Annotated in this window: 54 protein-coding genes (1 of these 54 cut by a window edge); 22 read left to right on the top strand and 32 right to left on the bottom strand. The window is 60.4% G+C overall.

Annotation, left to right across the window (positions count from 1 at the left end):
* Positions 1-1,383 carry the 5' portion of a TonB-dependent receptor gene (locus JIN78_RS08755; protein WP_200391581.1) on the bottom strand. The gene continues 771 nt to the left of window position 1, outside the view, so the window shows 1,383 of its 2,154 coding nt (coding positions 1-1,383); its start codon is at positions 1,381-1,383; its stop codon lies beyond the left edge, outside the window.
* Entirely contained in the window at positions 1,380-2,450 is a 1,071-nt protein-coding gene (locus JIN78_RS08750) for an alpha-hydroxy acid oxidase (RefSeq protein ID WP_200391580.1), read from the bottom strand. The genes JIN78_RS08755 and JIN78_RS08750 overlap by 4 nt, the downstream gene beginning before the upstream one ends.
* A gap of 134 nt (positions 2,451-2,584) precedes the next feature.
* On the opposite strand from JIN78_RS08750, the gene JIN78_RS08745 reads away from it, so the two are divergent.
* Genes JIN78_RS08745 through JIN78_RS08730 form a run of 4 tightly spaced genes read left to right on the top strand, consistent with a single transcriptional unit; the run spans position 2,585 to position 5,624 of the window.
* Entirely contained in the window at positions 2,585-3,253 is a 669-nt protein-coding gene (locus tag JIN78_RS08745; protein WP_377173805.1) for a PepSY-associated TM helix domain-containing protein, read from the top strand.
* Positions 3,254-3,264: 11 nt separating this feature from the next.
* Entirely contained in the window at positions 3,265-3,783 is a 519-nt protein-coding gene (locus JIN78_RS08740) for a DUF2271 domain-containing protein (RefSeq protein ID WP_200391578.1), read from the top strand.
* Between the two features lie 8 nt (positions 3,784-3,791).
* Entirely contained in the window at positions 3,792-4,613 is an 822-nt protein-coding gene (locus tag JIN78_RS08735) for a DUF4198 domain-containing protein (RefSeq protein WP_200391577.1), read from the top strand.
* Between the two features lie 12 nt (positions 4,614-4,625).
* Positions 4,626-5,624: an FAD:protein FMN transferase gene (locus JIN78_RS08730; protein WP_200391576.1), complete on the top strand. Its 999-nt coding sequence runs from the start codon at positions 4,626-4,628 to the stop codon at positions 5,622-5,624.
* On the opposite strand, the gene JIN78_RS08725 is transcribed toward JIN78_RS08730, so the two are convergent.
* From JIN78_RS08725 to JIN78_RS08705, 5 genes are all read right to left on the bottom strand, one after another.
* Positions 5,625-7,064 carry a DUF1501 domain-containing protein gene (locus tag JIN78_RS08725; protein ID WP_200391575.1) on the bottom strand — a complete coding sequence of 480 codons (1,440 nt, stop codon included), beginning with the start codon at positions 7,062-7,064 and terminating at the stop codon, positions 5,625-5,627. It abuts the gene before it with no gap.
* A 23-nt stretch (positions 7,065-7,087) separates the two neighbouring features.
* The gene (locus JIN78_RS08720) at positions 7,088-10,042 is read right to left on the bottom strand and encodes a DUF1553 domain-containing protein (RefSeq protein WP_200391574.1); all 2,955 of its coding nucleotides are present in this window, start codon (positions 10,040-10,042) and stop codon (positions 7,088-7,090) included.
* 217 nt (positions 10,043-10,259) lie between these two features.
* On the bottom strand, positions 10,260-12,794 hold the full coding sequence (gene leuS, locus JIN78_RS08715) for a leucine--tRNA ligase (RefSeq protein WP_200391573.1): 2,535 nt from the start codon (positions 12,792-12,794) through the stop codon (positions 10,260-10,262).
* Between the two features lie 140 nt (positions 12,795-12,934).
* Positions 12,935-14,023, bottom strand: coding sequence for a hypothetical protein (locus tag JIN78_RS08710; RefSeq protein WP_200391572.1), 1,089 nt, complete (start codon positions 14,021-14,023; stop codon positions 12,935-12,937).
* A 195-nt stretch (positions 14,024-14,218) separates the two neighbouring features.
* Positions 14,219-14,659, bottom strand: coding sequence for a thioredoxin family protein (locus JIN78_RS08705; protein WP_200391571.1), 441 nt, complete (start codon positions 14,657-14,659; stop codon positions 14,219-14,221).
* 67 nt (positions 14,660-14,726) lie between these two features.
* Here JIN78_RS08705 and rdgB point away from each other — a divergent pair, with 67 nt between their 5' ends.
* Together rdgB and JIN78_RS08695 are read left to right on the top strand one after the other, a co-directional pair.
* Positions 14,727-15,347: an RdgB/HAM1 family non-canonical purine NTP pyrophosphatase gene (rdgB, locus tag JIN78_RS08700; RefSeq protein WP_200391570.1), complete on the top strand. Its 621-nt coding sequence runs from the start codon at positions 14,727-14,729 to the stop codon at positions 15,345-15,347.
* A gap of 48 nt (positions 15,348-15,395) precedes the next feature.
* Positions 15,396-15,893: an NlpC/P60 family protein gene (locus tag JIN78_RS08695; protein ID WP_200391569.1), complete on the top strand. Its 498-nt coding sequence runs from the start codon at positions 15,396-15,398 to the stop codon at positions 15,891-15,893.
* Positions 15,894-15,918: 25 nt separating this feature from the next.
* On the opposite strand, the gene JIN78_RS08690 is transcribed toward JIN78_RS08695, so the two are convergent.
* A complete protein-coding gene (locus JIN78_RS08690; RefSeq protein WP_200391568.1) occupies positions 15,919-18,519 on the bottom strand; it encodes a protein kinase domain-containing protein in 2,601 nt (866 codons plus the stop codon).
* Between the two features lie 162 nt (positions 18,520-18,681).
* Between JIN78_RS08690 and JIN78_RS08685 the strand changes: the two genes are divergently transcribed.
* Entirely contained in the window at positions 18,682-19,053 is a 372-nt protein-coding gene (locus JIN78_RS08685; protein WP_234037887.1) for a globin domain-containing protein, read from the top strand.
* A gap of 75 nt (positions 19,054-19,128) precedes the next feature.
* Positions 19,129-19,608 carry a plastocyanin/azurin family copper-binding protein gene (locus JIN78_RS08680; protein ID WP_200391566.1) on the top strand — a complete coding sequence of 160 codons (480 nt, stop codon included), beginning with the start codon at positions 19,129-19,131 and terminating at the stop codon, positions 19,606-19,608.
* A gap of 60 nt (positions 19,609-19,668) precedes the next feature.
* Here JIN78_RS08680 and JIN78_RS08675 read toward each other — a convergent pair whose 3' ends face one another.
* From JIN78_RS08675 to JIN78_RS08640, 8 genes are all read right to left on the bottom strand, one after another.
* The gene (locus JIN78_RS08675; RefSeq protein ID WP_200391565.1) at positions 19,669-20,427 is read right to left on the bottom strand and encodes a class I SAM-dependent methyltransferase; all 759 of its coding nucleotides are present in this window, start codon (positions 20,425-20,427) and stop codon (positions 19,669-19,671) included.
* A 43-nt stretch (positions 20,428-20,470) separates the two neighbouring features.
* On the bottom strand, positions 20,471-21,259 hold the full coding sequence (gene larB / locus JIN78_RS08670; RefSeq protein ID WP_200391564.1) for a nickel pincer cofactor biosynthesis protein LarB: 789 nt from the start codon (positions 21,257-21,259) through the stop codon (positions 20,471-20,473).
* On the bottom strand, positions 21,259-22,230 hold the full coding sequence (locus tag JIN78_RS08665) for a ThuA domain-containing protein (RefSeq protein ID WP_200391563.1): 972 nt from the start codon (positions 22,228-22,230) through the stop codon (positions 21,259-21,261). The genes larB and JIN78_RS08665 overlap by 1 nt, the downstream gene beginning before the upstream one ends.
* 132 nt (positions 22,231-22,362) lie before the next feature.
* On the bottom strand, positions 22,363-22,764 hold the full coding sequence (locus tag JIN78_RS08660) for a hypothetical protein (protein ID WP_200391562.1): 402 nt from the start codon (positions 22,762-22,764) through the stop codon (positions 22,363-22,365).
* Positions 22,765-22,918: 154 nt separating this feature from the next.
* Complete coding sequence (locus JIN78_RS08655; protein WP_200391561.1) at positions 22,919-23,245, bottom strand: Mini-ribonuclease 3; 327 nt, start codon at positions 23,243-23,245, stop codon at positions 22,919-22,921.
* Positions 23,242-23,805 carry an RbsD/FucU domain-containing protein gene (locus JIN78_RS08650; RefSeq protein ID WP_200391560.1) on the bottom strand — a complete coding sequence of 188 codons (564 nt, stop codon included), beginning with the start codon at positions 23,803-23,805 and terminating at the stop codon, positions 23,242-23,244. The genes JIN78_RS08655 and JIN78_RS08650 overlap by 4 nt, the downstream gene beginning before the upstream one ends.
* 85 nt (positions 23,806-23,890) lie before the next feature.
* A complete protein-coding gene (locus tag JIN78_RS08645; RefSeq protein WP_200391559.1) occupies positions 23,891-25,417 on the bottom strand; it encodes a PhoH family protein in 1,527 nt (508 codons plus the stop codon).
* 120 nt (positions 25,418-25,537) lie between these two features.
* Positions 25,538-26,614: an AMP-binding protein gene (locus tag JIN78_RS08640; protein ID WP_200391558.1), complete on the bottom strand. Its 1,077-nt coding sequence runs from the start codon at positions 26,612-26,614 to the stop codon at positions 25,538-25,540.
* Between the two features lie 186 nt (positions 26,615-26,800).
* On the opposite strand from JIN78_RS08640, the gene JIN78_RS08635 reads away from it, so the two are divergent.
* From JIN78_RS08635 to JIN78_RS08620, 4 genes are read left to right on the top strand one after another with little or no spacing between them, the layout of a single operon-like run.
* A complete protein-coding gene (locus JIN78_RS08635) occupies positions 26,801-27,808 on the top strand; it encodes a thiamine pyrophosphate-dependent enzyme (protein WP_234037886.1) in 1,008 nt (335 codons plus the stop codon).
* A gap of 11 nt (positions 27,809-27,819) precedes the next feature.
* Complete coding sequence (locus JIN78_RS08630; protein ID WP_200391557.1) at positions 27,820-28,788, top strand: alpha-ketoacid dehydrogenase subunit beta; 969 nt, start codon at positions 27,820-27,822, stop codon at positions 28,786-28,788.
* 12 nt (positions 28,789-28,800) lie between these two features.
* Positions 28,801-30,051 (top strand): dihydrolipoamide acetyltransferase family protein, encoded by a 1,251-nt coding sequence (locus tag JIN78_RS08625; RefSeq protein WP_200391556.1) that lies wholly within the window; start codon positions 28,801-28,803, stop codon positions 30,049-30,051.
* Positions 30,052-30,061: 10 nt separating this feature from the next.
* A complete protein-coding gene (locus JIN78_RS08620; RefSeq protein ID WP_200391555.1) occupies positions 30,062-31,177 on the top strand; it encodes a heparan-alpha-glucosaminide N-acetyltransferase domain-containing protein in 1,116 nt (371 codons plus the stop codon).
* A gap of 6 nt (positions 31,178-31,183) precedes the next feature.
* Here JIN78_RS08620 and JIN78_RS08615 read toward each other — a convergent pair whose 3' ends face one another.
* From JIN78_RS08615 to JIN78_RS08605, 3 genes are all read right to left on the bottom strand, one after another.
* On the bottom strand, positions 31,184-32,968 hold the full coding sequence (locus JIN78_RS08615; protein ID WP_200391554.1) for a hypothetical protein: 1,785 nt from the start codon (positions 32,966-32,968) through the stop codon (positions 31,184-31,186).
* 9 nt (positions 32,969-32,977) lie between these two features.
* Positions 32,978-33,985, bottom strand: coding sequence for an AAA family ATPase (locus JIN78_RS08610; protein WP_200391553.1), 1,008 nt, complete (start codon positions 33,983-33,985; stop codon positions 32,978-32,980).
* Positions 33,986-34,107: 122 nt separating this feature from the next.
* The gene (locus JIN78_RS08605) at positions 34,108-34,908 is read right to left on the bottom strand and encodes a PEP-CTERM sorting domain-containing protein (protein ID WP_200391552.1); all 801 of its coding nucleotides are present in this window, start codon (positions 34,906-34,908) and stop codon (positions 34,108-34,110) included.
* 231 nt (positions 34,909-35,139) lie between these two features.
* Between JIN78_RS08605 and JIN78_RS08600 the strand changes: the two genes are divergently transcribed.
* Genes JIN78_RS08600 through def form a run of 3 tightly spaced genes read left to right on the top strand, consistent with a single transcriptional unit; the run spans position 35,140 to position 36,798 of the window.
* Positions 35,140-35,814: a MotA/TolQ/ExbB proton channel family protein gene (locus JIN78_RS08600; protein ID WP_200391551.1), complete on the top strand. Its 675-nt coding sequence runs from the start codon at positions 35,140-35,142 to the stop codon at positions 35,812-35,814.
* Positions 35,815-35,820: 6 nt separating this feature from the next.
* Positions 35,821-36,246, top strand: a complete 426-nt coding sequence (locus tag JIN78_RS08595; protein WP_200391550.1) for an ExbD/TolR family protein — start codon at positions 35,821-35,823, stop codon at positions 36,244-36,246.
* A gap of 3 nt (positions 36,247-36,249) precedes the next feature.
* Entirely contained in the window at positions 36,250-36,798 is a 549-nt protein-coding gene (gene def / locus JIN78_RS08590) for a peptide deformylase (protein WP_200391549.1), read from the top strand.
* A 21-nt stretch (positions 36,799-36,819) separates the two neighbouring features.
* Here def and JIN78_RS08585 read toward each other — a convergent pair whose 3' ends face one another.
* From JIN78_RS08585 to JIN78_RS08550, 8 genes are all read right to left on the bottom strand, one after another.
* Positions 36,820-37,140 carry a hypothetical protein gene (locus JIN78_RS08585; protein WP_200391548.1) on the bottom strand — a complete coding sequence of 107 codons (321 nt, stop codon included), beginning with the start codon at positions 37,138-37,140 and terminating at the stop codon, positions 36,820-36,822.
* Positions 37,121-37,333: a DUF433 domain-containing protein gene (locus tag JIN78_RS17850; protein ID WP_200391547.1), complete on the bottom strand. Its 213-nt coding sequence runs from the start codon at positions 37,331-37,333 to the stop codon at positions 37,121-37,123. The genes JIN78_RS08585 and JIN78_RS17850 overlap by 20 nt, the downstream gene beginning before the upstream one ends.
* 50 nt (positions 37,334-37,383) lie before the next feature.
* On the bottom strand, positions 37,384-37,620 hold the full coding sequence (locus JIN78_RS08575) for a hypothetical protein (protein ID WP_200391546.1): 237 nt from the start codon (positions 37,618-37,620) through the stop codon (positions 37,384-37,386).
* A gap of 169 nt (positions 37,621-37,789) precedes the next feature.
* Positions 37,790-38,548: an LPS export ABC transporter ATP-binding protein gene (lptB, locus tag JIN78_RS08570; protein ID WP_200391545.1), complete on the bottom strand. Its 759-nt coding sequence runs from the start codon at positions 38,546-38,548 to the stop codon at positions 37,790-37,792.
* A 6-nt stretch (positions 38,549-38,554) separates the two neighbouring features.
* Complete coding sequence (locus tag JIN78_RS08565; RefSeq protein ID WP_200391544.1) at positions 38,555-39,859, bottom strand: hypothetical protein; 1,305 nt, start codon at positions 39,857-39,859, stop codon at positions 38,555-38,557.
* Positions 39,860-39,866: 7 nt separating this feature from the next.
* Positions 39,867-40,682, bottom strand: a complete 816-nt coding sequence (gene kdsA / locus JIN78_RS08560; protein ID WP_200391543.1) for a 3-deoxy-8-phosphooctulonate synthase — start codon at positions 40,680-40,682, stop codon at positions 39,867-39,869.
* Positions 40,679-40,960, bottom strand: a complete 282-nt coding sequence (locus JIN78_RS08555; RefSeq protein ID WP_200391542.1) for a DUF1844 domain-containing protein — start codon at positions 40,958-40,960, stop codon at positions 40,679-40,681. The genes kdsA and JIN78_RS08555 overlap by 4 nt, the downstream gene beginning before the upstream one ends.
* Before the next feature lie 135 nt (positions 40,961-41,095).
* Positions 41,096-42,004, bottom strand: a complete 909-nt coding sequence (locus JIN78_RS08550; protein WP_200391541.1) for a nucleotidyltransferase family protein — start codon at positions 42,002-42,004, stop codon at positions 41,096-41,098.
* 363 nt (positions 42,005-42,367) lie between these two features.
* Between JIN78_RS08550 and JIN78_RS08545 the strand changes: the two genes are divergently transcribed.
* Both JIN78_RS08545 and JIN78_RS08540 read left to right on the top strand, forming a co-directional pair.
* The gene (locus JIN78_RS08545) at positions 42,368-44,599 is read left to right on the top strand and encodes a hypothetical protein (protein ID WP_200391540.1); all 2,232 of its coding nucleotides are present in this window, start codon (positions 42,368-42,370) and stop codon (positions 44,597-44,599) included.
* A gap of 180 nt (positions 44,600-44,779) precedes the next feature.
* On the top strand, positions 44,780-45,241 hold the full coding sequence (locus JIN78_RS08540; protein ID WP_200391539.1) for a BLUF domain-containing protein: 462 nt from the start codon (positions 44,780-44,782) through the stop codon (positions 45,239-45,241).
* On the opposite strand, the gene JIN78_RS08535 is transcribed toward JIN78_RS08540, so the two are convergent.
* Positions 45,238-46,212: an enolase C-terminal domain-like protein gene (locus tag JIN78_RS08535; protein ID WP_200391538.1), complete on the bottom strand. Its 975-nt coding sequence runs from the start codon at positions 46,210-46,212 to the stop codon at positions 45,238-45,240. The genes JIN78_RS08540 and JIN78_RS08535 overlap by 4 nt on opposite strands.
* Before the next feature lie 232 nt (positions 46,213-46,444).
* On the opposite strand from JIN78_RS08535, the gene JIN78_RS08530 reads away from it, so the two are divergent.
* Genes JIN78_RS08530 through JIN78_RS08515 form a run of 4 tightly spaced genes read left to right on the top strand, consistent with a single transcriptional unit; the run spans position 46,445 to position 50,791 of the window.
* Positions 46,445-47,164, top strand: coding sequence for an RNA polymerase sigma factor (locus tag JIN78_RS08530; RefSeq protein ID WP_200391537.1), 720 nt, complete (start codon positions 46,445-46,447; stop codon positions 47,162-47,164).
* Between the two features lie 42 nt (positions 47,165-47,206).
* The gene (locus JIN78_RS08525; protein ID WP_200391536.1) at positions 47,207-49,786 is read left to right on the top strand and encodes an SUMF1/EgtB/PvdO family nonheme iron enzyme; all 2,580 of its coding nucleotides are present in this window, start codon (positions 47,207-47,209) and stop codon (positions 49,784-49,786) included.
* Positions 49,704-50,111 (top strand): OsmC family protein, encoded by a 408-nt coding sequence (locus JIN78_RS08520; RefSeq protein WP_200391535.1) that lies wholly within the window; start codon positions 49,704-49,706, stop codon positions 50,109-50,111. The genes JIN78_RS08525 and JIN78_RS08520 overlap by 83 nt, the downstream gene beginning before the upstream one ends.
* A gap of 56 nt (positions 50,112-50,167) precedes the next feature.
* Positions 50,168-50,791 carry a DUF1287 domain-containing protein gene (locus tag JIN78_RS08515; protein WP_200391534.1) on the top strand — a complete coding sequence of 208 codons (624 nt, stop codon included), beginning with the start codon at positions 50,168-50,170 and terminating at the stop codon, positions 50,789-50,791.
* Here the strand turns inward: JIN78_RS08515 and JIN78_RS08510 are convergent.
* The 4 genes from JIN78_RS08510 to JIN78_RS08495 are packed head-to-tail and all read right to left on the bottom strand — an operon-like array spanning position 50,760 to position 54,515.
* Positions 50,760-51,887: a M20 family metallopeptidase gene (locus JIN78_RS08510; RefSeq protein ID WP_200391533.1), complete on the bottom strand. Its 1,128-nt coding sequence runs from the start codon at positions 51,885-51,887 to the stop codon at positions 50,760-50,762. The genes JIN78_RS08515 and JIN78_RS08510 overlap by 32 nt on opposite strands.
* Positions 51,884-52,723 (bottom strand): NAD-dependent epimerase/dehydratase family protein, encoded by an 840-nt coding sequence (locus JIN78_RS08505; protein ID WP_200391532.1) that lies wholly within the window; start codon positions 52,721-52,723, stop codon positions 51,884-51,886. The genes JIN78_RS08510 and JIN78_RS08505 overlap by 4 nt, the downstream gene beginning before the upstream one ends.
* Positions 52,720-53,949 carry an N-acetylmuramoyl-L-alanine amidase gene (locus JIN78_RS08500; RefSeq protein WP_200391531.1) on the bottom strand — a complete coding sequence of 410 codons (1,230 nt, stop codon included), beginning with the start codon at positions 53,947-53,949 and terminating at the stop codon, positions 52,720-52,722. Before JIN78_RS08500 ends, JIN78_RS08505 begins: the two co-directional genes overlap by 4 nt.
* 5 nt (positions 53,950-53,954) lie before the next feature.
* Positions 53,955-54,515, bottom strand: a complete 561-nt coding sequence (locus JIN78_RS08495; RefSeq protein WP_234037884.1) for a Fur family transcriptional regulator — start codon at positions 54,513-54,515, stop codon at positions 53,955-53,957.
* Here JIN78_RS08495 and JIN78_RS08490 point away from each other — a divergent pair.
* Complete coding sequence (locus JIN78_RS08490) at positions 54,514-54,966, top strand: hypothetical protein (RefSeq protein ID WP_200391530.1); 453 nt, start codon at positions 54,514-54,516, stop codon at positions 54,964-54,966. The two genes, JIN78_RS08495 and JIN78_RS08490, sit on opposite strands and share 2 nt — an antisense overlap.
* The last annotated feature ends 127 nt before the right edge of the window (positions 54,967-55,093 follow it).

Raw genomic sequence — 55,093 nt, 5'->3', positions numbered from 1 at the left:
GATGTGATCATAGCGGACGCCGCCGGAGAGGGACCACTGGCTATTCAGGTCGATGGTGTCGTAGAGGAAGATGCCGAAGGTCTCCACTTCGCCAATCGTTTCACCGTTGAAGGTGTAATTGGTGGCGTATCTTTCGTGGGGATTGGGATCGAAGAGATCGGTATCGGGAGCGGCTCCGGAATTCGATTCCACGAGGCGGTTGCGGTCTTCGCGCTCAAAGGTGAAATCAACCCCCGCAACGAGGGCGTGTTGCATGCCAAAGAGGTCAAAAGAGTAGTTCACGTCGAGCGCGGTGGCCCAGACTTCGTTTACTTGATTGCGGGCCTTGACGTCGTTGCGGCGCACGGTCTCGCCAGCCACCCGGTTGCGCGGCGAGGTGTGGGAGGACTCGCGGTCCACCCGGCCATAGCGGGAGATGCTGCGCAGGGTCAGGTCTTCGTGGACGTGATAAGTGAACTCGGCAGTGAAGATGTCGGTCTGGGTGTCGTCGTAGTCGCGGAAGAGGAGGCCATACCAGTTGCCGGAAGAGACGCCTTCGGGCCACTGGCTGTTGATCCACGGGAGACCGAAGTCCGGCACGTTGTTCTGCTGCAAGTGCATGTAGCTGAAGACGGCCTCGAAATCGGTATCGATGCCGAAGGCGATTGAAGGGGCGATGCCCCAGCGGTCATTCTCCACGTGGTCCCGCCCGGGCACGTCGGAGTCCTGCCCCATCAAGTTCAGGCGGAAGGCGCTGTTGGCGGCGAAGGGTTGGTTGTAGTCCAGGGTGCCGCGGTAGTAGCTCTCGGTGCCGATGGTGGCGGAGAGGGAGCCCCCTTGTTCCAAGTGAGGAGTTTTGGTGGAAAGGTTCACCGAGCCGCCAGTGGATCCGCGGCCGGTATCGGTGGAGCCGGGGCCTTTGGAGACCTCGACTTGTTCGTAGTTGAAGGAGTCGCGCACGTAGCCACCGAGGTCGCGGATGCCATCGACAAGATAGTCGTTGCGGGCATCGAAGCCGCGGATGTAGAGCTGGTCGCCGGCAGGTGCGCCGCCTTCGCCCGCAGTCAGGGAGATGCCGGGCACGTTGCGCAGAGCATCCTCAATGGTGTCCGCGTTCTGCTGCTTGATGAGCTCTTGCGGGATGACCGAGATGGTCTTGGGAATTTCCACCAAGGGTTGGTTGTAGCGGGGGGAGGAGAGTTGCTGGGGCTGGAGCGTGTCATTGGCGGCTTCCTCTTCGGAAACCACAGTGGAGGCACCCAGATCAACGGGCGTTTCCTGTCCGTTGGCTCCGGGAGCCATCAGCATGGCGCCCGCCAGGCTGGAGGCCATCACCTGGTGGGTGCGGCGGTTGGAGGCGTGGCGCAAGGAGGATGGCAGTTCTTTGTCTTTGTGTGTGCTCATGAGTGCTTGTTTGGAAAAATGGAGGAAGGCAGTCCCCCGCTCAAAAGGAGGGCGACTTCGAATTCGTGCTGGAGAAGTTTCAGGACATGGACCACGCCCGCCGCCCCGGCGACGGAAAGACCATGGAGAATGGGGCGGCCCAGAAGCACGGCATCGGCCCCCAGGGCCAGTGCTTGCCAGACATCGGTGCCGCGTCGGAGGCCGCCGTCGACGAGGACTTTCGCGCGTCCGGCCACCCGGGTGACAATGTTGGCAAGGGCTTCGCGGGTGCTGATCACTTGATCGAGAGTGCGTCCGCCGTGGTTGGAGACAATGAGGCCGTCCACCCCGAGGGACAGGGCTTGCTCGGCATCGTCAGGATGGAGAATGCCTTTGAGCAAAAGGGGAAGGTTGGTCAGGGACTTCAGCCAGGCCACATGCTCCCAGGTGGGCAAGCTTTGGCGAAAGCCGGCGTCCATCGCCGAGGTCGGGATGGCCGCCGCACGACCTTGCGGCAAGTTCACCGCCGAGATTCCCGGAGGGAGTTGGAAGTTGGCCCGCTGTTCGTCATTGCGGATGCCATTGACGGGAGCATCAACGGTCAGAACGAGAGCCTCGTAGCCAGCGGCCTCGATCCGATGCACCAGTTCTTGGGCGAAAGCACGGTCTTCGGGCAAGTAGAGTTGGAACCAGCGGGAACCCTCCGGAGCGGCTTGCGCAATGCTTTCCAGAGGACGGCTGGCCTGGGCACTGACCACGTAGGGCACTTTGGCCAGGCTCGCGGCTTGCGCGGTGGCGAGCTCCCCATCCTGATGAAAGAGCTGGTGATAGGCTGTGGGGCCAATGAGAAGGGGGCTGCTCAACTCGCGTCCGAAGAGCTCGCTCCGAAAAGAGGCGATTTCCTGCGCTCGAAGCACGCGGGGCACAATTTTTTCCTGCTGCCAGGCCGTCCGGTTTGCCTGCACGGTCTGGCCGTCGGCTGCCCCTCCATTCAGATAGGCGGCAACCCCGGCGGACAGGCGCCCGCTCGCCATCCGCTCATAGTCGATGAGCGAGACGGCGTCGGAGGGGATTGCGGTGAAGTCCATGGCGGTCGGCTGGGCGCGTCATAGTGAGAGTGAGTCTCAATAGCAATAAAAATTGACAAAAACCTCGCGATGTCTTTTGGTCTTCGCCGTCGCAACGCCATCCCGTGTCCTCTCCTTCCACCAAACCAGCTCCGATAGATTCCGCGCCCACGCCGGTCACCTCCTCGGTCCGTCCGCCTCGGCCCAAGAAAAAAAAGAAGCTGAAGACCATCTTCACCAAGCAGTTCTATCTCTGGCACTGGGTCAGTAGTGCGGTTTGTCTGGCTTCCATGCTTCTCTTCGCGGTGACCGGGATCACTCTCAATCACGCGGAGGACATCAAGGTGAAGCCCAAGGTCACTAATGAGAAGCTGGAGCTGAGCGAGTCTCAATTAGCCAGCTTGGCGGGGCTGGAGTATGAGGAAAACACCCCCTTGCCCAAGGAACTGGCCAAGGATCTTTCCAAAAAGCTGGGCACGCCCGTGGCAGGTAAGGAAGCCGAGTGGTCGGAGTATGAAATCTATCTCACCCTGGCTCGACCCGGTCAGGACGCCTGGTTGCTCATCGATCGCGAAACGGGCGAGGTGGAGTATGAAAAGACCTATCGCGGCACGGTTTCCTTTCTCAATGACCTCCACCAGGGGCGTAATACCGGCACCGCCTGGTCTTGGTATCTCGATATTTTCTCGGTGGCTTGCGTGATCTTTACCCTCACCGGACTGGCCCTCCTCTGGGTCCATTGCAAGCGACGTCCTTCCACCTGGCCCCTTGTTGCGGGTGGGGTCGTTCTGCCCATCGTGCTCATCCTGTTCTTCATCCACTGATTCTCTTTCTCATGAAAAAAACATTCCTCCTCTCTCTCTCCGGGATGGCCGTTTCCCTTGCCGGGGACTACGAACTGGTCATCGAGATTCCATCTCTCGACGTGTCCGAGTATCACCGGCCCTACGTGGCCGCTTGGATCGAAGACGACGGGCGTGACCACGTGATGGACGTGGCCCTCTGGTATGATGTGGCCATGAAAAATGGCAGCGGTGAAAAGTGGCTCAAAGACATCCGCAAGTGGTGGCGGGTCTCGGGCCGCGCGCTCGAATTCCCCGTGGAGGGCTTCAGCGGTCCGACCCAGCCCCCGGGCACCCATTCGGTGGCGCTCAAGGATTATCTCGCCAAGCTGCCTGCCGCTCCGGATAAAGTTTACAAGCTTTACGTAGAGGCCTCCCGCGAAGTCGGCGGCCGCGAAATGCTGGCCATTCCCTTCAGTTGGGATGGCGAAACCCTGACCGTGCAATCGGACGAGCCCGTGGTGGGCAAAAACGAACTCGGCCCCATCTCCCTGCAACCCTCCCAATCCTAATTCAACCAATGAAAAGCACTATCAAAACTGTCGTTCTAGGCACCGCACTCCTCAGCGTGTCCGTTTCCTCTCTCTTCGCGCACCGCGCGTGGATTCTCCCCTCCACATCGGTTCTTTCCGGAGACAGCCCCTGGGTCTCCTTCGATGCCGCCATCTCCAATGATCTCTTTTTCCCTAATCACCATGCCATGGGCACCGAGTCCATCAAGGTGATCAGCCCCTCGGGCGCGGAAGTGGAGAAGCAGTTTGAGAATGACGGTCACATCCGTTCTTCCTTTGAAATCCAGTTGGAGGAGAAAGGCACTTACCTCATCAATCGCGACCGTCTTGGTTACTTCGCTTCTTGGGAAGAAGAGGGGGAAGCCAAGCGCTGGCGGGGTGACCTCGAGGAGTTCAAGGCCGAAGGTCTTGCTGAGAAAGAAGGGATCGAGCTCACCGAATCCTCCTCCAAGACCGTGACCTACGTCACCAATGGCGCGCCCGACACCAAAGCGCTGGAGCCCACTGGCAAAGGGTTGGAAATCAAGTTCACCGACAGTCACCCGAACGATCTCTTCACCGGAGAAGAAGCCACTTTCACTTTTGTTCTCGATGGCAAGCCCGTCGAGGGAGTGGAAGTCTTCGTGCAAAAGGGCAATGATCGCTTCCGCGATTCCCCCAATCCCATCGAAGGGCTGACCACCAGCGAAGGAACCTTTTCCTTCACCGTTGAGGAAGCCGGCCGCTACTGGCTGACCGCGAGCATTTCCGCCGAGGCGGGCGAAAAAGAGGGCGTGCCCTTCAAGCAGCGCGCTTCCTACACCGCGACCTTCGAGGTCCTTCCCCTCTAAACTCGAATCCTTGTGAAAACAGAGCCCCGGGTCGTGATTCCGCGTGATCTGGATCCGGGGTTTCTCGCTGCGAGAGCCGGAGACCCCGGCTCTCTTTCCGTTCTGGAGGGCGAGACCATGGGCACCTATTGGAAGCTCCATTTTCTCCGTCCTCCCGGCTGTGCGCGGCGGCAAGTGCTTCAATGGGTCGAGGCCGATTTCGCTCTCGTGGTGCGGCAGATGAGCCATTATGCGGCGGATTCCGAGCTCACTCTTTTCAATCAGGCTCCGGCCGGGGAGTGGAGGCCGCTTTCGCCAGAGTTTTTTCACGTGCTGCGAGAGGCCCTCGCTTTCGCCGCGGAGACCGAGGGGCGCTACGATCCCAGTGTGGGTCAGCTCGTGCGTCGTTGCGGCTTTGGTCCTGATTTGTTTTTGGCAGAAAGGGAGACATCCTCTCCCGGATGGTCGGCTATTGAGCTGGATGAAACCGGGCAAAGGGCCCGGCATCAGGGGGCGTGCTGCCTAGATCTCTCTTCCATTGCCAAGGGCTATGCCCTCGACCGGGTGGGCGGGCACTTGGAGCGCGAGGGCATCTTCAACTATCTCTTGGAAGTCGGGGGGGAATTTCGTGGCAGTGGAATCAAGCCCGGAGGCCTTCCTTGGTGGGTTGACCTCGATCCCCTGAGTGGCGGGCCCTCGGGTCTGCCTCCCACGCGCGTCGCTCTGTGCGGGCTTTCGCTCGCGACTTCCGGCACCGCCGTGCAATCCCGGAAGGAAGGCGGAAAGCGGCAGCATCATCTCATCGATCCGTTGCGCGGGGAGAGCGCGCACTCCAGTCTCCGTGCAGTTTCCGTGCTGGCTCCCACCTGTCTCGCTGCCGATGCTTGGGCCACCGCCCTTTTTGTGCTCGGTCCAGAGGAAGGGCTGGCCAAGGCCCGGGAGCGTGCCCTCGCCGCCACCTTCGTGGCTTGCGAGGGAGAGGGCTACCGCGAGTTCGCCAGCCCGGCTTTCGAGGACCTCTTGACGGACTGATCAGGCCAAGATGGGCTCCACCACCTTGCCGTGAACGTCGGTCAGGCGGAAGCGCCGTCCCTGGAACTTGTAGGTCAGCGCCGTGTGGTCGATGCCCATGAGGTGGAGAATGGTGGCCTGCAGGTCGTGCACGTGGGTGGCATCGATGGTGTAGTGATGCTTGGTGGGGGAGATGGGCACGCCGTCGGCATTGACGATATTGTAGCCGTAATCGTCGGTCTGGCCAAAGGAGGTGCCTCCCTTGATGCCGCCCCCGGCCAGCCACATGGAAAAGCAGCGGGGGTGGTGATCGCGACCGAATTGGTCGCCGTTGAGCTTGCCCTGCGAGTAGTTGGTGCGGCCGAATTCTCCGCCCCAGACGACGAGGGTGTCCTCCAGCAAACCGCGTTGCTTGAGGTCCTTGACCAGGGCGGCGGAGCCCCGGTCGGTCTCCTGGCACTGCTTCATGATGCCGCCCTTCAGTCCGCCATGCTGGTCCCAGCCCTGGTGGTAAAGCTGAATGAACTTAACGCCGCGTTCGGCCAGGCGACGGGCCATCAGGCAGTTGGCCGCATAGGTGCCGGCGTCGCGGGCCTCTTCGCCATAGAGCTTGAAGGTGGATTCCGGCTCATCGGACAAATTGGCGACATCCGGGACGCTGGACTGCATGTTGAAGGCCATCTCATATTGCTGGATGCGATCGAGAATGGCCTGTTCCTCCGCCATGGCGTGCTGGTGTTGGTGCAGCTCGGCCAGGCGGTCGAGCATCTGTCGGCGGGCCTTTGGCGAAACCCCTTCGGGATTGGTGAGGTAGAGGACGGGGTCTTTCCCCGAGCGAAAGCGAATGCCCTGATACTCGGAGGGCAGAAAACCCGATCCCCAGAGCCGTGAGACGAGGGGCTGGCCGCTCTTGTTTTTGGTCACCAGCACCACAAAGGCGGGCAAATCCTTGTTGGAAGTGCCGAGTCCATACTGCATCCAGGCTCCCATCGAGGGGCGTCCCGCCAGCTGGGAACCGGTTTGCAGGAAGGTGACCCCGGGGCCGTGGTTGATGGCCTCGGTATACATGTTTTTCACCACGCAGATGTCGTCCGCGATTTCCGACGTGTGGGGGAGAATCTCTGAAAACCATTGGCCGGATTGGCCGTGTTGCATGAACTCAAAGGGGGAGCCCGCCAGGGGAATGGAGGACTGGTTGCCGGACATCCCGGTCAGCCGTTGGCCTCCTCGCACCGAGTCGGGCAACTGCTCGCCGTGCATTTTGTTGAGCAAGGGCTTGGGGTCGAGGAGATCGACTTGGGACGGGCCGCCGGACTGGAAAAGGAAAATCACCCGCTTGGCCTTGGCCACGAGGTGGGGCAGAGGCGCGGGCGTGCTTTCCGCATGCAGAAGGGAGTTCAGCGCCAGGGTGCCGAATCCCATCGTGGTGGTGCGCAGGAGGTCGCGTCGGTTGAGAATCATGTCGGTGCTTTTCTACGAGAAGGTTAGGATTTGATGTTCACTTCGTGCAGGTTCAGGAGAGCCTGCGTGAGGGCGGTGAGGGCGGCCAACTCGGGGCTGGCTGCTTTCACCTCGCTTTGTCCGGTCTGCAAAAAGGTCTTGCCCTCTTCGGGATGACTCTGGAAGTGCGCGAGCTGTTCGTCGTAGAGCTGGCGCAGGATGCGCTGCTCTTCGGCGTCGGGCTGGCGCGCGGTCAGAATGAGGTAGAGGCTCTGGATGACGGCAGTGAGGTCTCTGCTCTTGGCCAGTTCCTTCTCCGCCAACACACGGGCCGCTTCCACAAACTGGGTGCCATTGAGCAGGACGAGAGCTTGCAGGGGGGTGGAATTGACATCTCGCTTGGGCATGCAGACCTCGCGCTTGGTGGCATTGAAGGCCAGCATGGCGGGCGAGGGTGCGGTCCGCTTCCAGTAGGTGTAGAGCGAGCGCCGGTAGACGCCCTCGCCTCGATCCGGGTCGGAGGGCTTGAAGGCTTCAGAGAGGTCATAGGGCTTCACCGGAGGGCCTCCTTCTTTCTCTACCAACAAACCGGCGGTATAGAGGGCCTGGTCTCGAATCATCTCCGCTGAAAGGCGGTGGCGCGGGCCCCGGGCCAAGAGCTGGTTCTCGGGGTCGCGCTCCGCCATCTCGGGAGTGGCCAGCGATTGCTGTTGATAGACCCGCGAGGAGACGATTTCCTTGAGCAGCGCTTTCACGTCCCACCCCCCGGCGATGAAGCGGGCGGAGAGTTCGTCAAGGAGCTCCTGGTGCTCGGGGCGCTCACCTTGAATCCCGAAATCTTCCGCCGTGCCCACCAGCCCGCGGCCAAAGAGGCTTTGCCAAAAGCGGTTGACGGTGACCCGTGCAGTCAGGGGATTGTCGGGATGGGTCGTCCAGCGCGCCAGATCGAGGCGATTGAGCTGACGGGCGTGCTCATTGCTGGGCGCGAGATTGAGCTCGGGTAAAAAGTGTGGAAAGGCCGCGTCGACCGGTTCGCCGCGATTGCTGTATTCGCCACGGTCCAGAATGTAGGCTTGCTTGGGCTCGGGCGTTTCCCGCATGACCATGATCTCGGGGATCCCGGCGATGAAGCGGTTCAACTCCGCGCGCGCCTGCTGCAGATCCGCCAGCGCGGCCTGGTAAGTCTCTTCCCGCTGGAGCCGGGTCGCCGGGTCGGCGGGCAAGGCCTTGGCTTCATGCAGAGCGGTGATCTCTTGCGCGCTCAATTCCCGATTGAACACGCGGAATTCGTCCACCAGTCCTTGCTTGAAACCCCGGTCGCGCATGCGTTCCCCGAGGCGGATGTGGGGATTGCCACCACCCTTGATGGGGCGGGTGAGCTCATCGCGCACCACTTCGGCTTCCACCTTTTTCCCATCGAGAAAAATGGAGAGTCCCGCCGCAGTGGACGAGCCATCATTGCTCACCGCGAGGTGATACCAGCGCCCGGGTTCGAGGGCCTCTTTGCTTTTGATGGAGATGGCATTGCCGGGCCAAAAGTGAATGAGCGACCACTGCACCTGATTGTCGAGGAGGAGGAGTTCGTAGCCTCGCGAGGCGGCATCGGTCCACGCCTTGGAGCGGGAAAAGACGACCGCGCGTTCCTTCACATCGGGGGTCTGCACCCAGGTCGAGATGGTGAAGGGTTGCTCGCGGGCGAAGTCGCCCACGTCGGTCTCGATAGCATCGTCTCCGGTCAACTGCGCAGCCTGGCCAAACTTGCCAGCTACCGAGGAATTCGGGCCCACCGACGCAGGATCATCAAAGCTGAGGTGCAGCTGCTGGCCGGGGAGATCGGCTGGATCGAGGGTCTCGTCGGACGCCGCCATCTCCTGCTGGGCGAGGTGCTGCACCTTGCGCGCGGCGGCAGCCACCTTTTTCTCCAGCTCCACCTGCTTCGCTTTGTCCGCTTCGTCCATCAGGGGCATGGCCGGAGTGGGCGTGGCCTCGGGATTGAAATAAGAGTAAAGGCCTGCTTCGTCGATGTCGTCGAAAAAGGCAAAGAGCGAGTAGTAGTCCCTGGCGGTGATGGGATCGTATTTGTGATCGTGGCAGCGGGCGCATTCCATGGTCAGCCCGAGAAAAGTGGTGCCGTAGGTCTGGAGCCGGTCCGCGATGTATTCCACCCGGAATTCTTCCGGAATGGAGCCGCCCTCCACCTTCTGCTGGTGTAGACGGGAGAAGGCCGTGGCCAGGCGGGTCTCGTCGTTGGCATCGGGCAAAAGATCCCCTGCCAGTTGCTCGTGGATGAAACGGTCGAAGGGCTTGTTCTCGTTGAGCGAGCGAATGACGTAATCGCGGTAGGGCCAGACCCGGTTGTCCTTATCGACCTGAAAGCCGTAGGAATCGGCGTAGCGGGCGACATCCAGCCAAGGGGTGGCGAAGCGTTCGCCAAAGCGCGGACTGGCCAGCAGGCGATCGATGGTTTCCTCAATCTTCTCCGGGGAAAAAGCAGCCACTTCCTCCGGGGTGGGAGGCAGGCCCGTCAAATCGAGGGTCAAACGACGCAACAAAACGTGGGGCTCGGCGGGGGGGAGGAGAGTGAGATTCTCTTCCTCCAAGCGAGTCGACACAATCTCGTCGATCGAACGGCCCGTGGGCTCGGGGAGCGAGGTGAAGGACCAGTGCTCGGTGTATTCCGCGCCTTCCGCTATCCAGTCCTGCAAGAGCTGCTTTTGCTCGGGGGAAAGAGTCCGGTGCGAGTCCGGGGGCGGCATGATGTCGTCCTTGTCGGTCGTCAGAATGCGGGCGACGAGGTCGGATTTTTCGGGATGCCCCGGCACAATGGCTCCGGCCTCAATCGCAGCCTCGCGCTTGTCGAGACGAAGCTCGGCTGCCCGATGCTCGGGGTCGGTGCCATGGCAGAAATAGCAGTTTTCCGAGAGCAGAGGCTGGATATCGCGACCGAAGTCAATGGCTCCTTCGGCACTCAAAGCGCCGGGCAGGGCCAAACCGGTCATCCCGAGGGCCAGCGGACGTAAGCGGGGGCTAAAAAAAGATTGGGTGGAAAAACGCACGATGGACAGAGTTACCCAGTAATACGGGCTCCTCCATGTGATTTTTCCCCGTCTATTTTTGGTGGGGGTGTATTTTCTTGATTAAGAATAAGATGAAAGTAAGGTGTTCCGATTTCTGCGAAGGATTTGAGGAAAACGAAACACCTTGGCCGGGCTTAAATTAATTCGCTACGATATTGACCAGCTTGCCGGGCACGACGATGACCTTGCGGATCGTCTTGCCATCGGTGTGGGCCTGCACCTTGGGCTCGGCCAGCGCGGTGGCCTCGAGGTCGCCTTTGCTCATCTCGGCGGGGACCTGCAGCTTGGCGCGCAGCTTGCCATTCACCTGCACGATGATGGTGATTTCCGACTCCACCAAGAGCGCTTCGTCGTATTTCGGCCACGCTTGCTCGCTAAGCAATGCGGTTTGACCGAGCTGAGAGTTCAGCTCCTCGGTCAGGTGGGGGGCAAAGGGATTGAGGATGCGCAGGAAGTCGAGGAAGAGGTCTTGCGGCACGGCCTCGGCCTTGGTGTAGGCGTTCACGCATTCCATCATGGCCGAGATAGCGGTGTTGAAGCGGAGGGCTTCGATGTCTTCACCGACTTTCTTGATGGTGGCGTGGGTGATTTTCTGAAGGTCATCGGGTTTGGTGTCGACTGATACCTTTTCGCGCAAGCGCCAGACCTTGGCCAGGAAGCGGGAGACCCCCTCTACGCCCTTCATGGACCAGGGCTTCACCTGCTCGAGCGGCCCCATGAACATTTCGTAGAGACGCAGGCTGTCCGCGCCATAGCCTTCGATGACGTCGTCGGGATTGACCACGTTGCCGAGGGACTTGGACATCTTTTGCCCGTCCTCACCCATGATGAGGCCCTGGTTGACCAGTTTTTTGAAGGGCTCCTTGGTGCTCAGGTAGCCGAGGTCGTTGAGGACCTTGTGCCAGAAGCGGGCGTAGAGCAGGTGCAGCACGGCGTGCTCGGTGCCGCCGATGTAGAGGTCGACATGGGCATCTTCGCCACTCCAATACTGCTCCGCTTCTTTGGAAATGAAGGCCTCTTCGTTCTTGGGATCGCAGTAACGCAGGTAATACCAGCAGGACCCGGCCCACTGGGGCATGGTGTTGGTCTCGCGCTCGAATTGGTCGGAGTAGTTGATCCAGTCGGTGGCCTTCAGCAAAGGTCCGCGAGGATCGCCGGTGGGCTTGAAGTCCTCCATCTCGGGCTGCAGCAGGGGCAGTTCTTCCTCGGGGAGAGGGGCGTGTTCGCCGGTTTCCTTGTCCCAAAGGAGAGGGAAGGGCTCACCCCAGTAACGCTGACGGGAGAAAAGCCAGTCGCGCAGCTTGAAGTTCACGCGCCGTTTGCCTTTGCCTTCGGCCTCCAGCCAGTCGATCATCTTGGCCTTGGCCTCCGCAGTGGACAGGCCATCGAGGAAGCCGGAGTTGATAGCCGTGCCGGGAGCGGAGCTTGCTTCAGGGAGCTCCGGCGTCCCGCCGTCATTCCCCTTTGGATTCTCTGAGACGACCTGAATAATCGGGAGCTCGAATTTCTTCGCAAACTCGAAGTCCCGTTCGTCGTGCGCGGGCACGGCCATGATGGCGCCGGTGCCGTAACCCATCATTACGTAGTCGGCGATCCAGATGGGGATGGCTTCGCCGTTGACGGGATTGAGGGCGTAGCCTCCGGTGAAGACCCCGCTCTTGTCTTTGTTCAGGTCACCGCGCTCGAGATCGGATTTGCTGGCGCAGGCCGCTTGGTAGGCTGCGACGGCCTCCTTTTGCTCGGGAGTGGTGATTTTTGCCACCAAGGGATGCTCGGGGGCGAGGACCATGTAGGTGGCTCCGAACAAAGTGTCGGGACGGGTGGTGAAAACGGTGATGGTTTCCGCTTCGAGGTCGGAAACTTCAAAGTCGACTTCGGCTCCCTCACTGCGGCCAATCCAGTTGGTCTGCAGGGCTTTGATGGAGTCGGGCCAATCGAGGGGCTCGAGCTCGTCGATGAGGCGTTGGGCGTATTTGGTGATGCGCAGCATCCATTGGCGCAGGGGGCGGCGCTCGACGGTCTCGCCCTTGGCCTTCCATTCCTCGACTTCTTCGTTGGCGAGGACGGTGCCCATGCTGGGGGACCAGTTGACGGGGGCTTCGTGGATGAAGGCCAGGCGCACCTCGTCGATTTGCTCGCGGGTCCAGCCTTTTTCCTCCAGCTCGCTCACCGGGCGGGCCTTCTGGCTTTCTTCGCAGAAATAGGATTTGTAGAGCTGCAGGAAGATCCACTGGGTCCACTTCACGTAGCCGGGGTCGGTGGTATTGACCTCGCGGTCCCAGTCGTAGGCGAAGCCGATGGCTTGCAGCTGGCGGCGGAAGTTGTCGACATTGGCCTCGGTGGTGACGCGGGGATGCTGGCCGGTCTTGATGGCATACTGCTCGGCGGGCAGGCCAAAGGCGTCCCAACCCATGGGGTGCAGGACGTTGAAGCCGTTCATGCGCTTGTAGCGGCCGATGATGTCGGTGGCGGTGTAGCCTTCGGGGTGGCCGACGTGGAGTCCCGCGCCGGAAGGGTAGGGAAACATGTCGAGGACGAAGTATTTTGGCTTGCTGGCATCGAAGCCCTCTTCGCCGGGACCAGGGGTGCGATAGGTCTTTTCGTCGGCCCAGCGCTTTTGCCAGCGGGGTTCGAATTCGTCGAAAGGAAAGGGTTTGGAACGTTCGTCAGACATGATTTCGCGGGGAACAAACCAGAAGAGGACAACCGGAGTCCAGCCTTATGAGCCTCAGGCGGCGGGATTCACCTTTTCCGGGCAAAAAAAAGCCGCCTCTCGACGGGAGAGAGGCGGCTTGGACCAAAAAACAATCAATCCTAAAAAATCTGGCGGCCGCGCTGGCGATTGTCATGGGAGGAGCGGTTGCTCCGGTTGTCGGCATTGCGGTTGCTGTTTTCGCGGCTGGGTCTGGCCTGTTGCTCGCGGCGATTCTCCTGACTGCGATTCGTCGGGCTCGGGCGTGCGGGCATTTGTCGTTCGCGGGAGGGGTTGGCTTGGGGGCGCACGGTGGGGGTCGGGCGGGAGCGCTCAATGACGCGGCGGCGCACTTCTTCCTGTTGGCGGCTGATGGCTTCCTTGCGGTAATCGTTGCGGTTTACACTGGACCGAGTGTGGAAGGTGGGCTCGCTCGCCGAGCGGCGGGGATAGCTTCGGGACGAGCTGGACCCCTCGCGGGTGAAGTCACGATTTTGGGAGCGGTAGCGGTCATCCGGCCGCGTCTGCTGCCCGGGTTGATTCCGGTGGTTGGGGAAGACGGGACTTTGCGTGCGGGTGGGGCGCTGATAGCGGTTGCGATCATCATCGCGGTCGCGGCGGGAGTGATTGCTCTCGGTGCGATGATTAACGTAGGGCAGGCGGTTGTGGACTTGCACGGGTTTGCCCGAGCGGTGGCCCGATGGGTAGGAGGGCTTGCTGTGGCGCTGGGGCAGGGAATCGTAGTAGCGCCCCCGCGAGGTGTCGTAGTAGCGATTGTTCTGCCGGTCAAAATAGCTGCGTCGATAGGGGTCGTAGGCCCAGCGGGAGTGGCTGGTATTCACAAAACCCTCCGAGGGACGGCGATAGCTGGTATGGAGGTGGGGCAGGTTGGTGGGACAGCGTAGGGCGGTGCCACGGCGATAGTGACTGGGATAATAGGGAGTGCTGTAGCGGCGGGGCAGGGTGCTGTAGTAGCGCCCCGAGCCGAGATTGTAGTATTTGCCCAGAGAATAGTCGTAGTAGGACCGGTAATAGGGATCATAACCCCAACGGGAATGGGAGGTGGAAATAATGCCTACGCTGGAGCCATAGCTGTTGTAGCCCCCGTAGCTACCGGTGCTGTAGGTGACCCCATATCCGGTCGGAGCGACACAGGAGGAGAGGAGGGGCAGCGCGAGGAGGGCTGCCAGAATTGGGAGGAACGCTTTCATGTCGGTGGGTATGACCCTTGGGGGACCGTCTTTTATTCAAGCCCATTTTCCCTTTGTTGACAAGTTCACAGCAGGCCTTCCCGGGAGAAAAAAGAAAACCCCGCCCGGTCTTGGCTAGACCGAGCGGGGCTTCTTACCATGAGGGTTCGGGGGGAATCCGAACCATTTACACACACACAACAATTACCGGGAAATTCATTCTTTAGCGGCCGCCTGCGCACTCTCGAGGTGGGCGAGAAACTTCTCCACCGAGGGGTGGGCCGAGGCGAAGAAGCGGTCGTATTCCTCACCACTAGAGTCAAACAAAATCACAGTCGGAAATCCTTCGATGGCGTATTTTTTTGCGTAGGGCATGTTCTTTTCCTTCAGCTTTTCGTCTCCATTGGGGAAGTCGAGCTCCACCAGGATGAAGTCTTCGCTAGCTTTGCTGAGAAACTCCTCTTTCGAAAAGACGTTCTTTTTCATCATGATGCAGGGCGGGCACCAGTCCGAACCGGTGAATTCCACCAACACGTCTTTGTCGCTCTTTTTGGCTTCCGAGAACGCTTTTTCCAAATCGGTGGTCCAGCCTTCTTTTTCTGCCAAGGCGAAGGCTGCGGTCAAAAGAAGAGTGAAGGTCGTCAAAATTGCTTTCATCCCCCCTAGGACGCCCGGCCCGGCGATTTTATTTCCCTAAAAAGGCATCTTTTGCTTTGTGAGGGTCATGACTGACCCGGCCTCACCCGATCAACGCCTCATCGTAGCCACCCGCAATCGCAAGAAGACCATCGAAATTCGTGAAATGCTGCGGGGTGTTTGCGAGGTGGTGGATGTGAACGAGCTGGAAGCGGAAGGCGTGGCTTTGCCCGAAGTGGAGGAGACGGGAAGCACATTTTCCGAGAATGCCACTCTGAAAGCGGTCGGCATCAGCCGGGAGGTTGCTGGATTGGTGCTGGCTGATGATTCGGGGCTGGAGGTTGATGGCCTCGGGGGAGAGCCCGGCGTGTGGTCGTCCAGCTACGGAGGGGAGGAAGGCAATCACCTGAAAAACAATGCCCGCTTGGAGCGGGAGCTGCCCCAGGTGCCGGAGGACCAGCGCAGCGGGCGCTTTCGTTGTGTGATGGTGCTGGCCCGGGAGGGGCAGGCTCTGGCGGAGTTCGCAGGGGCGGTGGAGGGGCGCTTGATCCCGACTCCCCGTGGTTCCGAAGGCTTTGGCTATGATCCCTACTTCATTCCCGAAGGGTATGAGAAGACCTTTGCGGAACTGGGCGGTGAGATTAAAAATAGCATGAGCCACCGGGGGCGCGCTCTGGCCCAGGTGGTGGACTGGATGCGGTCCTCCTGAGACATTTTTTCTGAATTTTGGCCGTCTTTTTGCGGTCGATAGGGTGTCATGCAGACTCTCTTTCGTTTCGCTCTTGTGGCTGGCCTTCTCTGGGCGTGGATCTCGGTGAGCCAGGCCGAAGGTTCCTCCCCACTGGTCACCCTTCTTCCTTCTGGCAAAGCCCAGGCTGCCGGGCATGCGCCTGAGATGGTCAAAAAGGCAGTCGCTGCCGGGAACAAGATTGTGGGCAAACCTTACAAGTGGGGGGGAGGACACGGGGTCTATGAGGATACCGGATATGATTGCTCCGGGGCCGCCAGCTTCCTCCTGCGGGAAATGGGGGTCATGAAGGGCGTGCGAGCTTCAAAGGGCTTTCTGACCTTCGGCGAGGCCGGGGAAGGGGAACATCTCACCATCTGGGTGCGAACCGGGCATGTCTTCATCACGGTTGCGGGTCTGCGCTTCGATACCCATGGCGAGGATGCCGCTGATGGACCGCATTGGACGGAGGAAAAGCGGGCCAAGGACAAGTTCCAGCCCCGTCGCCTGCAGCGCTCGTCCCGATGAAGGGAGGCGCTTGAGGCCCGCGCGGCTATTCTCCCAGAATGTGGGCGACGAAGCTTTCTCCGTCTGTGCCCGCTGCGGCCATTTCTTCCTCCAGGGTGGCCAAGCGGGAGTTCAGCCCCCGTTCGGTCAGTTTCTGGTGTTCGGCTTGTGCCCGCTTCAGGTAGGCAGCCCGGATGACATCGGCTTCCTGATGGAAGGAGGCCAGGTAGTCCTTCTGCTGCTGATGGTGGCGGTGGAGAATTTTCATCGCTTCCGCTGGCAAACCTGTCACTTCGGCGGGATCCGGGAGGTAGGGAGCTGCTTGGTCCAGGGTGGTTTGGTAGGCTTCATACCGCCCGGCCAGAGTGGTGGCCTCCTCCTTGGGAATATTGCGCAGCCATTGGCGGAGCGACATGCCTTGGGCTGTCACGTTGTCGGCGATGCGCTTGAGGTGGGCCCGGCGATTTTCCTGCAGCATCTCCACCGCTTTGCTTTTAAGCACGGTCATCTCGCTGGGAGCACTGGGTGCCAAGTCGTGGGCGGAGAGCCCTTCGGCATCCTTGGACCACTCGATGATGAATCCGCCCACCGGCTCTCCGGGATGCTCGTTTTGCCACCCCTCGGGAGTGACGAGGAGGCCGGCCAGCTCGGGATCTTCCTTGGGAAAGCCCTCTTTCCACTGGGCGAATTCCCAGGGTTCCCCAGTGAGCCATTGCCAGTTGCCTTCCCGATATTGTGCTCCCAGCCAGAGGTGAGAGAGCCCGGATTGGCTGGTGATTTGCCGCAGAAAGTTGCCTTCGATTTCGTCACTGGCTGCTGCCAGCGTGCCGCCCGCTTGCTCGGCCTGGGCCAGTGCCTCCGCGAGGGAAGTCGCTTGTGCCAGGATGAGGTAGCGCTTGCCGAGGGAAGAGACCGTGCCCGCGGGCCAGACTGGTTTGTTGCTTTCCAAGGTCTGTGCGATGGTCGCGAGCTCGGTGGCGCGCAGGGGCTCCTTGTCGCCTTCGTCCCATTGAATGAAGAAGGGTTGGGCTTCGGCGGGCTGGCGGGCCCACAAGACCGTGACCGCATTCACCATCAGGGCGGTGCCGGTGCTGGTGCGGGGCTTTTCGAGGCTGAAGGGAATTTCCTGGTCCTGCCAAGCCCAGTCATTGCGCGCAATGGCTCCTGCTCCCAGCCAGGAGTTTTTTCCGTCGGGGAGGTGGGACGAGAGCCAGCGCAGGTCGTCTTGGTTGGCGGCGATGGCCAGGTGTCCACCATGCTGCTCGGCGTAGTCAATGGCCTGATACCAGGAGAGGGGCTCTTCGACCAAGAAGTAGTGCGAGGCCCCGCGCTGGCGGGTCCCCTCAGGAAACTTGCTGTGATCGCCAGCGGCGAGGCGGTCCTTCAGTGCGGCCAGCTGTTCGGCAGGGGATAGCCCGGCCAAGGGATCGGGCTCTGCGGGAGCAGGGGCTTCTTCTTTCGCTACCGGAGGAGTGGTGATTGTGCCACCATTCAGGGAGCCATTGGGGTTGGCTTCGGCGCGCCGGGCCGCCTCTTTCTTGCGGGCTTCCAGCTTCTTGAGTTCCTCGTTTTTGGTTTTGTCTTTGGCGGTGAGGGTCTCCTTTTGCTTGAGCGCGGTCCACGCTCCGAAGATGGCCACGCAAAGGCCGATGATGATGAGCATATTCCGCAAGAGCACAAAGTCGGTCTGCGACTTCTTGCGGGGGGGAGTGCGCGGGGGAAGGGCCGCGGCCGGACCAGCCTGGGTGACCAGAGGGCGCGCGCCGCCAGTGGCGACTTTCACTGCTGCCGGGCTGGCCGAGGGGCTGCCGGTGGCTAATCGGCGCCGGGGGGCTGCCTTCATGGAGGCGAGCACGGAATGGAGATGCTCTGCCAGTTCGCGTGCGGTGGCGTGGCGGTAGGTCGGGTCGGGCTGAATTGCTTTGGCAATGATGGGGTCGATGCGGGGATCGCTCTGCACCACTCGGGAGGGGGCTTGATAGGGGTCCGTGGGGAGCTGGGTGGTGAGCAGTTCGTAGAGCATCACCCCAATGGCGTAGATGTCCGCCTTTTCGTCCGCCGCAGCCGGATTGGCCATCACCTCCGGCGAGGTGTAGCCCGGAGTGCCGAAGACCAAATCATCCCCCTCGGCCCGCTCCTCTTCCTCGGCGAGGCCAAAGTCACCCAGCTTGGGCTCTCCCTCGGCATTGAGCAAGACGTTGGCAGGCTTAATGTCGCGGTGCAGGATGCCGTGCTCGTGGGCATGGGCCAGCCCATCGGCGACCTTGGCGCAAATTTCCAGCGCCCGGTATTCATCAACCTGTGTGCCATAGGTGTCATGATACAGGGTTTTGCCCTCCACATACTCCATCACCAGATAGAGAAGGCCATCCACTTCTCCAAAGTCGAAGATGCCGACAAGATTGGGGTGGTTCAGCTTGGCCATGGCCTTGCCTTCGGCCACAAAGCGCAGGCGAAAGGATTCGCTGGTCCCGAACTCGCGGGGCAGCAGCTTGATGGCCACGGGCCGGTCCAGAGAAGTCTGCACCCCGCGGTAAACAGCCGCCATGCCGCCTTGGGCAAGAAAGGACAATTGGCTATAGGCGGGCAGCAATTGCTCCACTTCTTCCGCAGGCAGCACTTCGAATGTAGGATTGTCTTCAGACATGGATAAAGGGGGGAAGGTTTGGTAGGGAAGCGTCACCGCAAGGGGGACGTGTCCCTAGCCACGCTCACCCAAGCTAGATTTTCGTGATGAGGCAAGTCTTGAAAGTTTACGGGAAGAGGAGATGGTCTTTTGCAGGCGGGCTCATTCCGTCGATTTGAAATGATGGACGAAGAAAAAATTTGGCAGGAACTGGGGGCGGAGGGTTTCGATCGTCTCACCGCGGCTTTTTACCGCAGGATCCGCGCCGATCGCCTCATCGGGCCCATGTATCCTGACCATGATTGGGAGGGCTCGGAGCGTCGACTCGCCCTCTTCCTGCGCTTTCGCTTCGGACAAGATCCCACCTACCTGCAAGAGCGGGGGCACCCGCGTCTCCGCATGCGCCACATGCCTTTCCGCATCGGGGAGAGCGAGCGTGACCGCTGGCTGGAGCTGATGGCAGGTGCCCTTGAAGAAGAGAATGTTGCTCCCGACACGGCCGCTGCGATGATGACCTTCTTCGCTGGGGTGGCCGATTTCATGCGCAACCGCTGAGGAAAGGGCATTCCTTTGAATAATCTTTTGATTTCGCTCGTAGAATGGGCATCTTTCTCAAACATGAAAACACTGATGATTGCAACTGGAGTCGCTTTGGCGGCCCAAATGAGTGTGGTGGTCGCTGAAGAAGCCAAGGAAGCCGCTGCGGCGGAGGTCAAGGCCGCTGATCAGCAGGTGACTATCGCAGGCGACGACACCATGAAGTTCGATACTGCCGAGTTCACTGTGAAAGAGGGCGAAACAGTCGCTCTGACCTTCAAGAACGTGGGCAAACTTCCGAAAATTGCCATGGGGCACAACATCGTGATTCTGCAGCCGGGCACCGAGCCCATGTCCTTCGCGGCCGCCAGCATGGTGAACAAGGACACCACTGGTCTGCCCAAGGATGAGGCCCTTCTCGCGAAGGTGGTGGCCAGCACCAAAATGCTTGGCCCTGGTGAAGAGGCGTCCGTCACTTTCACTGCTCCCGCACCCGGCGAGTATCCTTACATCTGCTCCTTCCCCGGTCACGCTGCTCTGATGAAAGGCGTGATGAAGGTGGAAGCGAAGTAAGCTCTTGGACTAAAGGTTTTTCTCAGGCGGCCTGCGGGCCGCCTTTTTCGTGTCCGTCACTCAGGTGGCTTTGCGCGCGAGGTAAGTCGTTACCCCGGCGCTTTCTTCTCCGGCGTTCTCTTCTTGGGAAAAATCCTCCCAACGTTCTTCCACCGCGAAGCCCGCCGCATGGAGGAGGTTTTCCCAATCTTCTTCCGTGGCATAGCGGATCACTTGGCGCGATTCATAGCTGCGCTCCACCCCGGCACCCGCCCGCAGTTCATAGCGATGGGTGCGGGTCAGGATTTGTGCCGCGCGGTCCAGTTCATGTCTCGTCACAATGGCGGCCTCCTTGCCATCCGGAAGCGGCAGGCTGTGATCAGGGTAGAATTCCCCCTCCGGTAGTTCGCCCTCCAGCTCCAGCCAGGGGTAAAAGACGGAAAAATAGAGCCCGCCGCCCTCGGTGAGCAGTTCTTGCATCCGCAACATCGCAGCAATGGGGTCGGGCAACAGTTGCAAGGTAAAGGCCGGGAGGGCCAGGGCCTGGTAGCCCGAATCCAGAGGCAGGGTGAAGAGATCGGCGCAGTGGAGGGTGGGGGAAAGCCCTGCCGCCCGGGCTGCCTTTTCGCAGCGATCAATCATCTCCGGCGCGTTGTCCAGTCCCTCCAGTTCGTAGCCCTTGGCTAGCAGGGGGAGGAGCAATCGCCCCGAGCCGCAACCGATTTCCAGCGCTTTACCCGGATGTTTTTTGAGAAAAAACTCCATCAGAGGCAGTTCTGCCGCCGGCCCCTCCGCCTCCCAGAAGAGGTCATGCCATTCCGCTTCGAGTGATTGATACACCGCCGCAACCTGCCTTCTTGGGACGGAAAGAAAAGGGAAATGCTCAGGAGAGAGACTTTGCCTTTCCAATCTCTCTCATCAGGGCGTGCCCGAAAAGGGCCGCGCCGAAGCCATTGTCGATATTCATCACCGCGATGCCTGCCGCGCAAGAGGTCAGCATCGCATGCAGGGCAGTCTCGCCGTGGCGGGCGATGCCATAGCCTGTCGAGGTGGGCACCGCCACTACCGGGCACGCGAGCAAGCCACCGAGAACGCTGGGAAGAGCTCCCTCCATGCCGGCAATGGCCAGCACTCCGCTCGCTCCCCGCAGGGTAGGTAGGTGGGGCAAGAGGCGATGCAATCCCGCCACTCCCACATCCTGGATTTCACAAAAGCGGTGACCGAGGAACTGTAGCGTCACCGCTGCCTCCGCCGCCACCGGCAAGTCCGAGGTCCCCGCCGTCACCACCACCAGATAGGGCTCGTCCTCCTCCGGCTCCCTTCGCGGGGGCAGTCCGAGGGTGAGACAGCGGGCCGCCTCATGGTAAACCGGGCTCTCCGGTCCCGGCCAATTTGCCAGCAGTTCTTCCGCCTTGGCTTGGGTCACCCGGGTGGCCAGTGCTTTGCCATGGACTCCGGCCAGCCGCGCGAGATTGTCCCCAATCTGCCCGGCGGTTTTGTTTTCGCCCAAGATAATTTCCGGCGAGCCCTGCCGCAGTTCGCGTTGCAAATCCAAGGTCGAGTGCGCCAGCTCCTCGTAGGGGAGTCGCACGAGGTCTTCCAAGGCGGTTTCCACCGTGCGCTCGCCGGCTGCCACCTCCGCCAGCAAGCACTGCATCGCCTCGCGGTTCATCAATCGTGGGCGTGGTGCTCGAACTCGCGGTGGGTGGCATCGTCCTTGGCGGGGAAGTCCGCCGGAATCTCTTGGGTCACCTCACCGGTGGCCGCCCATTCCGAGCCGCGCAGGAAGGTGACAATGAAGCCTACTCCCTCAAAAGCCTCGGTATCGTGGCCGAGGGTGGTGTGAAAGACCCGTCCCTTGCCGTAGTCAATGGTCATCAGCATGGGCTCATGGCGCCCCGCATCCTGCAGCGCCTTGGTATCCGCTGCTGTAGCCAGGATGGTCATGTTTTCCGCCGGGCCCCGCAGATGCGAGTAGCATTCATCCTTGGTGTGCAGCCAAAAGTCGGGCAAGCCCTGGGTGATGGGGTGATCCTTCACCCGCATGGTCACCACAAATTCGTTTTGCGGACCGTGGGCCCCGCACTTGCCGGGGCTCTCGTCGCGCACCACATTGCCCTCTTCGTCATAGTAGACGTAGGGGCCGTCCTTTTCACTGCGTCCGCCCCAGCCACCGAGGCCGATCATCTTGTTGAACTCCGGCCACTCCGGCCAACTGTTGTTCGCGGCGTGCACGATGCTCAGCCCGCCGCCGTTTTTCATATACTCTTCAAAGGAGCGCTTCGTTTCCTCGGGCCAAGCGGCCGCGTTCCAGCCGAAGTTGCTCACCACCAGGTCGTATTTGCTGAAGTCGGGAGCGAAGTCCGGGTCCGCCTTGGGTTTGTCCAAGCCGACCCAATCGCCGGTTTCCGCAAATTTCAGCCATTTTTCCTCCCGCTCATGCTTCCAGAGAAAGTGGGTGCGTGCCACTTCGACCTCGAAGAGACCACTCTCCTCCAGGTATTGCTTCATCATGATGGTCGACTTGGGCCACACCGCGTGGTTGTTCTGGCCATCCACGATGAGGGCTTGCAATTTCTCCGCCGCCGCAGCGGGCAGGGCGAGTGCACAGGTCAAGAGAGTGAGTTGAGAGAACCATTTCATAGCTTCGGAAGATTCAAGCAGCAAACGGCGCGGGGCAAAGAAGAATTTCAGGAAAGCGTCTTCGGCCGCGTGGGTTTTTTTCACACGGAGCGCGGGCTTCAACCCGCTCCAGAGCTTCGATAGCAAGGGGTCTCATTTAATCGTCATTTTATGGTAGAACTTGATTAAGTGCCGGTCGTTTGTCCAAATTTCGTCGATAAAAGAGAATGCCCACTCTGCAAGTCTGGTCCCGATGACTTCCTCCCTGTTGAGAATTCGCATAGGAGCATTCATTGGCTGCCAATCCTGGTCGTTTGGTCCAACGACCATGAAGGAGTTTTCTTCGAACGAGTAGACTATGCTGATAAATACGTTTTGTGAGGGCACCAAAATCAGGAAAGCAATGCCATGCTTCCGCTGACCTACGGTCCATCTTGCCAGATAGAGCGTTTCACCCTTGTCTTCTAGAAATACGCTCCCAGTGATCTTGGCAGTTTTCGAATCACAGCAATCACAATGCCCAAATATTTTTTTCTTAGAGTTCCTTACGGGCATTTTTTCTCAGTTTAATGGTACTGAGGCGCGAATCAGGAGCGTTTTCCTGTCTTCTGTCATTCTCATCCCTCCCGTTTGGTGAATAAAGCGACTGAGGGAGGGGCTGGTTGTCTAAGGAGAATGCTCCTTTCGAGGGTGAAGGCAATCTCTCCCCTCAACCCCGTTTCTTCTTCCGCCCTTTTTTGTCGATGGCGGCGAGTTGCTTTTCGCGTTCGAGGAAGCGGGGGAGGAGGTGTTCGCTAATCCAGTCGAAGCCGGCTTGGAGGCCGTGCTCGCTGTAGACGCGGCCGATTTCGGCTTCGACGGAGGTGGGATTGCCCCGGAAGCGGAGAAAGTCATTGCTGGAGAACCGAATGAAGGCTTCTCCATCCAGCCCCTGGCCTTGAGCGAGAATCCACTCGCGCACGTAGAGGGCGAGGACGGCGTCGCCGATCCAGGCTTCTTCCCTTTCTTTGGTGAGGGCTTCTTCGTCTACTTTCATGAGCCGGAGCCTTCCATCTTTTGGCGCAGGCCTTGTTCGGCGCGCTGGTCCCAGTAGCCACTGTCGAGCTCGATGAAGATGGAGGAGTAGGGCAGGGCGGTCTGGGTCTTGATGACGAGGACGGCGAAGGTCTTGGAGTCGTCCTCGAGGATGGCGGAAAGGTAGCGGTAGGGGAAGTCGCGCATGGCATGGCCGCGCAGGGCTCCATTGAGGGCCACGCGGTAGGCGTCGATGCCGGGGGCGTTGTCGTTTTCCACGAAGGTGAGCTCCTGACTGCGGTAGAAAACGGGGGTGACGTGTTGCTGGTTGTCGAGGACGTCGAGGACTCCGCCGAGAACTTCGGGGATTTCTTTGTTCACGAGCAAGGTGCGCACGCCGCGGCGGGTGTGGAGGGGGAAGGATTCGTCGGCGATGACGATCCAGTTGCGATTGCCGAGGGCTTGAATTTCGCGCACGAGGCCGGGATCCAGCTCGGGGGCGGGAGCGGGACGGTTGAATAGGCTACAACTCGTCAGCGCAAAGGTGACGAGGAGGCTGGCGATGACGGAAGCGATACGCATTGAGGGAGGCCCAAGCTAACGGGTGTTCAAAGAAAGTCAATTCGTGGGATTGACTTATCTCTTTTCCCAAAGCGAGGGCCGGGACCTACATCATTTGGGCTCCGGCTTCGGCGAGGGGGCTGCGTTCGCCCCGGCTGAGGGAGACGTGGGCGACGAAGGGTTGGCCCTTCAGGCGCTTGCGGGTGTAGACGAGGCCGTTGGAGCGGCTGTCGACGTAAGGGTTGTCGATCTGGGCGGGATCGCCCACGAGGACGAGCTTGGAGCCGCGCGACATGCGGGTGACGATGGTCTTGGCCTCTTGCGGGGTGAGCTGCTGGGCCTCGTCGAGGACGAAGAAGCGGTTGGGGATGGAGCGGCCGCGGATGTAGCAGAGGGCTTCCACTTCGATGATGCCTTGCTCGATGAGCTTGTCGTAGGGCTTTTTTCCCGCCTCGGCGGTGTCAGCGCCTTTTTGCTGCTTGCGGCGCGGGCCCTTGGCAGCGGGCGGAACCATGAGGAGGTCGAGGGCATCGTAGACGGGCTGCAACCAGGGGCGCATTTTTTCGTCCAGGGTGCCGGGGAGGAAGCCGATGCCTTCGCCCATGGCGACGACGGGTCGACTGACGGTCAGTCCGTTGTAGTGGCGGGCAAAGACCTCGCTGAGGGCGGCCGCGATGGCCACGAGGGTCTTGCCGGTCCCCGCCTGGCCGTAGCAGGTGACCAAGGAGATGTCGGGATTGAGAAGGGCGTCGATGAAGCATTTTTGGCCCAAATTGAGGGGCTTGAGGCTGGTGCCCTCGGGGATGCGGAGGGCCTCGGGGATGGCGAGACGGACGAATTCGCCCTCTTTATTGAGGCGGGCGGGCATGGTTTGCTTGGGTCCGGCTTTGAGGAGAACGTATTCGTTGATGGCGAGATCGTCGGCGGCTCCCTCGACATAAAGCACTCCGGTGCTGGCGAAGCCTTGCAGGTCGCTGGGGCTAACCTCGATGCGGGGGAGGTCGTAGTGGGAGACTTCCTTGGGGTCGACTTTGTCATTGAGGTAGTCCTCGCATTCGATGCCGACGGCCTTGGCCTTCAATTGCATGTTGAGGTCTTTGGTGACCACGATGACAGGCGGGCTGTTGTATTCCTCGACGAGGAGCGCGGCCCCGAGGATGCGGTGATCGACACGGCTGCGGTCGGGAAAGACGCGGAAGAACTGCTGCATGCGGGCGGTGGTCTTGCCACAGAGATTGGGGTCGAAGACCACGAGCCGCACTGAGCCGCCTCCGGCGGTGGTGACGCCGGTGGTGGGGGCTTGGCCGTTGGAAAAGAGCTGGGTGAGGGTGCGATGGACCTGGCGGGCATTGGCTCCGCGTTCGCTTTGCTCATTTTTGAAGCGATCCAGCTCGGAAAGTACGTCGGCGGGGAGGCAGATGTGATTGTCGGCAAAGCGGTCGAGGCAGCCCGGGTCGTGGAGGAGGACGTTGGTGTCGAGGACGAAGTTTTTTCCCAAAGTGGCGGGAGCGATAAGGCCGAATTCGCGGGCTTTTTTCTTGGTCAGCCGGGGTGGGAGGTTTTTGGAGGGAAGCTGGCGGGGCGCTTCTTCTTCCTCAAAAATCGGGATCTGGGATCCATTAGTGGTGGCCATGATGGAGTATGGGGTTGGGGTGGAAGGGACGAGGCCCGGGGTGGGGCGGTCGGGCCAAACTCTCCAGGAAGGAGGGTGCCACGAGAGACCGCTGTCCACGAATTTTCAAGACTCCTATCCCTAGCTGTTTCCGGGCCGGTCTGCATCACAATTCCCGCTCTGATCTGTCAGCAAGCGGATGAGGGACTGACGGTCAGTCTTTCCCACGGGCGTGCGGGGCCAGGGAGTGCAGGCGATGGGGGGCTGACAACGGGAGAAGCCGGGGAGGCCGGCATTCCAGGTCTGGAAGGCGGTGGCGAGCCCGTCGGGCACGGCGGGGGCTTCCAAGACGGGCAGGAGTTGGTGACCCCGGCGGGGATGGGGCAAGGCGATGACGGTCGCAGGCAGAGGGCTGGCGAGGGCGGCGAACTCCCGGCGCAGACGGGCGAGGTCGACCAGTTCGCCGAGAATCTTGAGCTGGTCGTCGCTGCGACCAAGGAGGGTGATTTTTTCGGGGGAAAGGTCGACCCTATCCTGGGTGGGAAAGGGGTCTTCCCGAGGTTGGAGCCCGTTCTCGGTCAGGTAGCCGGTGAAGAGGCCCGGTCCTGTGATGGTGAGACGTTTGTCGGCATCGCTGGCGAGCTGCCAGCCGGGCAAGGGGCGGAGGGTGTCGTCGTCGCGAGTGCCGGCCGCGATGAGGCCGGCGGTCTCGGTCATGCCGTAGCTGGCGATGAGGGGCCAACCGAGCTCGCGGGCCTGCTGGGCGAGGGCGGGCTCGAGGGCTTCGCCGCCGATGAGGGCGAGGCGGAGCTCCGGGGGGGCGGTCAGAGAGGCTTGCGCGAGGTCGTGGACCTGGGTGGGCACGAGGGAGGTGACGGTGACTTTTTCCTGCTGGAGAAAGTGCAGGAACGCCTCGGGCTGCCACTTGTGTGGGAAGCGGGCTAGGCGCCCTCCCGCGAGACGGGCGCGGTGGGTGAGGCAATAACCGCCGACGTGAAACTCGGGGAGGGCGAGTCCCCAAACGTCGCGGGAGCTGCAGGCGAAGTGGGCATTGACGGTGCGGGCGCACCAATCCAATCCCTCCTCGGCGTGGAGAATCCACTTGGGCGCGCCCGTGGTGCCGCTGGTGGCAAAAACGAGGCCGGAAAGAGCGGAGTTCGCTTGCGCCAGAAGCGAGGCAGCTTCCTGGAGATGGGGCGGCGAAAAGAGGCGCAACATGACGCGAGATTGCCGGGAGCGGGAGAATTTGGCAAGGGTGGGGGAGGAGCGGCTTTCCCCTGGGGGCGGGTGGCGAGGAGCTGGCCGGACTACTTTCTCGCCATTGTTACGGGAGGCAAAAGATCGTCGCGGAAAGGCAAGGAAAGGCGTTGCGGGATTCTCGTTGTCCGTTCAAGCTGTCCGGCAATGGTTGGGGGGGAATTGACGGAAGAGCTTCGGGAGTCGGCGCGTCGTGCGGCGCGGGCGATGATCACGGCCCGGATTCTGGAAGACAAATTGCGCAGTCTTTACAAGGCGGGTCAAATCGTGGGCGGAGTTTACCTCGGGAGGGGGCAGGAAGCCCTCAGCGGGGTGCTGGGCACGCAGCTGCAGCCCGGGCGCGATGTCTTTGCCCCTTTGATTCGCGACCAGGCCGGAAGGACGGGTTTTGGAGAAGAGCTTCTGGATGTGACCCGCACCTATCTCGGCTCGGTGGAAGGGCCGATGCGCGGTCGCGATGGCAATATTCACCGCGGTCGCCCGGAGAAGGGGATGCCAGCCATGATCAGTCACTTGGGGGCGGCGGTCTCGGTGGTGACCGGGATGTTGCTGGCCCGGCGGCTGAAGGGCGAACTGGCCGGAGTGGTGGGGGCGACCTGCATTGGTGATGGCGGCACTTCCACGGGAGCTTTTCACGAAGGACTCAATCTGGCGGCGGTGGAGCAGCTTCCCCTCGTGGTGATCGTGGCCAATAATCAATATGCCTACTCCACTCCCAATCACCGGCAATTTGTCGGTGATCTTTTCGACCGCGCCGCAGGCTACGGCGTGCGGGGTTGGCGCGCGCGGGGGAATAGCTTGCTGGATTGCCTGGCACAGGTCGGGGGTGCGGTGGCGGCGGCCCGGGGCGGGGAAGGCCCCCAACTGGTGGTGGCGGATTTGCTGCGGCTGGGTGGACATGGCGAACATGACGACGGGGCCTATGTGGACGCCGCGCTGAAGGCGGGCGAACTGGGACGCGATTGTCTGGCAGTGGCGAGGGAAGAGCTTTTGCAAAAGGGCGGAGCGAGCGAATCCGAGTGGGCGGCCTGGGAGGAGGAGGCCCGCGAGGAGGTCACCGCTGCGGTGGCGCAGACCCAACGGGAATCCACCCCGGATGCGCGTCAGGAGGATTGGCGGGCGCTGAAGGACTTGGCGCCGGAAGGAATTTTTTAAGGAAAAAGAGGATGGGAGAAGTCACTTACATCGATGCCATTCGCGACGCCCAGCGGGATTTGCTGGCGGAAGACGAGCGCGTGTTCATTTACGGCCAGGACGTGGGGCCCTTCGGGGGAGCCTTCAAGGCCACCAAGGGGTTGGTGGAAGAATTTCCCGGTCGCGTGCTCGACACCCCCATCAGCGAGGATGCCATGGTGGGGGCGGCCATTGGGGCGGCGCTCGAAGGCATGCGACCCATTGTGGAAATGCAGTTTGCGGACTTTTCCTCCATCGCCTTCAATCAGGTGGTCAATCATGCCGCCACTTACTTCTGGCGCACGGGCACCGCGATTCCGCTGACCTTGCGCCTGCCCTCGGGGGGGACGCCGGGCTCGGGACCGTTTCACAGCCAGATGATGGAGGGCCTCTACGCTCACTATCCTGGCTTGATGGTCATTGCTCCCGCTACCGTGGGGGATGCCTACCACATGCTCAAGGGGGCGGTGGCTTGCTCGGATCCAGTGGTTTTCTGCGAGCACAAGCTGCTCTACCGCTGGTTGAAAGCGGACGATTACCAATCCGATGGCTTGCCCTTGACGCAGGCCCGGATCACCCGGCCGGGCAAGCACGCCACGGTGGTCACCTATTCCGCCATGGTGCACGAGGCGGTGAAAGCGGCGGAGCGTCTCGCCGAGGATGGCTGGGAAATCGAAGTGGTCGATCTGCGCTGTGTGAAGCCCATCGATACCGATACCATCATGGCCAGTGTGGCCCGCACCGGACGCCTCCTGGCGCTGGGAGAAGCCTTCCCCTGGGGAGGGGTGACGGCGGAGGTCGTCTCCCGGGTGGTGGCTGAGGGCTTCCATCTCCTCGATGCCCCGCCGCTGCGGCTCAATGCCAAAGACACCCCCATTCCCTATCACCCCGATCTCTGGCGGGCCCATCGTCCCACTCCCGAAACGATCAGCGATTCCCTGCGCAAGCTCCTCAATTTCTAGTCATTCATCACTATGCCTCTCGTAGCCGTAACCATGCCTCAACTCGGCGAGTCCATTGCCGAGGCCACCGTCATTCGCCTCGATGTCGCGGTCGGTAGTCAAGTCCAAGCCGATGCCGAAATCATTGAAGTGGAGACCAACAAGGCCACCATGGGCGTGACGACCTTGTGTGGTGGCACGGTGAAGGAGCTCTTTGCGGAAGAAGGGGAAACCTATGCTGTCGGGAGCATTTTGGGGCTGCTCGAAGTGAGCGAGGAAGAAGTCGCGCGCACCGGAGTTAGTGTCCATGGGGACGAAAAGGCGGGCGAAGGGGATGCCCCCGCTCAACCTGCCGAAGCGGAGGAAAGCCGTCCTCACGATTATCGTCCTGGCGAAGAGGACGAGAGCTATACCCCGCCCAAGGTCACCGTGGAGCCTAGTGTGCAGGGGCTGCAAGTTCCCGCCGGAGGCCCTGCCGGAGCCCATTACATTTCGCCCCGCATGCGGGCGCGCATGAACGAGCTCGGGCTTCAGGGTGCCGATGTCTCCGCCATTGCCGGGAGTGGCGCGGGGGGACGGGTGACGGTGGAGGACTTGGAGAGCTTTCTGGCCTACATCGACGGTTGGCCCGGCAGCAAAGCCTCGCCCATGCGTCTCGCGGTGGCCGACGCCATGCGCCGTAGCTGGACCCGGCCGCTGGCTACGGTGGGCACCGGAGCCCCTCTGGAAAAGCTTCTCGCCTACCGCAAGACTCTCGACCCCAAGCCGGGCCTCACTCTTTTCCTGCTCCGGGCCTTTGGCCTCGCGCTCAAGGAACATCCGGCGACCGCCGGTTTCCTCGTGGGGCAAAAGGTGGTCCATCCCAAGGCCTACGACATCGGGGTCGCGGTGCAGGTCGAGGATGGCGTGGTGGTGCCGGTTCTGCGCCGGGTCGATGAGCGCGACATCGCCGACCTCTCCGCTGATTACGAGAATCTCGTCACGCAAAGCCGTGACAAAAAAGTGCCCGAGGAAGCGGTGGGCGGCGGGATCGCGACGGTGACCAATTTCGGCACCTTCGGATTGCGCTGGGCCACGCCCGTGCCACTGCCCAGCGAGACCCTTATTCTCGGCATGGGCTCCGGCGAAATGCGTCCGGTCTGGAATGCGGAGAAGGGAATCTTCGAGCCCGAGCTGCAGGCCGAGCTGACCCTGACCTTCGATCACCGCGTGGTCGATGGTGGGGGCGCGGGGGTCCTGCTGCAGCGGGTGGTCGAACTCCTGCAAAAGCCGGAGGAACTCTAGCGCGGCGATCATGAGCGAAGGCCGCAAGGAGCGCATCGTCTTCATCGATTTGCTGCGTGGATACGCCATCTTGATGATGCTGCAAGGGCACACCATCGGGGTGGTCTTGCGGGAAGAACTGCAGAACAATCGCTATCCCGCGCACTTTGTCTGGTGGTATCTCAAGGGCCTCACCGCGCCGACTTTCTTCACCGCGGCGGGACTTATCTTCGCCTATCTCCTGCTGCGATCGGCCGAGCAGGGGGGCGACCGGATTGGCAAGGGGCTCAAACGGGGGCTCCAGCTCATGGTGCTGGGATGGGTGCTGCGGATATCGCCGGATTTTGTCAAAGACCTTTTTGCCGGAGAGTGGAGCCGTGTCCTCGCTATTTTGGGGAAATCTTACGTCTTTCATTCCATCGGGATCGCCATCATCTTGCTCATTCTCCTCTGGCTTCTCTGTCGTCCCCGGGGAAAAATTTTTGCACTCGCTGTCCTGCTCTTGGGGCAGCTCATTCTCCTCTTTGGCCCTTGGGCCGAGACCTGGGCGCCCGAGAGCGGAGGGGGACGGGTGCTGGGCACCTTTTTCTCGCGTCAATACGCCGCCTTTCCCTTGTTGCCTTATCTCGGCTACGCCTTCACCGGGGCGGGACTGGGGGCCTGGGCCTGGGTTAGCAAGTGGTATCGCTCGCCCCGGGCCTTCGGAGTGCTCATCGCGGCGGGGGCGCTCACGATGGCTCTCAGTGGCCCCTTGCACGAGGGAGCCAAGCTCATCATGGAGGGGCTCTTTTCGCTCTCTCCCGAAGCTGCCGTCTATGGTCGTCACTGGCGCACGGGGGAGGTGCTTGTGCTGACCGGATTGATTGGTTTACTCAGTCTTTGGTTGACGAAAAAGGAAAAGCTGGAGAGTCGGCCCGTGCAGTGGGTCACTCGCTGTGGGCAGGAAACCCTGACCATTTTCTTCCTCCATCACATTGTGGTTTACTCGGGCATTTTCGGCTTTGGATTGAGCTCCACCCTCCGCCATGCCCTCGGGGTGCCGGGCTCCTTGCTCACTGCCGGACTCGTCTGGGCCGGATTCATTCTGCTCGCCATGAACCTCACCGCTTTGCGGAAAAAGTTCCCGCCCCTGCGGCTCCTGCGCTAAGGCGGGCTAGGGCTTGACCATGGGGCCGGTCAGCAGGGCGGTGGATTCCTCCCAATTGAGAGAGGGCAAGGTGTCGACAAAGGGGCCTTCATCCGCGAGGGCGTAGAAGTGGCCACGTCGTTCTTGTCCGCTCAGGATTTCCCAACGATTGCGGGTGTGGGAGGTGAATTTTTTCTTTTGTTGCAAGAGCCAGCGGCGGAAATCCTCTTCCGGGCAGGGCTCGAGGGCGATGGAGCGACCGCTGGCGAGTGATCCCGGGCTCTGCCAATAGACGCCGTTCTCGCCGTGGTAGTAGATTTTTTTGAGCGAAAAGCTGAAGGTGGAGGTCACCTGCGGGCGGCCTTCTGTAGTGAGAAGTTCCAAGCGGCCCCGGGTCGGTTGCACGGCCTTCACTTGATGGCCGTATTCGGAGCGCGACTTGAACCAGTCGCCACTGAGGCGGAGGGTGCTTTGGTCCTCGTGATCCATGCGGTAGCGGCTTTCTCCGCCAAAATTGTAGTCGGTAACCCGGGTCCAGCGCGATTCCTCTAGGGCAAGAGGCTTTACGATGGCGGAGTCGGGCACCTCAAAGGAAGTATTCAGCAAGACGCCGGTGCGGGAGATTTGCTGCTGGTGCAGGTAGGCCATGTTTTCCTCTGGACGCAGCTCGACGACGGCCAGGCGATGGCCTTTGCCCCCGAAACCATCTTGGAAAATGATGATAATGAGCAGGAGCAGGGAAGCACTGAGGGAAATGAGGGGAGTGGTGAAAAAGAGACGCTGGCGTTGTCCGGACTTGGCAAAGACGAAGAGGTTGATGGGCCCCACGACGATGGCGAAGGCGATGAGGATGAGAATGAAGAGGAGGGGATTGAAGGAGCGTTGGCCGAAGGTCTGCTGTAGGGGCCAGCCCCGGGGAAACTGGCGCAGGCTGACGAAGGTGTTGCTTGGGTTGGGGAGCCCGGCGGCCAGTCTTTCGGTCTCGCTGGCATCAAGGGAATAACCGGTGGCGGCTGGCAGGCTGATGAGGCGGCTCTCCCCCCAGGAGCGCTCGGATGTGAGGCCGTCTTGCGTTGTGGGTTCAAAGCCAAGGGAAGCGAGGCTCACGCTGGCATCGGTGGTGTAGAAAAGGATTTTTCCGCCCAAGCGGTTCCACGTTTTGATCGCGGTCTGAGCACCCGGGCTCAGTTCCTTCCAATCCAGGTCAGTGAGCATGAGGAGGTCGAAGCCCTCGTAGGCCCGCCAGTCACTGCTCAGGTCGCGCGGGAGAAAACTCCCCGCAAATTGGGGTCCACCGTAGGAGAAGCGGCTGGCCACCGTGGCATTGAGAGCGCCGGAATTCGGGGTGTGCAAGGCCTGGCTCATCAGGATGGCCGGCCAGTCCGCGCTGTGATCATTTTCCATGGAAAGATGGTTGGCCGCGATGGGTGGAGCGCCCGTGATGCGGAGTTCCAGCGAGAGACGGCCTTCCTCCTGCAAGACGGTGACCATGGGCACGAGGAATTCCACACTGCGCTGTTTCCCGGCGGGGCAAGAGGCGGAGAAGGTGGAGCTGAGGTGATTGCCGGCATCCCAGGAATGGTCTTTGGAAGTGAAATGGAAGGACCAGTTGCGGTCATTCTGGGGGTCGCCATTGCGTATCTCCACCCGCACCGGGAGGTAGCCGGAAGTGGGCAGGATGCTGCTCATCGCGGTCACTGTCATCTTGCTGCCGTGCTTGGGATCCGCTGGCGAGCTGTAGAGCTGATACTGGGCCGTCGCGCTGGCGAGAACGATCAGTTGAGCGAGGAGAAAGAGAAGGAAGCGGGGCATGGTGGCGGATTACTGGCTTTGCAAGGTCTTGGGCAGGGGCTCGCTCTGGGTGGGCACTTCGGCGAGGATCCTGGCGACCAAATCGTTGTTGGTCAGTCCTTCCACGCGGGCATTGTATTCCAGTAAAATGCGGTGGCGCAGCACGGCGGGGGCCACGAAGCGCACGTCCTCGAAGGAGGTGTGGGTGCGCTCTTGCAGGAGGGCGCGGGCGCGGGCGGCCGAGGCCAGAGAGAGGGCGGCGCGCGGAGAAGCACCGTATTTAATGGCGCTGGCGGCGGTGGACTGCCCCGGGTGGGTGGCGTCCACCAGGCGGGCGATGTAGTTGGCGACGACGTCGGGGAGATAGATGCGCCGCACGAGAGCGAGCACCTCCTCCAGTTCTTCCGCCTTCAGCAGAGGCCGCACCTCAGGCTCCTGCCCCAGATCGCGGGTGGTGATGATGCGCTGCAGGGTGTCCACCGAGTTGCGGGTGACCTCGAGCTTGAACAAAAAGCGGTCGAGCTGGGCCTCGGGCAGGGGGTAGGTGCCCTCCAGCTCAATGGGGTTCTGGGTGGCGAGAACAAAAAAGGGCCGGGGCAAGTCGTGGGTCGTTCCCAGCACGGTCACCCGGCGCTCCTGCATCGCTTCCAGTAAGGCGGATTGGGTCTTGGGCGAGGCGCGGTTGATCTCATCCGCGAGACAGAGATTGGTGAAAAGGGGGCCGGGCTGGAAGACGAACTCGCGCCGACCCTCCGTTTCCTGCAGAACCGGATTTCCGGTGATGTCGCCAGGCAGCAAATCGGGGGTGAACTGGACGCGCTTGGTGTCCAGGGAAAGGAGCTTGGAAAGAGTCTTCACCAGCTCGGTTTTTCCCAAACCCGGCAGGCCTTCCAGCAGGATGTGGCCGCGGGCGAGAAGGCCGATGACGACCAGGTCGACGAGCTCTTCCTGGCCATAGATGACCTCGTTGAGGCCCGCCGCCAACGAGCGCACATGGCGGCTGGCGCTGGCGATTTCCGATTCCGAAGCATGTTCCATCGCTGACAGCATGGGAGTTTGCCGACCGCAGGTCAATGTCGCCGACCGTGAAAGGGCGGGGTTCGATAAAAAAAGCCCGCTTCCCGAGGAAAGCAGGCTGGAGAGAGTGAGCGCGAAGTCGCTTAGTTCCGCTTGCGGCGCAGGGCGAGCAGTCCGCCTAGCGCGACCAGACCCAAGGAAGAGGGCTCGGGGACGGGACCGAAGGAGAAATTTTCCAGACAGACGACAACGTTTTTGTCTGAGAGGATTTCGCCGTTGGAAGAAGCATCCTCGTTATAGATCATTTCCAGGATGAACCCGGTGTAGGAGCCGGTATCAGCGATCACGGCGGATCCTCCGAAATCACCTGCTCCTGAAGTTTGCGTGGTGGTGCTGTCCAAGGTCAGTTCATTGGTCCCCAGTCCCAAGTATTGTTGGCCACCGCTTCCGGAGTTGGTGAAGCTTTGGCTTTCCCATTCCGCTCCATCGGTGCTGATCAGGGTCAGCTTGTAATCGAAGCGAGCGTTCAAAGCATCAGAGATGCGGACGCTGCCGCCACGAAGAGGCTCAGAGAAGTCATAGCGGAAGGAGTAGGAATCACCGCTATTCAGGCCGAGGACGGGCAAAAAGGGATCTTCGGGATTCACTCGGGGTTGATTGTCCGCATTATAGGCCTCGTAGACGGAGCTGGGGCCAAAAGGAGGTCCTACCGCCTTGCCGCTCAATGAGCCCATACATAGGATGGTTGTAAATTCAGCAGAATCGACATAGGCCGGAGGCTCGTCACCGTTATTTGCAGGGTCGTCGTCGAAGTCGTTGAAGTTCTCGTAGAAATACGAATCACTATGAGCGGTGCCGTTGAGAAGCTGAGCTTCATAGGTGGGAGCGGCTGAAAGTGTACCCACGCTCACTAGGACCAAGGGGGAAAGGTGAAAGATTTTCATAAGGTTGGAGGATGAAATTATTCGCTGGAGCGCTTCATTTCGTTTTTAAAAGAAAATTGCAATCTTAAATTTTTATCAATTATTCTGTTACTGGCGCAAAACAATAGGATTTATCGGCAAGTAGTTGGAAATAAGAAGAAAGTAAATTTCCTGATATTTTTGCTCATTCAGACTTTTTTTCTTCCAGACTTGGCGGGAATCACGGTCTGTGTCATGGAGTTCGTCACCTGTATGAACCCTCTTTTGGCTGCTTCCTACTTTGATGCCACTTCCCGCGTGTGGGATTTTCTCGTGAATGGCGGCCCCTTCATGGCCGCCATTGCCTTGTGCTCCATCGTTGCCCTCGCCGTCACGGTGATGAAGCTGATGACTCTGCGTAAGGAGCACATCATCCCCGACAAGCTCGCGGGCGAGGTGGAACGCTTTGACCAGTATCTGGAAAACGACACTCTCGGCGATTTGGAGGGGGAATTTCGGGCCGGACAATCCGCGCTCTCCCGCCTGTGCTCGGTGGCCGTCAGTAATGCCGGGCGCAGTCAGATCGAAGTGCAGGAAGCGGTGCAATCCAGTGCCCGCGAGGAGATTGTGAAGCTCAATGGTGGCCTTCCGGTGCTGGAGGTGGTCATCACCATTGCTCCCTTGCTGGGACTTTTGGGGACCGCCAGCGGTCTCGTGCTCGTCTTCCGCGATTTCGGGGCCGATGCCGATTACTCGCAGTTGTCCAAGGGGATTGCCATGGCCCTCAGCACCACCATTGCGGGGCTGGCGGTGGCCGTGCCCAGCGTGATTGCTCACAGTTATTTCTCCCGCCAGATCGAGACCATGGCCGCCCGCCTGGAGGTGGTCCTCAGCAAGGTGGTCTCCGCCTGTCACCAGCACGTCTTTTTCAAACGTTCGCAAGGATAAGCCGCGATGGAACTCTACCGCCCCAAGCGCAAGGCCTACAATGTGCCCATCGTGCCGCTGATTGATATTCTGGCGATTCTCCTCATTTTCGTCATCGTTACTTCCACCCGGAAAAAGCCCCGGCCAGTCGTGCCCATCGAATTGCCGACGGTGAAGGAAGTGGCTTCCAGCGAGCTCACCGTCGAGCGCTCGGTCCTCGCCCTCACTCGTGAGGGGGATATTCTCCTCGAAGGGGTCACCGTGCCGGAAGGAGAGCTGGCGGGATACCTGAAAGCCTTCCAGACGGTCAATCCCGACCGCGAATTGGAGCTGGAAGCTGACGAAGGCTCTTCCCTTGGCCAGCTCTTCAAGGTATGGGAGGCGCTCAGCGAGGTCGGGATTGAACTGAAAGAGGTGCCCGCCCGCATCAATTTGCCCACTGAAAACAACTGAGACATGGTTTTGGAAATCAAACAATACGGAGACCCGATTCTACGCAAAAAGTGTCGGGTTGTGGAAGAGGTGACGGATGAGATCCGCGAGCTCGCCGAAAATATGATCGAAACCATGAACGACGCCCATGGAGTGGGCTTGGCCGCCCCGCAAATCGGGGAAGACCTTCGTCTCGCGGTGGTCGATGTCTCCCACGACCCGGAGTCCATCACCTACCTGAAAATCGACGATAAAGTGGCGGAGTTGGATGAAGTCATGCCCTTGGTCTTCATCAACCCCGAGCTGGAATTTGGTGAGGAAAAGGAGCTGGGCCGCGAGGGCTGTCTCAGCATTCAGGACATCCAGGCCGAGGTGAAGCGCCCCCTCGATGTCATTGCCAAGCTGGAGCTTCTCGATGGTCGCGTGATCAAGCTGGAGAGCGATGGTCTCCTCGCCCGGGCCATCCAGCACGAGGTCGACCACCTCAATGGCGTTCTCTTCATCGATCGGGTGGCCCCCGCCACCAAGCTTTCCCTCAAACGCCGCCTGAAGCGCTTGCAGCAGGGCGGGTGAGGAGATTTATCGTCAGGATGATCACTGTCGATCAATCGTGAGGTAATCTCCCGGTTGGGCAGAAATGATGGCCGCTATAATAGCCTCAATGTATTGAGGAATTTCCCTCCGGTTGGTAAAAGGGATTTCCACAATCGCGATTGCCCGGTCGGCGAGGTTTTGTTGATAACGTAGATTTCGGTCTGCGGTGAGGAAAACATCGAATTTGCCATCGATGAGAGCAATCAGCTCCCCGTTCTGGACCCCCGACCAGCCCTGATAATAAACGGTAACAACCTCGAACTCACTAAGCCAATGGCGGAGCTTTTGGGGAAGGTTCTCATCAAGAATGACAGTCTTCACGAGCAATTTTGAGGAAAAGGAGTGCGCTCGCTTTTTCTACGGAAGGAAAATCCTCTAAAAAGCTCTCCAGTCCTTCTCCTGAGTCGAGATAATCCAAGAGGGTCTGGGCGGAGACACGGGTGCCCCGAAAAACCAGCGTGCCGCCCACGATCCGGGGATCAGATTGAACCGGGCTTTGTTCGAGGGCGATCATGGGCCCGAAGATAGCAGATCTTGGGGGAAGTGGCGAGGGGAGAAATTTTTCTAATTTTTGTTCAAGCGTCGGCGATGAACGGTCGCACTTACGAGCCAGATGGGAATCATGATCGGCAAGGAATAGATCCCGACGAAAAGGAGGGCAATCGAACTTTGGGCATCGAGGTGCCAGTGGAAGGCGCTGAGGTAAACGAAAGCAAACCAGCCGCCGTAAAGAAGAGACCCTACGGTCAGGAGAATCTGGCAAAATCGTTCGAGGCAAAAGGAAGAGAGGTAGATTGACACGAATAGAGGGAATAGGGAAAAAGGGACGAGAAGAATCAGCCCTAGCGGCGAGTCAACCTGACCAAAAAGAGCGATTGTCCCTGCTCCCAAAAGAACGGTTGAAATAACGAGAGCGGGAGGAAATCGGGTGTTCACTGCTCTCGTTCAGGCAATTATCTTTTGCTTTGGTTTACAACCGGAACTCGTCGCCCAAGTAGAATTTGCGGGCTTCGGGGTCGTTGGCGATGGTTTCGGCCGAGCCCTCCAGGATGACGCGGCCATCGACGAGGAGGTAGGTGCGGTCGGTGATGTGCAGGGTTTCGCGCACATTGTGGTCGGTGATGAGGAGGGCGAGGCCGTCCTCGTTACGCAGCTGGGTGATGATCTTCTGGATATCGGCTACCGCGCGGGGGTCGACACCGGAGAAGGGCTCGTCGAGGAGGAGGATGGTGGGGTCGGTGCAGAGGGCCCGGGCGATGGTGAGGCGGCGTTTCTCTCCCCCGGATAGGGTAATGGCCAGGGACTTGCGGATGTTGGTGATGCCGAAGCGCTCCATGAGCCCTTCCGCTTTTTCCAAGCGGGCCTTTTTGGATAAGCCTCGCTGCGCTTCCAGAACGGCGAGGAGATTTTGTTCCACGGTGAGCTTGCGGAAGATGGATTCTTCTTGCGGCAGATAGCCCAGCCCCTGCCGGGCCCGGCGGTGGATGGCGTGGCGGGTGACGTCTTTGCCATTGAGCCGCACCGTGCCCGCATTGGGCGGAACGAGGCCGGCCACCATGTAGAAGGTGGTGGTTTTGCCCGCGCCATTGGGGCCCAGGAGGCCGACGATCTCACCTGGTTTGACAGAGAGGGCCACGTTCTCCACCACCGGGCGCTTGCCGTAGCATTTGCGCAGGCCGGTGACTTCGAGGATGTTCGTCGCTTGCGGGCTTTTGGTGGGTGCAACCATGGAAGTTCAGTTGTTTTTCAAGGGGAAGTCCTTGCTGTCAATCTTCCAGCCATCGCCGGAGGTGTTGGCTTTGAGGCCTTCTTCGCCCAATTCGATGCGCACGGAGGAACCCTGGTTTTCAGATTGCAGCTGGATCTCCATTTTTCCCTTTTTCATCCAGAAGGTGGGGCGGCCGTCTTTGAGAATGAGCACTTTGCTCTGGTCGTCATAGTAGGCGGTGGCCGCAGAGGCTTCCACGGGATTGCCGTCTTTATCGATGCCGCTGAAATTCACTCCTCCGGTAGCGACCAGGCTTTCCAAGTCGGTGATGGTGAGATCGGGGTTGTCGTCAGCTTCTTCTTCGCTTGCGCCCTCTGCGGGCTCTTCGGTGAGGAAGAAAACCTTGAGTTCTTTCTTGGCCTTCAGGGTGAAGCGTTCCTCTTTGACAACCACATTGCGGAGAAGGACGAGGAGATTTTCGTTGCCATCGAAAAAGCAGCCGCCGTCGCACTCGATGGTGAGCTCGGGATCCTTGATGGGAGCCTTTGCCTGGGCGGTGGTGTTGGCGGGCGGGGGATTCTGGATGAGCCGGGTCAGGGCCTGATTGTCCACCTGCTGGGAAAAGGAAAGGAGCTTGTCTTGGGCGTCTTGTGCCTTTTCCTCATGTTGGGCGCTTTCCTTGTGAGCCTCGGTTTGGCTGGACTGCAGCTGCGCTTCGGTAGAAGTGGCCAGTTGTTCCACCTTGAGCAATTCTGCGGCGGTGGGAGGCCGATGAGTGGGCTCGGCCGCGACGAGGAAGCTGGTGCTGGCGAGGAGGGCGGGGAGGGCGGGGAGGGCGGGGAGAGGTGGTTTCATGAGAGAGGCGGAGGGTTCTGGTTTGGCATAAATCTGGCAAGAAATGGGTCCGAAAAGGAAGCCGCGGCGGGTGTCGAGGTGGAAGACCCCTCCGGTGCCCGCGAGGTCGAACTGGGGACTGGAGGCGGTGATCCTTTCCTGCACCGTCAAGACGCCGGGCGTGAGCCGGTAGCGGGCCTGCTCCATATCGACCGCCACGTGGCCTCCGGCGGCCTCGGTATTCATGCGCAGCTGGATGTCGCTGCAATCCACCATGATGGCCTGGCGGTCGTTCACGGGAGGTCCATCGGGGAGGATTTCCATCAGCCCCGCCTTCAGGTAGGCCACGCGACGATTGTTCTCGTCGTAGCGCGGGATGGTGACGTCGCTGAGAGTGCTGTTGAGGGGGAGGACCTCCAGAGTCGGCGACAAACTTTCGCCGGGGAGCAGGGGAAGGGCTCCCAGAATTGCGAAGCAGACTGTCGCGCTTTTCCTCATGAGCCGGTCAGGGATTGAGCACTTGATGGATGGCCTTCAGCGAGGTCAGGACTTCCTCCAATTGAGAAAGGGGGACCTGGTTGGGGCCATCGGAAAAGGCCTCTGCCGGATTGGCATGGGTCTCCATGAAAACTCCGTCCACTCCGGTGGCCACTGCTGCCCGGGCCAGCACGGGTGCCAGCTCGCCATCGCCTCCGGTGGTCTTGCCATCGCCGCCGGGGCGCTGCACCGAGTGGGTGGCATCGAAGATGACGGGCACGCCTTCCTGGCGCATCCAGTAGAGCGAGCGCATGTCGGTGACCAGGTTGTTGTAGCCGAAGGTGGTGCCGCGTTCAGTGAGGGTGAAGCGCTCGCAGCCAAAGGATTGCATCTTTCCCACGATGTTGCGGCAATCCCAGGGAGCGAGGAATTGCCCTTTCTTGATGTTGACCGCGCGGCCGGTCTTGGCGGCGGCTTCCAGCAGGTCGGTCTGACGACAGAGAAAGGCCGGAATCTGGAGGAAATCGATGTGCTCGGCGGCTATCTCGGCATCCTCCGGGGTGTGGATGTCGGTGGTCACGGGCACGCCCAGCTCTTTGCCAATGGCTCCGAGGAGGGCGCATCCGGCTTTCGCCCCGGGCCCTCGATAGGAGTCGGCGGAGGTGCGGTTGGCCTTGTCGTAGGAGGCCTTGAAGACGAAGGGGACGGCCAGCTTTTGCGCGATGGCTTGAATGTCGCGCGCCATTTGCCAAGTGAAGTCCTCGCTCTCAATGGCACAGGGGCCGAGGATGAAAAAAAGCTCCCCGCCGCCGAGGGTGATGTCTTGGATTTGAAAGGTATTCATTCTTCTTCGTCGTTGCCGAGTTCGCCGCGTTCCGCTGCTTCCAGGAGGGTCTCAATGTTGCCAATGGCCTTGGCGAGAAATTCACTTTCCTCTTTCACCAAGTTGCCCTTGCTCTTGTCGCGGAGCATTTCCAAGGAATCGAGCACGCTTTGAGCGGCCCGGAGATTCACCGAGGTTTGGCCCGTGGCGGGATTGGGGATTTTGCCTAAAAAAAGCCCGGCATTCTGTGCCTGAAAAAGCACGAAGTCCATAAAACGCTTGTCGAGAGTCTCTGCCATTCGTGGTGACACGATGGCCTTTCCCACGCCAGCTGTCGAGCCGTTGTTGGGTGCGTTTCCGCTCTTTTTGCCAAAAAGAAAACCCGGCGGGCGAACCGGCCGGGTGGGATAGGAACCAAGCGGGGTCGCGAGGCTTCAGGAGAGCTTTTCGGGGTATTCGCCAGCCGCGATCAAGCCGGCCACGGCATCGACCACGAGGGGCTTGTCGTCGGGGTAGGTGACCCCGAACCAGCTGGAAGAAGTGGGCAAAATCTTGCAGGTGGCGCGGCCTTTTTCGACGAAATCATCCACGACTGTGGGGATGTAGCATTCGCTCTTCGGGGTCTCGATTTTCTCCCGCAGGAAGGCGGCGAAATGCTCCTCGGTCTGGGCAAAATAGGCGGGCGAGAAGCACCAGAAATTCATGGACACGATGTCTTCCTCGGAGACCAGGCGAGTCTTTTCATCGAGCCCGGTGCCCGCCACTGTTCCGTCTGCCTGGCGCTTGATGTCGACGACTTCTTCCACGTTGACCAAAAGGCCGTCGGCGCTGGCGGTGCAGATACCCCGATTGACCCCGCCGTGGTCGGAAAGGGTGTTCTTGAGGTAATAGCCCACGATGGCGTAGTCGGTGGAGTCGGTGGGCAGGTTGGTGAGGAAATCGGCCGCAGTCTGGTAGGCGTTCGCTCCGTAAAAGTCGTCCGCATTGATCACGGCGAAGGGCTCGTTGATGACGTGCCGAGCGGCGCGCACCGCATGGGCGGTGCCCCAGGGTTTTTCCCGACCCTCTGGGACCGAGAAGCCCTCCGGGAGGTCGTCGAGCTGCTGAAAGGCATAGTCGATCTCAATGCGATCGGCGAATCGGGCTCCGACTCCTTCTTTGAAGGCCTCGGCAAAATCTTCCCGAATGACGAAAACCACTTTGCCGAAGCCGGCTCGGATGGCGTCGAAGACTGAATAATCAAGGATGGTTTCGCCATTGGGTCCCATGGGATCCATTTGTTTGAGGCCGCCATAGCGGGAGCCCATGCCAGCGGCGAGAACGAGGAGGGTGGGTTTGCTCATCGCGAGGAGCATGGGAGGAGGCGGCGGAGAGAGTCAAGTTCCTCATGCTCTTCTTCGTTCCGGATTCCGCGGTCCCTGAAGGCGAAGGGTGGACCTTTTCTCGCTAGGAAAAAAGAGCTTATTATGGGTCTTTCAAAGATAATGAAAATCGGCAGTTGATACCTCATTTGGGTGAGTGTGTTTTGAATAACTGGTTTTCCTGCGAGCGGGGCCTTTCGTCTTGACGGAGGAAGTTTCTTTTCGGAAAGGTGAGCTATTGATCTTGAGTTATGGGGGCTGATTTTTTTCGTCGATTTGTCGCGAGCGTGCGGGAGGTTCGGCGAGAGGTGGGAGGACTCGGGATTTTCTCAAAAAGAGTAGGTTATGAGTGAATTGAAAATATCAAAAACAGTGGCGCTGGTTTGTGGCTTCCTGGCTGTTGAACAGCTTTCGGCCGATGTTTCGGTGACGACAGCGGATGGCGAGGGATTTGATGGTTATTATCGAGTGATTGATAAGCCGGATACCTTTCATGGCACCTTTGTGCCAAGTGATGGTTCTTATGCAAAAGTTCGTCAGTATGGGCCTGATGGTAGCGGGCAAGCTCGCTTCTATATCGGACAAGTTCAGTTCGATTTGAGCGGAGTCGAGTTAACTGGTGATGATATCGTGGGCGCCACATTGACCCTGAAGTCGCATGGCAATACCAAGGGCACGGCGGATTGGACGCTGGCGGCGTTCACGGGGGATGACAGCTTGTTGACCGAGAGCACTGCTTATGATGCGGCGAATCCCTTGTTGAGCGGTGACTTTGTGGGAAGCAATGGCGACACCAACCTGTATTGGGCCGAGGGGGCGGTGGAAGAATTGTTGACCTTCACCAATGTTCCCAGCGGAGAATTCAATGTGATGGGGGAAGGCAGTGAAGAGATGACCGTTCTTTTGCAAGGTGCTCTGGACGGTGACAAAAAGGTGACCTTCCTCATCTACGGGGGTAGTCAGGAGCTGTTTTTTCACACGGAAGAATCTCCTGAACATCAGCCGACTTTGATCTTGCAGGAAATCCCGGAGCCATTCTTCACAGCGGGCCCAGTGGAAGTTTACCAGGGAGATTCGGTCGAGATGAGCTGGTATGCTCCCCCGGAGGCAACCGATTTGACCTTGAGCCCTGGAGTGGGCGATGTGAGCGGCAATACCGCCTCCAACGGGCTGGGGTCCCTCTCCCTGCCTGCCCCGACTGAAACAACGACTTATGTGCTGAGTTACAATCTGGAGGGGACTCCGGTGATGTTTGAGCAAGAGGTGACCGTTTTGCCCTCTTACTTTACGGTTTCGCCAACGGTGGCTATCGCGGGCTATTCCACGGTGGATTTGGAATGGCGCGTGTTGCCAAACACGAGTGAGGTGCTTTTGTTAGTCGGACCAGAGGAGGGGCCTTTTACAGAGGTGGATGAAACTTCTCTTACCTCATTGGAAACTGGAGAAGGCCAGGAGTCTGGTTGGCTGGTGTATGCAGGCGAAAATACTTTCAAGCTGCGCTATACCGTTGATGGCACGACTTATGAGCTGGTGCAAACTATCGAACTAGTGGATTCTTTGTTTGAAGATTCCATCACCGGAAGTTCGCTGAATTCGAGCCTGCTCTTTGCCGGAAATCCAGTCTACACCGACCGCAGTCATGGCTGGATCGATGTGCCGCCAGTGATGGAAGGGGCCCAATACATGAATGTCCCCAATGATAGCAAGGATTCGGGCGATTATTCGGTGACCGCTACCCTGGCAGAAGATGCGACCGTCTTTCTCATCGTGGATAACCGGGTGGGCGATGACCTCGGGGGAGCCGATCCAGCTTCCGGGCAAGACGATCCGCCTACGCTGGGAGGAGGGGTGATGGATTGGGTGGCTGCCGATGGCTGGCAGGATACCGGGCTGGACATTGGAAATGATGAGAACGGGAATGGCTCCGCCAACACGAGCTACAGCGTGTATTTCCGCCAGATGACGGCGGGGACCACCTTCACCACGGGGGCGCAGGCCAATGGTTCCCAGCGGGTGCTCTATCAAATCGCGGCAGTCGCGGGTCCGGTGGTTCCCTATGCCTTTGCCGCTACTCCCAACGTCATTGACGAGGGGGGCAGCTTCGAGCTGCGCTGGACGGTGGACCCGGGAGCGACGGTGACCATTGATCAAGGAGTGGGGGAAGTCACCTCCTCCACCGATGCTGCGACCGGAGTGGGCAGTCTTTTGGTCACGCCCACGGCTACCGGAGCTCTCGACTATGTCCTGAGCTACACCCCTTCGGGCGGTGGTGGAGTCCAGACTCTGGGGCCGGTAAGCGTCACCGTCATTCCCCTCACGCCCCCCGCGCCTCTGGTGGTGGAGGCTCTCGTGGTCGACGAGTCCGCGAACGAGGTCCGGGTGACCTACCCCGCGCCCGAGGGAGTGACCGATCCGGGCGCGCTCAGCGATGAGATTCAACGTTCCGCCACTTTGCTGGCCAATTCGTGGGAGACCTTGACAGGAGGGGCTTTCGCGATCGCGGATGGGATGGTGATCTATACGGACGATACTCCCGAAGAGGGCGGAAGGGCTTTCTACCGGGTTGTCCGTCCGTAGCTTGCCTCTTTATTGAGTCCTTTTAAAACCCGGGTCAGAATGTCTAATCTGGCCCGGTTTTTTCTTTTCTGCTGAGGTGAGGAGGAGTCAGCTGTTCGGGTGAAAAGGGGAGAATTCGGAAAAAATCGTTAAATACTGCTTCCCAAAGAGGTGGAAAAGGAGCATGCATGAAATGAACGGATGAACGATAGCTCGAATATTCACCTCATTATCTACCTTAGTTGCTACATTCCTAGTGGGAAAGGGGTAGAGGTTGACTTGCGAGAAATCGGCGCCGCGGCCCAAAGGAGGAACCCGGGGGCTGGAATTTACGGTGCCCTGTTTTTCCACGAAAACCGGTTCCTGCAGGCCATCGAGGGGCCTCAGCCCGCCTTGGAGGCTCTCATGGCGACACTGGAGGAAGACCCGCGCCACTGCGATCTTGTGCGGGTGGTTGATGAGCCTGTGGAAAGGCGCAGCTTTGAGGAGTGGAATATGCAGACCTTTGATCTGAGCCCGCGGGAGGAGCTGAGCCTGGAGATGGTGGAGAATTTCCGTTGTCGTTTTTTGGAGCAGGGTCCGCTTGAGGGGCGGGTCTTCGTGGATTTGCTCAAGAAGTTCTGCTCCCGGCCCGCTTTGCGGCAAGCCTTGGTGGTGACTTAGAGTTTTTCCCACCGCAGGCTGTCCAACTGCTCATCGAAGCCGAGACCGGTCCAGGCGACGGGTTGGAAGCCCGGCTGCACCGGTCCGAGGGCTTTGGTGAAGGCATTGCTCTGGAAGAGGTGGTGGGTCTGGAGGCCGCAGGTTGTGACGAGGCCCGGGAACTGGAGGGCGAGGCGACCTGCTTCCCAAGCGGCAAAGCTTTGCCCGAAGGGGTGGTCCAGATAGCTGGTGACGACGACGCGCTGCCCTTTGCCAGCGGCGGCTTCGGCAAGGAGCCAGGGTTCGTCGAGCGCGGGCTTGATGATGACGTATTGGGCGCTCTGTCGCGAGCTGACGTTGGGGGCGGCTTCCCGGTCGATGGCTAAGGGGACGCGGGTCTCGCGGTGGAGTTTCTGCCAACTGTCTTCACCGAAAGGGCAGGGATCCTCCACGAAGTCGATGCGTTCGCGGATTTCATCGGGAAGAGCGAGGAGGAAATCGCGGATTTCCTCGCGCTTGGGTTTCTCGTTGGCATCGAGGCGCCAGCGCAAACGGGGCCAAAGGGTGCTTTGTTCGCGCAGAAAGTGTCCTTCCTGGCTGAGATTGCGGCCAATCTTGAGTTTAATGGTATCGAATCCTTGCTCGGTGGCCGTGAGGAGGAGGTCGCTATCGGTGGTGGGGAGGGTGAAGTGGCTGGGGGGAATCTCCATTTCCTCGAACATCCAGTCTTCATTGAGGCGGGCGGCGGCGTCCATCTCGGCACAGCGCAGGGCGCGGCGGACGAGGGGCCAACGTCGTTTGCCGGCGAGATCGGCGAGGCACTTTTCCAGAGTGGGATCGCCTAGTTCGGGCCAGGGGTGGAGACAGGCGAAGCCGTGATTGAGCTGGATGAGGGCACCGGGGTGATCGGGGCTGGTCCGGCGGGAGCTCAAGCCGGTGGCGCTGCGTAGCCGGTAGCGGGCGATGTAGATGTCGTCTCGGGATGTGGTCACGGAAGGGCTATGGCGATGGCGCGGAGGGGGAGTTTTGACAAGGGCGAATCCGGGGGAATGGGGGGGCGGGGGGTGTTTTTTTCTGTGACACCGGGGGCGATGGCTGAAAGCTGGCTTGAAATGCTACGTTTTCTGCCCTCATCCTCGTAGCCGGTTTTTCCCGTCCCGTGACACTCCGGTGACGGAATCGGGAAAGACAAGAGCAAGGAGGCGTGGTAGCATTGGAAAGAGCATGGCGAAGCGAGCGAAAAAGAAAACGGCGGTCGATCTTCCCGAAGAGCCTCAGTCCGAAGAGGGCAAGGCCCGGCAGAAGAAGATCGAGGCGGCTTACGAACAGACGCGCAAGAGTCTGATCGCGCGCCTCGACAACTGGGAGGACCAGCGCACTTGGGATGAATTTTACAAGACCTATTGGCGGTTGATCTACTCGGTCGCCCTCAAGGCCGGTCTTCGTTCGGAGGAAGCCTTTGATGCCGTTCAGGAAACCATTCTCTCCATTGCCAAGCAGAGTAAGAAGAATCTCTACGATCCGGAGCAGGGGTCTTTCAAAACCTGGCTCATGAATATGACCCGTTGGCGCATCAACGACCAATTCCGCAAACGGAAGAAGGATACCGCGATGGCGATGGGGGAGTGGAGCGATGAGCGCAAGACAGCGGTCATCGATCGCTTTGAGGATCCCAAGGGTGACCTGCTGGAGCGGATGTGGGATGTGGAGTGGAAGCAGAATCTGGCGGATGCGGCCTTGGCCCGCACCAAGGCACTGGTTTCGCCGAAGCAGTATCAGATTTTCGACTACTACGTGGTCAAGCAGTGGGATGCCGAGAAGGTGCAGAAGCACCTCGGGGTGAGCATGGCGCAAGTTTATTTGGCCAAGCATCGCGTGGGTGCGGTGCTCAAGAAGGAACTGGAGAAACTGCGTAAACTGGGGGAAGAGGAAGACGAGATCTAAGCTATGGCCCGGCAGCCTCGGTCAGCGCCGGAAATCCCGGATATGGAAGTGCTCCGCCAAATCGGTGGAGGCTCCTACGGGGAGATCTGGATGGCGCGCTCGGTCACCGATACCTTGCGCGCGGTGAAGCTCGTTTATCGCAACGACTTCGATGATGATCGCACCTTCGAACGCGAGTTCGAGGGAATCCTGAAGTATGAGCCGGTGGCCCGCGAGCACCCCGGTCTGGTTGATATTCTGCACGTCGGGCGGGATCGGCGGGGAGAGGAAGAGTTTTATTACTACGTGATGGAGCTGGGCGATGATGTTGAACGCGGTTCCAACATCCGGCCTGCCGATTACGAGCCACGCACGCTGCGCAGTGACATGCTGCGGGCGGGGCGGCGCCCCCTCGCGGTGGGCTTTTGTGCTGAAGCAGGGGCTCGTCTGGCGGGAGCGCTGGCGCATCTCCATGCCCAGGGGTTGGCCCACCGCGACGTGAAGCCTTCCAACGTCATCTTTGTCAAAGGGCAGGCCTGCCTGGCTGATATCGGATTGGTGGCCGCCCGCGACCAGCGCACCTTCGTGGGCACCGAGGGCTTTGTGCCGCCGGAGGGCCCCGGATCTGCCGGAGCGGATGTCTATGCTTTGGGCAAGGTGCTCTACGAAATGGCCACTGGGAAAGATCGGCTGGACTTTCCCGAGCTGCCCGATGAGCCCATTCCGAAGCAGGATACCAAGCGCTGGTTGGCTCTCAACAAGGTCATCTGCGAGACTTGCGACCCACGCATCAAGAAACGCCGATATCGCGAGGCTGCCGATCTGGAGCAGGTCCTGCTTCTGATCCACCGGGCCAAGCGCATACAGAAAAAGAAGACCCCGCTGGCCCTTCCCTTTGCCACTGTGGGCGTCACTTTGGGATTGCTGGGTTTTGCCTTTTATACGGCCACTCCGGTGGTGGTCAATTCCAGTGCAGGTCGCATCAAGGCCGCGCCCACCCGGGCCTTTGTCACCGTGGCCAGTATTCCCGAGGGGGCGGAGATTTACGATGGCGAGGGGGAGCCTATTGGGGCGACTCCCTATGGGCCCAAGGAGTTTCCCTTTGGCTCCGAGGTCACCTTTCTCCTGAGCTATCCCGGGCATAAGACCGCCGAGATCACCGAGACTCTCGATGAGGAATACGAAATCTTCAATGTGACTCTCGAGCGCTATCCACCCGAGCCGGGGCTGGAATGGCGGGACTTCTTGGGTCAGCGCTATTTCCCCGAGGGTAATTCCCACTTGTCCGCTTACCTGGTGGGTCCGGTGGAATTCAAGCAATCCCCGGCGGGGGATGGGCAGAAGTGGGAAGGGCACGAGGTGAGCGAGAACGGAATCAAGCGTCGGGCGGCCTTTGTCACCCCCGAGCAAGGGGAAGAGTTTGTCCGTTGGTTGGCAGAGAAGAGTGAGGCCGACGGGGTGCGAGCCAGCGAATACCGTTTTGCGGTTGAGTTCGAGGACCGCGAGGGCTTTTTGGGTGTGCCTCAGGAAGTGTGGGATGAAGGGTTGCGGCCCTTCCGGGTGCGGGTCTTCCCCATTCAGCACGGCAGCCTCGCCTTCGCCACGGAGCCTCCGCGGGCTTGGGTTTACCTCGACGATGAATATGTGGGGACCACTCCCCTGGAAGAGATTGCGGTCTTTCCCGGGGAATATCGCTTGCGGGCGGAGCTCGATGGTTACGAGGACTTTGAAACGACGGTGACCGTGAGCGAAGGCCAGGCTTTGACCTTGCCCGCGATCTCCTTGCGGCCCACCCAGGGCATGCCGTGGCAAATTCCCAATTGGAAGAATAGCCTCGCGATGGAGTTCGTGGAATTTTCCCCGGATCTCCTCGTTGCCCGATGGGAAACCCGGGTGCGCGATTTTCGTGAGTTCGTGGTCTCCTCCGAGGGGGTCATGCCCGAATCGCCTGATTTTTCCCAGACCGAGGATCATCCCGTCGTCAACATCACCCGGCAGCATGCGCTCGACTTCTGCCAATGGCTCACGCTGCAGGAGAGGGAGCACGGCCTCATTCGCGAGTGGCATGAATACCGGCTGCCCACTGACGAGGAGTGGTCGCGTATGGCCGGGTTGGATGGCGAGGTGGGGGAGACCCCCAGTCAGCGTGCTTTGTTGGAATCCGATGGCTACCCGTGGGGAGAGGATTTTCCCCCCGCTGGGAAAGTGGTCAACATCGCTGGTATGGAGGGCGCGGCCTCCCGGGTGCCTTCCAAGCTGGTCTCCGGCTACAATGATGGCTTCCCGACCACCGCCCCCGTGGGGCATTTCCCTCCCAATGAGTTGGGGATTCATGACTTGGGGGGCAATGTGCGCGAGTGGGTGAGCGACTTTTACACCACCCGTAAGGCGGGCTTTGGCACCAGCCGGGGGGGCTCGTGGAAGGACTACCTGCCCGAGCACTTGCGCACCGGGGCCCGGCGCGTGGTGAGCGAGATCGACGATGGCTACGGCTTTCGCGTCGTGCTTGCCAAAGTGGAGCAAGTCGACGACAAAGAAGAGGAACCGGAAGACGACGAAGATGGTAGAAGTGACGATCGATTACAAGGGAGACCTGCATTGCGAAGCCCATCACGGGCCCTCGAATTCGACTTTGGCGACTGATGCTCCCGTAGACAACCAGGGCCGGGGGGAGGCCTTTTCCCCCACTGACCTGGTGGCCACCGCCCTCGGCACTTGCATGGCCACCATCATGGGAATCACGGCCCGGCGCAAAGAGCTCTCTCTCGCCGGGTTACAAATCAAGGTCGCTAAAGAGATGTCGAGCGATTCGCCCCGGCGCATCACCCGGCTGGCGGTGACCATCGCCATGCCTTTGCCCGCCGATCATCCCGAGGCCCGGCTGCTGATCAATTCGGCCCTCACTTGTCCCGTCCACCAGAGCATCCATCCCGATATCGAGGTCCCCATTGAGTGGAGGTGGCAATAGTTGGGGGCCGGGGAAAATGTTGAGACAAGGAGAGCATCGGGCCTCGTTGACTGAACATGCGGGTGATTCTGGCTATTTGTTTCCTTTGGACCTCACTGTCTTGTGGCGAGGAGCGGGAAAAGAACGCCAATGCGGCCATCGTGGAAGGGGCCCGCGCCCGCATCGGGGTCACGACCCGTTACGTGCCTGACTATGTGGCCTTGAGCTATCCCGGGGGCGATGTGCCCGAGGAGACCGGCGTGTGCACCGATGTGGTCATCCGGGCTCTTCGCGCCACCGGGGTGGATCTGCAAAAGCTGGTGCACGAGGACATGGCGGCCCACTTTTCCGCCTATCCTCGCAACTGGGGGCTCAAGCGGCCGGACCGAAACATCGATCACCGCCGCGTGCCCAACTTGCAGACCTACTTCGAGCGGCAGGGGTTGGCGCTTCCCGTCACGCAGGAGCCGGGCGACTATCTGCCAGGCGACTTGGTCACCTGCCTCGTCAACGGACGTCTCCCGCACATCATGGTGGTGTCCGATAAAAAATCTCTTCGGGGGATCCCTCTTGTCATTCACAATATCGGCGCGGGCACCCGGGAAGAGAATCGCCTTTTTGCTTTTCCCCTGACCGGACACTATCGCTTTTACCAGAAAGAGCAGGAGCTCAGTTCTCCAAGCTCGCAATCAGGCTCTTGAAGAAATCCGCGCCTTTTTCCAAGTCGCTGATTGTGATGAATTCGTCGGCAGTGTGGGCTTGGTCGATGGAGCCCGGGCCGATGCAGACTGCAGGGAGGCCGGCGGCATTGAGGTGGGCGGCGTCGGAGAACCAGGGCGCGCCCACCAGTTTTCCTTCCGGGAGGGCGCTGGTGAGACGTTGCAACCAGGGGTGGTCGGGCTTCACTTCCATGGGTGGGGCCTCGCTGGTGGGGCCAAAGGTGAGGGGAAGCTGGTTCTCGGCGATGAGTTGCTCGACCAGTTGCCTGGCGCCGCCCTCCGCCGCGAGGTCGGGGGTGAAGCGGATGTCGAGGGTGGCTTCGGCGTGGTCGGGCACGATGTTGGCACTGCTGCCGCCCGCAATGGTGCCAATATTTAGCGTGGAGTGACCCAGTACGGGATGCTGATAGGTGGCGAGGCGGTTGGTGAGCTTGCGATTGAGCAAATCGAGCGAAGCGGTGAGCTTGAGAATGGCGTTCTCGCCCAGATGGGGCTGGGAAGCGTGGGTGGCTTTTCCCGTAGTGCGCACTGTGGCCCAGAGCGAGCCCTTGGTGACGCGGACAAACTGGAGAGAAGTGGGCTCGCCAACGAGAGCGAACTCGTAGTCGCGGGCCTGGTGGCGGGCGAAGTGTTTGGCGCCCGGCTGGTGGGATTCCTCGCCCATGAAGGCTACGAAATCCACCGCCACGGGGAGCTCGGCCAAGCGATCGCGGTGGTGGTGAAGAGCGCAGAGCATGGCTGCCATAGGGCCCTTGGTGTCGCTGGCTCCGCGGCCCCAGATGCAGCCATCCTTTTCCTCGCCGGAAAAGGGGTCGATGGTCATCCCGTCCACCGCCACGGTATCGAGGTGAGGGCCGAAGAAAATGCGGGGTCGATCCTCGGGACCGGGGGCGCGGGCGATGAGGTTGGGGCGTCCGGGCTGGACTTCGTCGAGGGTGACCGCAAAGCCCCAGCTGGTGAGCAGATGGGCGAGATGCTGGGCCATGGCCTCTTCCCCGGAGTGGGGCGAAGCGGGCACGGCATCGGGATTGACGGAGGGGATGCGAACCAATTCTTGCAGCAGGCTGGTGACGGTCATGACTGGATGGTGGGCAAAAGGTCGTCGAGTGCGGAGAGGAAGCTGGGGTAGTGCGGCTCCCAGCCGGTGGCGCGGAGCTTGGCATTGGAGACCGCTTTGTGGGTCCAGCCCCGCTTGGAGTTGGGGTTGGGCGGAGCGGTGGACGGTAGAGGGAGGGAGAGTCTTTCCGAGAGTTGCTGATAGGTCGCCAGTTGACTAGTGGGCTCGTTGTCGTTGACATTGAAAAGGCCGCGCTCGTTCTCCGCGATGAGGTGGAGGACGGCGCGGGCGGCATCATCGCGGTGAATCTGATTGAGCAGGCGAAGGCCCAAGCCCTGTTCCGTTTTTTCCAAAGTGGCTTCTCCGGCGAGAAAGCGGCGCAGGATGACGCTCCGATGGGGGCCGTAGATTCCAGTCAGGCGCAGGGCCGTGCCGCTATCGGCGAGGACCATGCGCTCGGCTTCTTGCAAGATGGCGGAGGTCGCGGTTTGTCCTTGCGGGGCGCTCTCCTCGGTCACCGTGCTGCCATCGGTTTGGCGATAGACGGAAGTGGAGGAGATGAAGGTGAGATGGGCGGAGGGAAAGGCGGCGATGAGGCGCTGGGTGCCGGTGAGAAAGATCTCCTCGTAAGCCTCCACCCCGCGCCCTCCCGAGGAGGCACTGGCCAGCAGGTGGGTGGGAGCGGGAATCTGGCGGGCCAGCTTGCTCAGTGCGGCCTCGTCGGTGAAGTCGACCGCGAAATCAGCTTCGTCGCCGGATTTGGAGAGGGTGAAGACGGTCCATTGGCGGGCGCGGGCCTGGCGGGCGACTTCTTGGCCGAGGTAGCCGTGGCCGGCAATAAGCAAGGTGGGAGTCATGGCAAGGGAGAGGTTCGGGGGTTCTCGCGGTAGAATTCGGCGATGCCTTGGGCGAGGGTGTAGGCATATTCCCGCACCAGGGAGCGGCGGGGCGTGCCGTTGATTTCGCGAAAGCCCTCGTAGTCGCCGAGCTGCACGCGGTGATAGACTTCGCGATGGTTCATCACATAGGGCTCGAGGAAAATGGTGGGGGCTTCGTAGAGACGGTTGGCGAGGAGGTTGCGGGCGTAGATGGGGCGCACCGGGTCGACGGGCAGGGCTGGCGCGGCAGGGGAGTAGTTGTAGGGCACGAGGTCGAGTTCCCGTAGAAAGACGTCGGAGATTTTTTGCGCGAGCGGGAGAGCGCGGCGGGCGGTGCGGCTGAAAAGGTGGCGCAGCATCTCGAAGCGCTCGTCGTCGTGGACCAGCTCGCCCGCCATGTAGGCTCCATTGAGAAGAAGGTGGAAGTGATTGCGGGGGGCCCAAGGGTCGGCGGGATCATTCCAGGCATCGGCGTTGTAGTGGAGGCAGAAGACGAGGTCGGGCTGGATGACCTCGTTGACTAGCTCGGCGCGAGCGCGGATCTCAGCGGTGCGGTAAAAGATTTTTTCGGCCAGAAGCCGGTCGGGAAAGGCGGGGAGAAAGTCCTGGGGTCGTTGATCGGTGACCGGCTCGGAGGTTTCCCGCACGAGGGTCACGGTGGCTCCCATCTCCTCAAGGAGTTTTTTCAGGTGTCGGGCCGTAGCGAGAGCGAGGTCCCCTTCGCGGACCGGGATTTGGCTCGCATCCTCGGAGAAAGGCTGGAAGTTGCGCTGCTCGAGGATGGCGAACTCTCCGCCAATGTGCCCGGGATCGAGGGCAATGTGGATTTCAGAAAGGGGGGGGAGAGGAGCGGCGGGGGAATCTTGCGCGGCAAAGGACAGGTGCGTGGTGGGTGCGTTTTCCCCGTGATGATGCTTCACCGTCACACCGCCGGGGTCGAAGGTGATGGCCGGTTGCCAAGCCTCCGGAAGGGCATAGATCTCACGCAAATCACGTCCGAAGCTCGCTGCCGAGAGAGTGCCATCGAATTTTTGCAAACGGGACCAATCGGGGCTGGTGCCCAGAGTGGCCAGGGCGGGGCCGACCGGCAGAGGGGCCGGAGGGGTGGGTTCCGGCCGAGGCGGGCGGGTGAGAGCCAGCCAAATGCCTCCGGCTACCAGAAGTATCGTAATGAAAAGGGGAAGAATTTGCGAGAGTTTGCGCATGGTGATCATTTCTTCCGATTGGGGAGTCTTTTGCCTTCCAGGCGGGCTTGAATGAGGTTCGGGCAATGTCCTTTGGCCCGCAGTTGCTCGCAACTGGCCTCGGTGCGCAGGGAATGCTTGAGGGGGCGGAAACCGAGGCGCTTGGTGAGGCAGTTGTTGAGAATGTCGAGATGGGGGTCCTCGAATTCAATCACTTTGCCGCAGTCCATGCAGACGAGGTGGTTGTGGGAAGGGCGGTCGAGGAAATTGGGATCGTAGGTCGTCTGGCCGTCGCCGAGGTCGATTTCGTGCAAGAGGTCGGCTTCGGTGAGCAGGGCCAGAGTGCGGTAGACGGTGGCGCGGGAAGCGGTGGAACCTTTTTTGCGGAAGCGATCAAAGAGTTGTTCGGGGGTGAAGTGCTCGTCGGACTCGAAAATGAGCTCCACAATGGCATCGCGCTGGGCAGTTTGCCGCAGACCTTTGGCGCGGATAAAGGCGTCGAGTTTTTCGCGAATGGCGGGAGGCATCATGGGAATGCCCCAATCAGTAATTGAGGAAATCGAATTAGGAAAGGAAGATTGGGACATGAAACCGATAGTCTGGTTGGCGGGCCTCGCGCTGGTGGGGGCAAGTTGTTCTTCGCATGAGCGCTTAGAGGTGAAGCAATTCACCGTGCGGGCAGCGGATCCGGAATGGAGCGACGAGCTGATGGTGCGGGGGGAAATCCAGAAACGTCTTTACGGGGCCGTTAGCGAAGAGGAACGCCAAGCCCGCCGGGGGCAATATTACTCCGCCCGTTGGCGAGTGGACCCCGCCGCTGGCCCCATCCGGGTGACCTTCCAATACCGTCAGGCGGCCACCGGCAGCCAGGTGCGCGCGCTCGTGCAGGACATCGTCCCGCAGGCCGAGACCGGGGTGGCGGAGTTTCAGATCGCAGGGGAGGCCTACCAAAAAGGCGGACGGGTCCTCGCGTGGCGCACCACTTTGGAGCAGGGAGATCAGCTCCTTGGCGAAAAAAAATCCTTTCTTTGGGAATAGGTCTCGTGACTTTTTTCTCGAATAATTAGTCTCTAGAGCGGGTCCTAGAAATGGTTCCAGCCCCTGTTCTGTATGAAGGGGATGGCAAAATTGAAAAAATGACAATTCATTGGTGTGGGAGGATTGA

The sequence above is a fragment of the Roseibacillus ishigakijimensis genome, from assembly GCF_016595415.1.
Classification (GTDB): Bacteria; Verrucomicrobiota; Verrucomicrobiia; order Verrucomicrobiales; family Akkermansiaceae; genus Roseibacillus; species Roseibacillus ishigakijimensis.
This window is presented reverse-complemented; position numbering and strand designations above follow the sequence as displayed.

Excerpts from the sequence above, each read along its gene's own strand:
- JIN78_RS08750 (WP_200391580.1), bottom strand. The coding sequence starts at position 2,450 with ATGGACTTCACCGCAATCCCCTCCGACGCCGTCTCGCTCATCGACTAT.
- JIN78_RS08740 (WP_200391578.1), top strand. The coding sequence starts at position 3,265 with ATGAAAAAAACATTCCTCCTCTCTCTCTCCGGGATGGCCGTTTCCCTT.
- JIN78_RS08735 (WP_200391577.1), top strand. The coding sequence starts at position 3,792 with ATGAAAAGCACTATCAAAACTGTCGTTCTAGGCACCGCACTCCTCAGC.
- JIN78_RS08725 (WP_200391575.1), bottom strand. The coding sequence starts at position 7,064 with ATGATTCTCAACCGACGCGACCTCCTGCGCACCACCACGATGGGATTC.
- JIN78_RS08720 (WP_200391574.1), bottom strand. The coding sequence starts at position 10,042 with ATGACCGGTTTGGCCCTGCCCGGCGCTTTGAGTGCCGAAGGAGCCATT.
- leuS (WP_200391573.1), bottom strand. The coding sequence starts at position 12,794 with ATGTCTGACGAACGTTCCAAACCCTTTCCTTTCGACGAATTCGAACCC.
- JIN78_RS08710 (WP_200391572.1), bottom strand. The coding sequence starts at position 14,023 with ATGAAAGCGTTCCTCCCAATTCTGGCAGCCCTCCTCGCGCTGCCCCTC.
- JIN78_RS08705 (WP_200391571.1), bottom strand. The coding sequence starts at position 14,659 with ATGAAAGCAATTTTGACGACCTTCACTCTTCTTTTGACCGCAGCCTTC.
- rdgB (WP_200391570.1), top strand. The coding sequence starts at position 14,727 with ATGACTGACCCGGCCTCACCCGATCAACGCCTCATCGTAGCCACCCGC.
- JIN78_RS08695 (WP_200391569.1), top strand. The coding sequence starts at position 15,396 with ATGCAGACTCTCTTTCGTTTCGCTCTTGTGGCTGGCCTTCTCTGGGCG.
- JIN78_RS08690 (WP_200391568.1), bottom strand. The coding sequence starts at position 18,519 with ATGTCTGAAGACAATCCTACATTCGAAGTGCTGCCTGCGGAAGAAGTG.
- JIN78_RS08685 (WP_234037887.1), top strand. The coding sequence starts at position 18,682 with ATGGACGAAGAAAAAATTTGGCAGGAACTGGGGGCGGAGGGTTTCGAT.
- JIN78_RS08680 (WP_200391566.1), top strand. The coding sequence starts at position 19,129 with ATGATTGCAACTGGAGTCGCTTTGGCGGCCCAAATGAGTGTGGTGGTC.
- larB (WP_200391564.1), bottom strand. The coding sequence starts at position 21,259 with ATGAACCGCGAGGCGATGCAGTGCTTGCTGGCGGAGGTGGCAGCCGGC.
- JIN78_RS08665 (WP_200391563.1), bottom strand. The coding sequence starts at position 22,230 with ATGAAATGGTTCTCTCAACTCACTCTCTTGACCTGTGCACTCGCCCTG.
- JIN78_RS08660 (WP_200391562.1), bottom strand. The coding sequence starts at position 22,764 with ATGCCCGTAAGGAACTCTAAGAAAAAAATATTTGGGCATTGTGATTGC.
- JIN78_RS08655 (WP_200391561.1), bottom strand. The coding sequence starts at position 23,245 with ATGAAAGTAGACGAAGAAGCCCTCACCAAAGAAAGGGAAGAAGCCTGG.
- JIN78_RS08650 (WP_200391560.1), bottom strand. The coding sequence starts at position 23,805 with ATGCGTATCGCTTCCGTCATCGCCAGCCTCCTCGTCACCTTTGCGCTG.
- JIN78_RS08645 (WP_200391559.1), bottom strand. The coding sequence starts at position 25,417 with ATGGCCACCACTAATGGATCCCAGATCCCGATTTTTGAGGAAGAAGAA.
- JIN78_RS08640 (WP_200391558.1), bottom strand. The coding sequence starts at position 26,614 with ATGTTGCGCCTCTTTTCGCCGCCCCATCTCCAGGAAGCTGCCTCGCTT.
- JIN78_RS08635 (WP_234037886.1), top strand. The coding sequence starts at position 26,801 with ATGGTTGGGGGGGAATTGACGGAAGAGCTTCGGGAGTCGGCGCGTCGT.
- JIN78_RS08630 (WP_200391557.1), top strand. The coding sequence starts at position 27,820 with ATGGGAGAAGTCACTTACATCGATGCCATTCGCGACGCCCAGCGGGAT.
- JIN78_RS08625 (WP_200391556.1), top strand. The coding sequence starts at position 28,801 with ATGCCTCTCGTAGCCGTAACCATGCCTCAACTCGGCGAGTCCATTGCC.
- JIN78_RS08620 (WP_200391555.1), top strand. The coding sequence starts at position 30,062 with ATGAGCGAAGGCCGCAAGGAGCGCATCGTCTTCATCGATTTGCTGCGT.
- JIN78_RS08615 (WP_200391554.1), bottom strand. The coding sequence starts at position 32,968 with ATGCCCCGCTTCCTTCTCTTTCTCCTCGCTCAACTGATCGTTCTCGCC.
- JIN78_RS08610 (WP_200391553.1), bottom strand. The coding sequence starts at position 33,985 with ATGGAACATGCTTCGGAATCGGAAATCGCCAGCGCCAGCCGCCATGTG.
- JIN78_RS08605 (WP_200391552.1), bottom strand. The coding sequence starts at position 34,908 with ATGAAAATCTTTCACCTTTCCCCCTTGGTCCTAGTGAGCGTGGGTACA.
- JIN78_RS08600 (WP_200391551.1), top strand. The coding sequence starts at position 35,140 with ATGAACCCTCTTTTGGCTGCTTCCTACTTTGATGCCACTTCCCGCGTG.
- JIN78_RS08595 (WP_200391550.1), top strand. The coding sequence starts at position 35,821 with ATGGAACTCTACCGCCCCAAGCGCAAGGCCTACAATGTGCCCATCGTG.
- def (WP_200391549.1), top strand. The coding sequence starts at position 36,250 with ATGGTTTTGGAAATCAAACAATACGGAGACCCGATTCTACGCAAAAAG.
- JIN78_RS17850 (WP_200391547.1), bottom strand. The coding sequence starts at position 37,333 with ATGATCGCCCTCGAACAAAGCCCGGTTCAATCTGATCCCCGGATCGTG.
- lptB (WP_200391545.1), bottom strand. The coding sequence starts at position 38,548 with ATGGTTGCACCCACCAAAAGCCCGCAAGCGACGAACATCCTCGAAGTC.
- JIN78_RS08565 (WP_200391544.1), bottom strand. The coding sequence starts at position 39,859 with ATGAGGAAAAGCGCGACAGTCTGCTTCGCAATTCTGGGAGCCCTTCCC.
- kdsA (WP_200391543.1), bottom strand. The coding sequence starts at position 40,682 with ATGAATACCTTTCAAATCCAAGACATCACCCTCGGCGGCGGGGAGCTT.
- JIN78_RS08555 (WP_200391542.1), bottom strand. The coding sequence starts at position 40,960 with ATGGCAGAGACTCTCGACAAGCGTTTTATGGACTTCGTGCTTTTTCAG.
- JIN78_RS08550 (WP_200391541.1), bottom strand. The coding sequence starts at position 42,004 with ATGAGCAAACCCACCCTCCTCGTTCTCGCCGCTGGCATGGGCTCCCGC.
- JIN78_RS08545 (WP_200391540.1), top strand. The coding sequence starts at position 42,368 with ATGAGTGAATTGAAAATATCAAAAACAGTGGCGCTGGTTTGTGGCTTC.
- JIN78_RS08540 (WP_200391539.1), top strand. The coding sequence starts at position 44,780 with ATGAACGATAGCTCGAATATTCACCTCATTATCTACCTTAGTTGCTAC.
- JIN78_RS08530 (WP_200391537.1), top strand. The coding sequence starts at position 46,445 with ATGGCGAAGCGAGCGAAAAAGAAAACGGCGGTCGATCTTCCCGAAGAG.
- JIN78_RS08525 (WP_200391536.1), top strand. The coding sequence starts at position 47,207 with ATGGAAGTGCTCCGCCAAATCGGTGGAGGCTCCTACGGGGAGATCTGG.
- JIN78_RS08520 (WP_200391535.1), top strand. The coding sequence starts at position 49,704 with ATGGTAGAAGTGACGATCGATTACAAGGGAGACCTGCATTGCGAAGCC.
- JIN78_RS08515 (WP_200391534.1), top strand. The coding sequence starts at position 50,168 with ATGCGGGTGATTCTGGCTATTTGTTTCCTTTGGACCTCACTGTCTTGT.
- JIN78_RS08510 (WP_200391533.1), bottom strand. The coding sequence starts at position 51,887 with ATGACCGTCACCAGCCTGCTGCAAGAATTGGTTCGCATCCCCTCCGTC.
- JIN78_RS08505 (WP_200391532.1), bottom strand. The coding sequence starts at position 52,723 with ATGACTCCCACCTTGCTTATTGCCGGCCACGGCTACCTCGGCCAAGAA.
- JIN78_RS08500 (WP_200391531.1), bottom strand. The coding sequence starts at position 53,949 with ATGCGCAAACTCTCGCAAATTCTTCCCCTTTTCATTACGATACTTCTG.
- JIN78_RS08490 (WP_200391530.1), top strand. The coding sequence starts at position 54,514 with ATGAAACCGATAGTCTGGTTGGCGGGCCTCGCGCTGGTGGGGGCAAGT.
- JIN78_RS08495 (WP_234037884.1), bottom strand. The coding sequence starts at position 54,515 with ATGTCCCAATCTTCCTTTCCTAATTCGATTTCCTCAATTACTGATTGG.